Origin of the sequence: Streptomyces nogalater (assembly GCF_039532885.1) — a bacterium.
Lineage (GTDB): Bacteria > Actinomycetota > Actinomycetes > Streptomycetales > Streptomycetaceae > Streptomyces > Streptomyces nogalater.
The window spans coordinates 1-49,782 of sequence record NZ_BAAASM010000060.1 but is presented as its reverse complement, the minus strand read 5'-3'; the positions used below and the strand labels follow the sequence as shown (position 1 = coordinate 49,782).

Below are 49,782 nucleotides of genomic sequence, written 5' to 3'. Positions count from 1 at the left end.
CCGGATGGAGTTCGCCGCTTCCGAACCGCCGGCCGACCGCGCCACCCGTACCAAGCGGATCGCCGCCCTGCTCGCCGAGCGTCTCGCCCGGCCCGAGAGCGACGGCGGTGCCGGCCTCGAGACCGCCCAGGCCGACCGCCTGGCGGCCGCGCTGCTGGAGCCGCTGGGTATCAAGAAGTCGGCCAAGAAGGAGGAGCAGTCCGCATACCTCCTCTTCTTCGGCAAGCGCCAGCTGGATGACCTTGTCCGTCTGCTCGACGGGCGGGCCGCGCAACTGGCGGCGCTGCCCGACAAGGAACTCCAGGAGGAGGCCGGCAAGCTGCCCGTGGTCTCCGCCCTGGCGACCGGGCATCCCGCGGAGGTCGCTCTCTTCGGCCGGATGGTCGCCGATCTGAAGGACCTGAACGTCGACGCCGCCGTCCAGGTCGCGCACGCCCTGTCCACCCACGCGGTGCGCACCGAGTTCGACTACTACACCGCCGTCGACGACGAGAACACCGAGGACAGCGGAGCCGGCATGATCGGTACCGTGGAGTTCAACTCCTCCACGCTCTACCGCTACGCCGTCCTCGGCGCCCACCAGCTGCGCGACAACCTCACCTCCGCCGAGGCCACCCGCGACGCCACCGTCCGGTTCATCGACGCCTTCACCCGGTCCATGCCCGCAGGCCACCAGAACTCCTTCGCCCACCGCACCCTGCCCCACCTGGTCCTGGTCACCGTCCGCACCGACCAGCCCGTCAATCTCGTCTCCGCCTTCGAAGAGCCCGTCACCGGGCACCAGGGCCTGGCCGCCGAGTCCGCCGCCGCCCTGGCCGCCGAGCTCAGGACCGTCGGCGAGAGCTGGGGCACCGTGCCTCTGCGGACCCTGGCCACGTACGCGCTCGAAGGCGACAAGCTCACCGACGCCTTCGGCCCCTCGCTGCCCTTCCAGAGCCTCCTTGACGAGGTCGGCGACCTGGTCGGCGCCTGGCTGGCCGAGGGGGAGATCCCCGCGCAGCGGACGCGGGCCGAGGAAGAGGCCGCTCAGCGATGAGTGACATGGCCGTATTCGCCCTGCGGCTGGCCGCCCCCCTGCAGTCCTGGGGCGGCCCCTCCCGCTACAACCGCCGCGACTCTCGCCCCGAGCCCACCAAGTCCGGCGTCCTGGGCCTGCTCGCGGCAGCCGAGGGCCGCCGTCGCGAAGCCTCCCTGACCGACCTGCTCGGGCTGCGCCTGGGCGTACGCGTCGACCAGCCCGGCACGCTGCTGCGCGACTACCACACCGTCAGCGACCACCGCGGTCTTCCCCTGCCGGCCGCCAAGGTCGACGCCAAAGGCTTGCAGAAGAAGACCGGCCCAGCCAAGTACACCGGAGTCACCCAGCGCTACTACCTCCAGGACGCAGTCTTCACCGCCGCCCTGCGCGGCCCCACCGCACTGCTGGAGCGGCTCGAACACGCCGTGCGCAACCCGGTCTACCCGCTCTCGCTGGGACGCCGGTCCTGCCCGCCGACCGGACCGGTGAGTCTCGGCCTGCACCCCGACGCCGAACTGCCACAGGCCCTCACCAGCCTCCCCTGGCAGGCCTCCACACACCACCGCGCCCGCTTCCGGGGGCCCAAGGTCACGCTGGAAGCCACCGTCGAGGACCCGGCCGGCGACCTGACGGCAGCGGATGTCCCCGACACCTACGACCTGAAGACCGGCACCGTCTTCGGCCAGCGAACCGTCCGGCACCTGTGGATCGACCTGCCCACCGGCCAGGCATCGAACAACCAGGCCGACGACCGCGCCGACCGGACAGAGCCCGGCCACGACCCCTTCGCTCTCCTGGGCTGGTGACCCCTTGCCGTACCTGTCGAAAATCGCCCTCAACCCCCGCCGCCGGGCAGCCGTCTCCCTGCTGGCCAACCCCCACCGGCTGCACGCCGCCGTCCTGGGCGGCCTCGCCATCCAGCCCGTCACCGAACGCGTGCTGTGGCGCCTGGAAAACAGCACCCCGCACCGCGCCGAGATCCTCGTCCTCACCGAGAACCGACCCTCCTGGCAACACCTGGTGGAACAGGCCGGCTGGCCGGACGCCGACGGAGCCGAACCCCTCATCGCCGACTACACCCCCCTGCTGCAACGCCTCACCCGCGGCCGCGAGTTCGCCTTCCGGCTCACCGCCAACCCCGTCCAGACCGTGCAGCGCCCCGACAAACCCAGCGAACAGCAGACCCAGCGCCTCAAAGCCCTTGCCGACACACACGAAAAGCAGCGCGGCTTCCGCGTCGCACACCGCACCGCCGCACAGCAGCTCGCCTGGCTGCTCGCCCGCGCCGAACGCCACGGCTTCACCATCCCCGCCGCCCGCACCGGCCCCACCATCGACCTAGAACCCTCCGCCCCAGACGGGCCGCCCGCCGAGCCGGCACCCGCCGTCTCCCTCATCGCCCGGGAGACCCTGCGCTTCGCCAAGAGCAGCAACGGCCCCCGCATCACCCTCTCCAGCGCCACCTTCCAGGGAAGGCTCCGGGTGACGGACCCCGAGGCACTGCGGGCCGCTCTGCTGGGCGGCATCGGCCCCTCCAAGGGCTACGGGCAAGGCCTGCTCACCCTCGCCCCGCTCCCACCGGAGGCACCCCATGCCTGAGCCCTGGTGGCGCACCGGTCCCCAAGACGTCCACAGAATCGAAGACCGCGTCTCCAGCCTGTACGTCGAACGCTGCCACATCGACCGGGACGACAACGCCATCGTCCTGATCAACAAAGCCCGCATCGTCCACGTACCGGCCGCCTACCTCGCCGTGCTCCTCATCGGTCCCGGCAGCCGCATCACCCACGCCGCCGTCACCCTGCTCGCTGACTCCGCCACCTCGGTGTGCTGGGTCGGCGAACAAGGAGTCCGCCTGTACGCCTCCGGGCTCAGCACCGCCCGCGGCTCACAGCTCCAGCTGCGGCAGGCATGGCTCGTCACCCGGCCCAAGGAACGGGTCACCGTCGCGCGCCGCATGTACGACCTGCGCTTCCCCGGCGAAGACACCTCCGCGCTCACCCTCCAGCAACTCCGCGGACGCGAAGGCACCCGCGTCCGAAGACTCTACGCACACCACTCCGAACGCACCGGCGTCCCCTGGACCAAGCGCGAGTACAAGGCCGGAGACGCCTTCGCCGCCGGCGACGACGTCAACCGCCTTCTGTCCGCCGCCAACTCGGCCCTCTACGGCATCTGCCACGCGGTCATCACCGGCATCGGCGCCAGCCCCGCTCTCGGCTTCGTCCACACCGGATCCGCTTTGTCATTCGTCCTGGACATCGCCGACCTCTACAAAGCCGAGTTCACCATCCCGCTCGCCTTCGACCTCACCGCCAAAGGCCTCACCACAGAACGCGACGCCCGCACAGCCCTCCGCGACGCCGTCGTCGAGCACAAACTCCTCGCCCGCATCGTCACCGACATCAAACAACTCCTCGTGCCCGACGGAGGCCACCTGCCCGAGACCGAGTCCTCAGGCCTGTGGGACGAAGGCGAAACCGTGGTCAGCGCCGGCCGAAACTGGAGCGACCCCTTCAGTACGGACCATCACATCGACGTCATCCCGCCGACCCCGGAAAAGGAAGACGACAAAGAACGGGGAGCGAACGAATGAGCTCGGGCACCACGGTCGTGATCCTGATCGCGGCGCCACCAGGCCTTCGCGGCCACCTCACCCGCTGGTTCGTCGAAGCAGCCCCAGGCGTCTACATCGGCACGCCCAACACTCGTATCCGCGACCGCCTGTGGAACCTTCTCACCGACCGCGTAGGCAACGGCCAAGCCGTCATGATCGAACCCGTCCAGACCGAGCAAGGCTGGGCAGTACGTACCGCTGGCCGCGAACGCTGGACACCCGTCGACTTCGACGGCCTCACCCTTATGGCTCGCCCTCGGGGAGACGGCAGCCGCTCCTCACACCCCGGAAACGAGGTGAAGCAAAACCGGCCTCCCCCCTGACAAGCCTGCAGGTCAGCAAGTGTCGTCCCCGCGCCCGCGGGGGTGCTCGTGAGGGTTACTCGGAGTCCACGGGTACCGTGAAGTCGTCCCCGCGCCCGCGGGGGTGCTCGGCCTTCCGATCCGCACGCCGTCCCGGGGCCCGTTTCAGATTTCTGGAACGGGCCCCGGGGCAAACGTTTGGTGCCGTCTGCAGCAGGCGTTGCGAGAATGCTTCCTGCATGCACGTTTCGATCAGGGGTGGGTTCGTTGGTCTGGTGGGCGGAAAGGTTCCTCCGGGACGGGGAGCGTCCTGCGTGGACATGGGTCCCATTGAAGTCCGTGGGGCCCATACGGTTCGGTCAGAGCAGGGAGGAAGTCTCAGCCGCTCTGGGAGAGCCGATCATGGCATGGGACACCAGGAAGTACGCGCGCTGGTTTCCCTTCGAAGGGGTCGGTATCGACACCTACTACGACCAGGAGACGCAGACCCTGGCTGCAGTAGCCGTCGACGCCTGCCGGGGCCCGCAGGTCAGCCTCGACGGTGTCCCTCTGGTTGGTCGGCTGCCGTTGGAACTCGAACCCTGGATCGAGAAGATCGCGTCAACACTTGAGGATCCGACGCTGCCCGAGTACGTCGATGGCCTGCGCTTCGGGCCCCGCGGAGAGCCGTATCTCCTCAGCCTGGGATTGGTCCTGCGCTGCCAGCAGAACGGAAACCACGCCCGCTGTCGCCCAGTGTTCCTTGCACCTCAGTGGGCCATGCGAGGCCAGGAATGGATCGAGGACTTGATCCCCGACAGGGAGTGGCTGACGTACTGAACTGTTGTGACCTGTCGGGAGGTTGGGCGTGCGGCCCCAGCGGCGGAGATGAAGAAAGCTCCTGGTAGACGGGTGCACGACCAAGATCACAAGTCCGCCAGAAGCTTTCTCGTGCTCTGTCTACCCGTCCGCTATCGATCTGTCCAGCCGCGCCCTGCGCTACCTGGCCAGGGCAGAAGTCCGGCAGATGCTGGGCGTCAAATCCTTCGGACTGTGGCGGCTGGTGAGGGAGTACGACGACTTCCCGCAGCCGACCGAGCCGCCGCACGATCCGTTCGCGGCCTTCGGCGGGAAGAAAGAGCCCGAGGAGGTCTGGGACGGCTTCCAGGTCTACCGGTGGGTGGCCCACACGCCGGAGTTCGCCCGTCGCGGCGCCGTGCTGCTGTGCCCGCTTCCCGAGGACCTGCCGCCCGGCCGGTGGGCTGGTTACAAGGACACGGTGCGCGGGCCGGCGCTGGACTGGCACACCGCCCTTGGCGTGATCCGGATCGTGCACTGCGATGACCGCAAGGTCGCCACCGACGTCGCCACCGAGGTAGCCGGCGGCGGCAACCCGGACGGCGTCGTCACCGTCTGCGCCCTGTACGGGGACATGAGCTTCCGCGGTCCGGCGCTGGTCGCGGCCGACACCGCGCACCCGGGCATCGAGTACGAAGCCGACTGGGGCGACGTCGCAGCCCTCTCCGGGCAGGACCTGCCCTGCTGCGCCTGCCGCACCTGATCCGGGAGTGGAAGCCCGGCGCCCCGGCTGCTGTCGTGGAGGTGCCGGCCAACGACAACGAGGAGATCCTGCGCCGCGTCGTGGGCAACGACGCCTTCGACGTCACCTCGCACCTGGCCGCGACGGATATGGCCAACGACATCCGCAACAACCGGATCGACGGCACCCGGCACGACAACGAGATCTTCGGTAAACGGGGCTACGGCAAGACGCCCAACCCCGTCGTCGCCCGCCTGCCGCGCCGTACGATGACCGGCGTGCCTGCCCGACAACCTGGGCTGCTAGACGCTCGTGTACATCGGCTCACCCGTCCTGGTTCAGCAGGGAAGCCGCGTCGGCGGCGAGGGCGTCCAGCAGCTGGCGCACCGCGAGCAGTGCCGGCCGGGCACCGGATGTATCGACCGACTCCAGTAGCGGTGCCGCTGGGGCGAGAACGTCGACCAGGCGGCCGCCCCCGACGTCATCTGTCAGACTCCGCAGCGCGGCGCGGAAGACGGTGCCGTCCCAGGGGGAGCGCGCCAGCCCCTCGGCGAGCAGATGCTCGCCGACGGTCGGCCGCCAGGAGCCCGCGTCGTACTCGGCGAGGAGAACGAGGGCGTCCCGCTCCAAAGCCTGGGTCATCGCGATGGTCGTCATGCGGAGCCCAACGACTCCAGGGCAGCTAGCGTGGCGGTCCTCTCGGAGTTGGGTCAGGGCGTGGGAGCGGGACGACAGGGCGTGGGCATGAAGTCGACGCAGGGCAGCATCGCCTCCACCGCCTTCCGCAGGTCGGTCAGGGAGGCGGGTTCGGGCTCCGGCTCCAGGGCTGCGAAGTGCAGGCGTCCGTCGTCGTCGAACACGATCTGGGAGTTCGCCGGCACCCGCCCGGCGACCTCCCGGTAGGTGCCGTCCAGCAGCGCGGCCCGCGCCGCCAGGTGCTCACCTGCCTCGCCGGGCAGGCTCAGGGAAGCCAGCACGGTCGGGCGGACCTGCTCCCAGGCCTCGCCGTCCAGCAGCTTCGCCCGAGGGTCACCCCACTTCGAGGAGTTCTTTGCGAACACCTCACGCCGGCGCAGCAGCCGATGGAAGGACTCCAGCACGCAGAACACGTACGCCTTCCAGTCCACCGTGCCCGCCTCCAGGTGCGGCGCACTCAACACCAGTCGGCACCACGAGCCCACCAGCAGGGACGTGTCGATCTCGTCGGGTCCGACTTTCTTGCGCCCCATCAGATCGGGCAGCGACTTCAGAGCCTTGAGGACCGGTAGGCCCTCCGGGGTGGCGCCGAAGTCGACGACCTGGACAAGGAGCGCCAGGAACGGCCGTACGGTGGGGAACCGGGTGACCAGCATCGTCCGCCATGCCTCGTCTGCGTCCGAGTCGATCGGCGGCGCCAGCTCGAACAACGCGGCGATCGCGGCGGCCAGCTCCTCACGCGGCACCACCTCCTCGATCCGCTCCCACATCGCCGTCAGCGTCGCCACCTCCGGCGGGCTGATCACCCCCGTATCGGTGTCGACCTGCTCGCTCGTGGTGTCGAACACGACCCGGAACGCGGTCGCCAGCCTGATCCCGGCCCGCTCCATCCTCGGCAGCGTCTTCAGCTTCTGCTTCGCCGTCTCCCGCTCCGCCCGCGCGAGCAGCTTCGTCGCGATCAGCACCTCCAGCAGGTCCAGCGCGTCGTCGACCGCCCTGCTCGTCAGGTAGACCGCAGTGGCCAGCAGGGTGGCCAGACGCCGGGAATCTCCGTGGCGCCGCAACAGAGACGACTTGCCGTCCACGCCGTACCGCGACAGCTCCGCCAGTCGCCGCGGCGGTATCCCGGACACGTCCAACTCACCCATACCGAACGCGTCGATCTCCGCCGCCCGCTCAAGCGCCCACTTCATCTGCGGCCCGGAGATCCGCACCGGGCCGCGACGCAGCCGGTCCAGCTCCGATACTCGCGCGCCGGGCGGCACGGTCAGTAGGGAGTCGAGCACCGCCCGCTGACCGGTGCTCAGCAGCCCGTAGAGGCTGTCCCACAGCCGCTGGTTCGCCGTCTCCCGCACCAAGACCACCAGCCGGGCGAGCGTCGTCACGCCGGGCAGCAGCACCCGCCGCTCACGCAGCCACCCCACCGCCGCGTCGAATAGCGCCTTCGGGCCCTCCCCGGTCGTCCAGGCCCGCGCGTCCACCCACACCCGCAGCTCGGCTTCCGCCTCGGCGAACTCCGTGTACTCCAGGAGCTTCCGCAGCTCACGGGCGTGGGCCAGCCGGGTGTTCTCCCGTTCCCCGTACGCCTTCAGTGCCGAAGCGTCCTCGATGCCGAGTTGCTCGGCGAGGTAGTCGACGACTTCGGCCGGGTCGTCCAGGAACACCCCGAGGTAGCGAGCGGTCGTGAGCTGGGCGGCGAAGCCCAGCCGGAGGGCTGCCCGCAGGCGCGGGGACGACTTGGCCCGGACGTCCTGGCCGGCGTCCCGCTGCGAGCTACCCCCGCGGGCGCGGGGGTAGCTCGCCGGCCGAACTGCCACCGGCGGTTCTGTCGGCAGGGTTACGCGCTCGCGCCTCGCCTGCGCGGCGGGCCGGTTTAGCGGCTTGCGGCCCTGGTGGCAGGTGCGCGTCCTCGTCTCGCTTGCACGCCGGGTCGGCTTGGCGGCTGTCCGTGAGGGGGTCGGGAAGGCTGGGTGGTGGCGGGTGGGGACCTCGACTCTGGACCGACCATTGCGAAACACCTCAGCGGCCGGAGATGGCCGTAATGTGGCGACACGAGAGAGGGGGCCCACGCCGTCCGTCCGGCCTGGCTCGCTTTCAGTGCTCTGTGTCATGATGCGGACGCGTCCCAGGGGAGCGGGCCGCGGGTCTGCTGATTGCCAGGGGGTTAATGGACGTGGGTACGGGACCGGACGGCTCGTCCAAGTCCGACGAGGAGTGGGAGCGGTTTCTGCGCGAGTCGGTGGCGGGCGCCGCCGACGCGCCCAAGGAGCCGTCGGCGCGGGCCCGCGACGTGACAGGGCGGTTGCGTACGGACCCCACCCGGGGCCCGGAGGGCTGGCGCAGCTACACGCCCGCGCGACCCAAGCGTCGCACGGGCTGGTACGTGGTCGGACTGCTGGCCTTGCTGACACTGCTTGTGGTGGCGCTCGCGCCGGAGCGGACAGTGGACCTGTTCGCTGGCGACGACCGTGACTCCGCGCCGTTGGCAGGCGAGACCGTCCGCCCGACCCAGGCGCCCCCGGCGGAGGGGGCCCAACGCCCCACCGTGCAGGAGCCGTTTCGTGGTTCGCCGGCGGCGCGCTGGGCGAGTGGGGCGGCGGGGATCACCGTGCCGAAGGCCAGGGCGGTCGGCTGGATGAGCGCGGCGCAGGTCGAGCGGGCCCTCGCCCGCAGCCGGGACTTCCTCGTTGCGTCGAGCCTGGACCGTGGAGTGCTGCGGGGCGAGCGCCCGGAGAAGGCGATCGCGCTGATCAATCCGCACCAGCGGGACGTCCAAGACCTCCTGAAGACCGCTTTCCGGACCCCGGGCGAGAAGAGCGACCCCCTGCTCCTCTTCAGTCGCTTCAGGCCCTCCCAGGCCCGTCTGGTCGGCAGCGTGGTGAAGACCCGGGGCCGGCTCACCTACCAGGAGGGCGAGCGCGGCGCGCTCCAGGTGACCGCCGACGTCACCTTCGTCTACCCGGTCACCCGCGCGGACGCGGGCGGCGGCGACGACGAGATCGTGCGCACGATCATCCGGCGCGAGCTGGTCATGAGTTGGGACGACCCGGACAAGGTGATCACCGAGCCGGGCACGTTCTCGATCGTCTCGTACAAATACAGCATGACCAACGGTGGCTGCGGCGCCCCCACGGGCTACTTCACCCCGCCCTTCGGCGCGGACCGCCGGGCGGACGAGGCCGACACGGAGATTGACCCGTACGACCGCAGCGGGCCGGTCGGACGGGGCGGGTCCGCCGGGGACGGTTGCGCGAGGGCGACACGATCTTAAAAGGTGTTGCAGAAGGCTCAGTCTTGGGCATTTTGCCAGTATGGGTGGGGTGTTGCGGGCTGAGCCGGTGTGGGTGGAGACGTTCACGGGCTTGCGGATGGACCGGTTCGCGAAGCTGGTGAAGGTGGTCCGCGAACGGGGCGGGAACGGTCCAGGTGGTGGCCGGCCGTGGTGCCTGCCGCTGGCCGACCGGGTTCTGCTGGTGGCGGTGTACTACCGCACGAACCTCACGATGCGGCAGCTCGCCCCGCTCTTCGGGATTTCGCCGGCCACCGTCTGCCGGGTCATCCAGCGGCTGCGGCCGTTGCCCGCTCTGGAGCCGGCTTTGCGGCCGGTCGCCGATGTCGAGCGGTTGTGGATCGTGGACGGCAGCCTGATCCCGGTCCGCGACCGGCAGGTCGGCGCCTCGAGCCGCAACTACCGGTTCTCGGCGAACGTGCAGGTCATCATCGACGCCGACACCAGCCTGGTCGTCGCCTCGGCCCGTCCGGCACCCGGGAACAAGGCCGACGCCCACGTCTGGCGCGACTGCGACCTGCCGGCCGCGGCGGCCGGGACGACAGTGATTGCGGACGGCGCCTACCTCGGCACCGGGCTGATCGTCCCGCACCGCAGAAGGGCCGGGCGGCCCCTCCTGCGGGGCCAGGAAGAGGACAACGCCGAACACCGCCGGGTCAGGGCCCGCGTCGAGCACACCTTCGCCCGCATGAAGAACTGGAAGATCCTCCGCGACTGCCCGAGAAGACCGACAGCCTGGCCGCCCGGCTGCGGAAGGGCTCGCGTGGCGGACGGCCACCCGGCTTCGACGAAGACCGCTACAAGAAGCGCAACACGGTCGAGCGGGCGATCAACCGTCTGAAGCAGTCCCGGGCAGTCGCCACCCGCTACGACAAACGCGGGTACGTCTTCCTCGGCACCGCCACAGCAGCAGCCCTGATCATCTGGCTGCGAACTTGATCGCCCGGACAAGTCCTAGCGCTCGCGGCAAGACCTCACTGGATCAGTTCGAGGTGTGGGTGATCCGTGGAGACCGGGCAGATATGGAGCTGCAGGCTGTAGCCGCTAGCGATGACGATCCGGGTGTAGTTCGCTGGAGGGACGCCTGGGGGAAGCGGGGCGCGGGCCTGGTCTCCTTCGGGTGCCCAGCTGTTGGTGGCACCGCTCCATTCGGTCGTGGCAATGGTCAGCAGCGGGTCCATCTCGGTGCCGCAGACGGAGCAGACGCGGGGCACGGGATCGGTGAGACCCCAACGAGACCAGCCACCGGCCTTCCAACCGGGCGAGACGGACAGCTTGTTGATGTAGAACTCCTCCGGGGCAACGGCATAGGCGCTGTCCACTGCGTCTCCGGCCGTTTGCCAGTTGCTCCAGTCTGCCACCTGCTGCTGCAGCTCCTTGCTGAGGTCCATGAAGTGGGGGTACTCAGTGACCTCCTCGGGCGAGAGCAGGCACGGCTCAGGCAGGTATCTGGGATCGATAATGAACGGTTCAGGGGGTGCGTCAAGGACGTCGGTGTCTGCGGCGGCAGATCGCCACGACAGCGCGGTTCTGGGGTGTTCGGGGTGGTCGAGGGGGCACCACAGCACCTGGAGTAGATCGGCGTCCGTCTGCCCGGGCGGGCGCAGCTGGGGAATGTCGTGCGCGTACAGCTGGGCCACGGGCAGCATGGCGATCGGCCCTCCGGGCCATGGTTGGTTACCATCGGGCACGTCCTGGTCCATCCAGTCTTCGGCTTCGTATGAGGATGTGTCGGGGCGGTGCGGCGACCTGCTCGGTCCTCGCACCGGGATTCCCCGGTCCGCCCGCTCTTCTTCCAGCGACAGGGCAGCGCTCACCTGGTCGTACGTGTGGGGGCCGTCGCAGTGCGGCCATGGCTCGTTGGCGGGCCACAGCAGCGGCCCGCCGACCGAGCTGTCGTGCCGCGACTGACGGTGGCCGGGTACGGGCGTACCAAGGACGAGTGGGCGTCGCTCAAGCTTCACACCGCCACCTTCACCGTCGACTCCACGAATGGCCAGACGGTGGCTATGCACGGCAAGACCGCGGCGGACGCCATCTGCGCCGGCGACGCGGGCGGGCCGATCTTCCGTCAGAAGGACGGCAGAACGGAGTTGGTCGCGCTCAGCAGCCAGTCCTACCAGGGCGGCTGCTTTGGCACCGACCCGTCCCAGACCAACACCAGCGCCATCTCCATCCGCATGGACAACGTCGCCGGTGGCAACACGCTGACGGCCGGGACCGTGCTGAACGCAGGCGACAGCCTGACCTCCAACGCTGCCCGGCTCACTCTGCAGGCCGACGGCAACCTGGTCATCGTCTCCAACGCCGGGACTACCGTGTGGTCTACCAAGACCGCGGGACACCCCGGCGCGACCGCCCGCTTTGACGCGGGCGGCAACCTGGCTGTCGTCGACACGGACGGCGCCACCGTGCTGTGGGAGACAAAGACCAGTGCGCCGGGCGGCAGGGCCGTTCTGCAGGACCGCGGCAACTTCCTCATCTACAACGCGAGCGGCCAGTCCCAGTGGGCCGCCGGTACCGTCATCCGCCACGACTATGACGGCGACGGCCGCAGCGACATGGCCGCCTGGTACGACTACAGCGACAAGCACGACGCACTGCACACCTTCCAGGCCGCCGCCGACGGCACCATCCAGCAGCCCTTCCAGTCCTACTCGTCCGCGGTGGGCAGCTGGGCGGTGGAGAACATGCAGTTCTCCACCGGTGACTACAACGGTGACGGCCGCGGCGACATGGCCGCCCTGTACGGCTACAGCGATGGCTCGGTCAAGCTGTTCACCGCGCTCGGCAAGGCCGACGGCGGCTTCAACGCTCCCACCCCGTCCTGGTCCGCCAGCCCCGGTGGTTGGACGGCGAAGAACATGACGCTGCACAGCGGCGACTTCAACGGCGACGGCCGCGACGACCTGGCTGCCTGGTACGACTACGACAACGGCGACGACCGGCTGTTCACCTTCACCGCCACCCCCACGGGCGGCTTCAACGCGCCCTTCCCGTCCTGGGCCAACACCAACAACGACTGGAACCGCGCCAACCTGAAGTTCGTCGCCGGCGACTTCGACGCCGACGGCCGCGACGACCTGGGCGGCCTCTACCGGTACGCCGACGGAAGCATCAAGATGTTCAGCTTCCTCGCCAAGCCCGACGGCGGCTTCCAGTCCTCCATCGCCTCCTGGACCAGCTCCACCTTCGGCGACTGGAACCGCACCCACGTCAACGCCGGCGACTTCAACGGCGACGGCCGCGACGACGTCGCCGCCTGGTACGACTACAGCGACGGACGCGACGCCATCCACGTCCTGACCAGCCTCAGCACCCCCGACGGCCACTTCAGCGCCCCGTACAAGGCCTACGAGACAGCCGCCGGCAACTTCACCTACGACAGCATGCGACTCATCTCCGGCGACTACAACGGCGACGGCCTCGACGACCTCGCCGCCATGTACGGCTACAGCGACGGCAAGGTGAAGATGTTCACCTGGACCACCCGCACCGACGGCCAGATCAACGGAGCCGCACCCGGCTGGGCCAGCGCCGCCACCACCAGCTGGGACATCAACCGCAGTACCTTCCTGCGCAGCGCCAACTGACACCAGCCAAACGACACAGCGCCGGGGCTGCCCCACCTGAGGGCAACCCCGGCGCTTCACGTGCCCTGCCCGTCGACAGCCAAGAGCCCAGTCGTCCCGCGCGGCCTCCGACTCCGACCACCCCGCCGTCGCGGCACCGTGCCGTCTCGCCCGGCTCGGCCGCCGCCGCGCCCGGCTCGGTTACTCCGCCCCGGCCCTGGCCCGCGCCCGTGCCGCCTGGCCTCGTACCGCTGCCCTGCCAGCCCAGCCCGCGCCGCCGTATTACCGCCCGCGGGGCTCAGCCGCTGCCTGCCATCCGCCGACGGTCTTCCCTGCCGTCGGCCGCTCCGGTCGCCATGCCCACGCTCCGCCCACCCGGCTCGTTCCCCGAACCGGCCGTCGCCGTGCAACTCGCCGTCCGCGCGTGTGCACTGCGCGCGATCCGCGCGGGTCCGCAGTCCGGCCCGCTGCCAACTCGGCCCCGCCCATGGCGCGCGTTGGGGGCGGCGCTGAATGCTAGCCGGGCTACTGCCCGTCCCATGCCGTCCGGCCCTCGCCAGCGGCCCGTCCGCGTGTTGCACTCGTCCGGCCGCATCCGGTCCCGGCCGCCGCCCTACTCCGGTCCGTGCTGCAGCGTCGCCGTCGCCGTCCGCCTGTCCCATGCGTCCGTCCCGCCCAGGCACAACACCACCACCGTGCCCGGCCCGGAGCCGCGCTGCCCTGTGCCGCCGGTCAGCCTGAGCCGCCCCGCTGCGCCAGGTCCCACGCTGGCCTGGACGACGTGGACTGGACGCACCTGTCCCACGCCTACGGGTCGGCCGAGGACGTGCCCGGCCGGATACGCGCGCTGTGCGGGACCGACGACCAGGCACGCCAGGAGGCGTTCCAGAGCCTGTTCAGCAGCATTTTTCACCAAGGCTCGCGCTACCAGGCCTCCGCTCACGCGGTGCCGTTCCTGGCCCGGATCGCGGTGGCTGGACCACCGGCCGCCCGCGAGGACACGATGTGGCTGCTGACCCGCCTGGCTGTGGACTGGCACGACGAGTACGACCTCACCACCGGCATCAACACGGCAAGCTGGCGCGCCGCCGCCTCCGAACACTCCCCGGAGGAGGAGTTGCCCTGGTACGAGGAGCAGCTGGCCGCAGCGACCGACGAGAAGCAACGAACCATGCTGCGGGAGATCCGCGACTGGGTGGCGGTCGGCAACTCCCCCGATGCCCGGTGGAGCGCGCTGCAAGGCTACGACGCGGTCCTCGCCGAACTGCCCGGACTGCTGGTCCTGCTCGACGACGCCGATCCGCGCCTCCGGACCCGGATCGCCTATCTGCTCGCGTGGTTCCCCGAAATGGCTGCCACCACGCTTCCGCTGCTCCTGGCCCGCACCGCGCGCGAGGACGATCCCGTCGTCGCCGCCACGGCCCTGGTCGCCGCCGGCCTGATCGGCACCGCGGCGCTGGCCGCCGACCTCGCCCCGTACCTGGACGCGGACAAGGCCCTGGTGCGGTGGGCGGCGGCCACCGCGCTCATCCGCATCACCAACCAGGTGGAGGGTGCGGTCGAGCCGCGTTTGCTCGACCGCGCCGTCGCCGAACTCACCACAGCGGCCGGCAGCCCCGCACCCGCCCCCGCGACCGACTACAACGAAGGCGACTTCCACGGCCACATCGAACGAACGCTGCGCAGCCTCCCCACAGGCGCCCCGCAGACGGCCCTCGCCGCCTGCCTGCCCCGCATCGAACGTGACCGCGACGGCCACCGCACACGCGCCGCCCTCGACAAACTGTTCCCCACTCCACTGCCCGACCCCCTGCCGGACTACGCCGACCTCCCGGCCCGGCAGCGCCAACTGCTCCGCGCCCTGGCGGAACACCACCACCCCTGGATCGTCCGCTGGACGGCGGGCACGCTCGCCGAGCGCGGCCTGCCGGACTCCCAGGACGGCCTGCGCGCCTACGTCGGGCTCCCCAGCACCGACTGAGCCGCACGGTACACGGTGGTACGTGCCATGCGCGCCGTTCCTCGAGCCGGCCGACATCCGAGAACCCAGCCATGCCCGATGGACGCAGTCTGCGCGCCGCCCTGCGATCGACCCGCAGTACGAACCGCGCCCAGCCGTGACGGCGACCCCCGCCACTGGGAGGTGCGACGGCCGGTGCGTCCCCGAGAGTTCTACCGGCGGTAGAATCGCCGGTATGAGCAAGCCGACCAGCATCAAGACCAGCGAGGCAGTGCGCGACAGGTTGCGTATCCTCGCTGACGAGCGCGGCACCACGATCACCGAGCTGCTGGAGGAGCTCGCCGCTCGCGAGCTCACGGCGGCCGAGCGGGAGCAGCGGGCCGCTGCAGCCGCCCGTGAGCTCGGCATCGAATACACCGAGCAGGTCCAGCAGGCCGGCCAGGACGCCTGGGCGAAGATCCGCGCCCACCAGGGCGGCGCCGCCGCATGAACCTGACCGCGGTCCTGGACCACACCGCCCTGACCGCCCTGTTCCGCGCGGACCCCTTCTTCACCGGCCTGTACATCGAGGCCTCGCGCGGCACCGGCCGCGTCATCATCCCGTCCCTGTCCGTGCTGGCCGCCGAACGGCAGGTCGCCGGCGCGGGTCAGCACGCGGCCGCCCTGCGGTTCGCGGAGAAGGTGCCGTTCACTGTCGCGCACGCGGTGGACGCGATGGACTGGAAGAACGTCGACTGGCCGGTGGCCCACGCCGCGGCGATCGCCTGGCAAGCGGTGAAGGCCGGAGAGCCGCTGACCGTCCTGTCGCTGGAACCCGGCCTGTACGCGAGCACCGGCATCACCCCGCTCAACCCAACCTGACTCTGCTGCACCCATTTCCCGGCACCGCCGACAGCGCGCGAAAAAGCCTCGTCCGCCGGCCTTGCCCGGTTCACCGGTACCTGTTGAGGGAGTCGCATGGATTTCCGGCCCATCGAGCGTGGCGCTCAGGCATTCCAGCAGTCGGTGACCGCTGACGGAATTCAGGCAGTTTGTCGTCGTGCGTTCGGCCCCAATGCCCTGGTCGTGTCCGCCGAGGAGCTGGGGTCGGGGATGTACAACAACGTCTACCGAGTGCGGCTGGCGGGCCGGGATCGCCCGGTGGTGCTGAGGGTCGCGCCGGAGGAACGGCGGCAGTTCCGCAGTGAGCGGCATCTGATGCGGAACGAGTTCGCCTGCCAGCCGTGGCTGGCCCCGATCGCGCATCTGATGCCGACAGTGATCGCCGCCGACTGGACAGGGCAGGTCATCGGCCGTGACTGGATGATCCAGACCCATCTGGACGGTGTTCCGGCCCCCGAGCATCTGGGCTCGTACCCGCGGGCCACGTGGCCGCCGTTCTTCCGGCAGCTCGGGGAGATTACCCGGGCCGTGCACGATGTGCGGGGACCGCAGTTCGGGCCGACGGCCGGGCCGGGCTACGCAACGTGGAGTGAAGCGCTACTCGCGTCGCTGGAGGAGATCGCCGCCGACCTGGACGGTGCCGGCCTGGACTCCACCGACCTACGTCAGGTCGCCGCAGTGGCCGGCCGCGAGCGGGCCGTGCTGGACGAGGTCACCGAGCCGAGGCTGCTGACCGGGGACCTGTGGACCGTGAACTGCCTGCTGGACCGGGCTGCCGCCGAGCCGGTGATCACCGGGGTGCTGGACTTCGACCGCGCGTGGTTCGGGGCGCCGGACGCTGACTGGACGATCCGGATGGCCACGGCCAAGAACGACGAACGCACCGCCTTCTGGCAGTCCTACGGCACCCGGGACCGCTCGCCGGCCGCGCGGTGGCGGTCGCGGATCTACGAGGCCCGGCACCTGGGCGCGCTCCGCCTGGAGCGGCACAGGCTAGGCAAGGCCGACGCGGTCGCCGAGAGCTACCAGGCGATGGCCTCCCTCCTCGCCAACCTGACCTGACCCGGCCCGCCCGCCGCGGGCAGCGGCTCGACCTGGATCCGGATCCGCCGCCTGAGCGCGTCGGCTCGCTCTTCCACCTCGTCCGCGTCCTGACCGGTGACGACAAAGCAGCCGAGCCGGTCCGTGTTGGCCCTGGCCGCGTGCACCAGGTCGCCGACTGCTGCCCGCCATCGGACAAACGGCACCCCAGGCCCCTGCTCCGGGACCCGGCTGAGCGAGGTCAGACGTCCGGTGCGCGGGCTGGTGATGAACCGTACGGTGGCGTGGCCGCAGGCGGTGGGGGCGAACGCGGCCGGGCGGCCGAGAGCGACGTCGAGCAGAGCCGCGAAGACGTCGATGCCCAGGGCGTGCCGGAGGAGGATCCCGATGTGTCCGGCGCCGAGCCGGGCGGCGATCTCGATGACCGTGCACCGTCCGGCGGGGTCGAGGACGACTTCCGTGTGCGAGGCGCCGTTGCGGATGCCGACCGCCTGGATCGCCGTTCTCACCTCTTGGTGGAGGGCTGCTGCGGTCGACGGGGGCAGGCAGACGGGGAGGCTGTGCCCCGTCTCCACCCGGCACGGGCCGCTGGTGGTCGCTTTTCGTGTGATGGCCAGGTGCGTGGTGGTGCCGTTCTGCGTGACGGACTCGACGCTGTACTCGGTGCCGGCAGCGTACGCCTGGACGACGATGCCCGTGTGCCCTTCGCCTCCGTCCGTTTGATGTGCCGAGCGGGCGGCGACGGCCGCTGGCGCGGCTTCAGCCAGGGCGGTGACCACGATGACCCCGGCGGAGCCCGCGCCGGCGGCCGGCTTGATGACACAGGGGAAGCCGACCTGGCGGTCGTGCAGGGCATCGTGCAGTTCGCCGTCGTCACGCGCGAGCCGGGTGTAGGGGATCCGCACCCCAGCTCCGGCCAGCACGCGGGCCATGGCCGCCTTGTCGCGGGCCGCGTGCGCAAGGTGCGGGTCGTTTCCGGGCAGGCCGAGCTCGGCGCAGACCAGCGAGGCCAGTTCGGTGAGGTACTCGTTGACGGTGAGGACGGCGCCAACATCGTGATGGCGGGCATAGGCGGTGATCTGTTCCACGGCCCGGTCGGGCCGGGTGAAGTCGGTGATGACTTGCCCGGCGAACTTCGCCGTCGGCTCGCGCCTGGCGGCTTCGGCGGTCGCGGCGTGGACCTGCTGGCCGCGCGCGGCGGCCGCGCGGGCGAGGGCGGCGGACTCCGGGCCCGCCGCGTCCAGCAGCAGTACAGCGGGGCCGGTCACGAGAGGTAGTCCTCCAGGTCGCCGTCGCGGCGGGTATCGAGTGTGAAGCAGTGGAACCCGCCGCCGAACAGGCGGCGGTGCCGGTGGCGGACGGGCACCACATCGAAGCCTGCGGTCTCCAGCGTCTTGGCCAGTCCGGTGCACTCCTGGTTGACCAGCACGGTGTGCTCGTCGACGGACAGGACGTTGAGGTCGATGTAGGGGCTGGTGAGAACGAGGTCCTCGTCATCGTCGTAGACGGGGAACGCGCCCGGGTCGGGCTTGGGCGGCACGATGTACCGCCAGGAGCGCAAGGGTTCGGGCATCAGGTCGCGGATGCCGTCGTGCCGGGCGAGGAACACCCCCGGTTTGAGGGCGAGGACCATGGAGTCGATGTGGTTGTCCGCCATCCGCCACACCCGGTGGATCCGGTAGTCGTGGCCGAGGTGCCGCTGAAGCCAGCGGAGCCCTTGGTCGTGGTTGTCCTGGGCGACGTTGACGACCAGGTCCCGGCCGAGCCGCAGTACTTGGGCGCCGTCGAGCATCATCTCCAGGCCCACGTCGTACGGGCTGGGCCGCAGGTCGTCGATCGGCTCGGTGGGCCCGCCCAGAGTGGTGGCTGTGTCGCGGGCGTAGGACAGGTCGAACGAGAGGTCGGTGAGGGTGGGGCGCGGCATCACCGTCCACCGGGCCCCGCTGTCCTGGTAGGCGCGGAAGACACGGTGGAGGAGCTGGGTCTCCAGGTACCGCGAGCGGATCGCCGGCGGCGTCTCAATGATCTGGTCTGCGAGGATCAGCGTGTTGTCGCGGATGTTCAGAGCCGGGGTGGGGGCGGCCTGCCAGCCCAGGCCCGCGATGCGGGCCGCGTCGGGTGGCAGCGGGATCGGCCGGTGCACGGTGACCCCGAGGTTGGTGAGGGTGGCTGCCAGAGTTTCGACGTCCTCGTGGAGTTCTTCGGCGTAGCGCTGCTTGACGGCCCAGTTCTGCCCGCCGGTATCGGTGCCGGCTTGCGCGAGCCGGGGGTAGGCCCAGTCCGAGCGGAAGCCGCTGATGTTCTCGTGGTGGAACAGTTCGAAGCTCAGGTCCCGGTCGTGGCCGAGGTAGTGGGCTGCGGATCCGACGATGACCTCCCTGAGCGGGGTGAAGTCGTCATTGCTGTGCAGTCGCATGCTCACGTGGGTCCCTTTCGGTTGCGCCTGGCAGGTCAGGATGTGCGGGGTGCGGCGGACACGTGCCGGTCGGCGAGCGCGCGGCCGCGGCGGACCCGCAGCACCAGGCCGCCGTCACCCTTGGGCTGGAGGGTGCGTTGCTCGCTCCAGCCGGAGAACCGCCACTCGCCGCCGTCGCCGGCCGGAACGAGCGCGAAGGAGCGTCCTGCGACGGTCAGGGTGAAGACGTCGCCTGCCGTGCGGTCGAGGCGGGTGGGCAGGAGGGGGCCGTCCAGCGGAGCGGGGGCGTCGAAGTCGGCGAACCCGCTCGGCAGAAGGGTGTCGTACGGCAGAGCAGTGGGCCATGTGGGCGGGGCGGCCGGGGCGGGCCGGTTGAGCAGGACATCCCCGCGGGCGAACAGCTCCCGCCAGGAGTCGGGGAACCAGCTCGCGAGGTCGGCGGTGAGGAGGGTGTCGATGACGACGTGGATGCGGGGCACCGCCTGACTGGTGTTGCGGACCAGGTGCTCGCGGGAGAAGTCGCCGTACCACAGGGTGCCCGGCTGCCAGCAGTGTTCGACGCCGTCCAGGACGAGCACCGCATCCGGCGTGGTGACGACGGGGATGTGTAGGCGCGTCAGGCCGCGGTCGAGCCGGTACTTGGGATCGCAGTGCGCTTGTGAGACGGCGCCGGGCCCGAGCGCCATCAGCCTGACCGCGTTCAGTGGGGCCGGGATCTGCTGCAGGAGGCGGGCGACGTAGGGCAGCTTGTCGAGCCAGCGGGTCGGCGCGAACGGCTGGGGGCCGGGGCCGCCCGGGTCGGTGCGGTCCGCATCTCCGCCGAGACTGCGCAGCGGCAGGACGCGCCAGTCGATCGGGGCCGCCTGGCCGGTCTGCCCGCCGTAGGTGTGGGTGCGCTGCACGTTCCAGGTGTGCGAGGTGACGGCCGCGAGTTCGTCGGTGAGCCGGCCCGCGTCGAGGTCGAAGGCGGGGGTGAGCTGGGCCGCCTCGGCGGCCGCCGTCGTGCTGGTGGTCATGGTGGGGCTCCCGGTCACGAGGAGAAGGACACGGCCGCGTAGCCGACGTGCTCGCTGGCGTCGACGGCCGTGGCGGGCAGAGTCTGGAAGCGCTCGCCGAGCCGGGCGAACGCGTGGTCGTAGCCGGTGGCGGGGTCGTAGGCGATGCAGAACACGAACTGCGCCGGTGCCCCTGGGGCGAGGGGGATGGCGGGCATCGACACGATCACCCCCGTCCGCGTGTGCGGATCGTAGGCCAGGCCCGTCTCGTCCAGCGCGGCCAGGAACGTGGCGAAGTCAGGCACCATCCAGCTGGGCGGAACGTGGTACTCGACCACCTGCCGGCGCGGGGCAGCGGCGACGTCGACCACACGGCGGGCGACCTGCTGATAGATGTGCAGCGACCCGGAGACCTGCGCGTTGACCTCCGTGAACACCACGCTCTGGTCGGACAGGACCAGGGCGTCCGCGCTCAGGTGCCCGCGGTATCCGAACGCCCGGTATGTCTCGGCCAGCCGGGTACCACCGTCCAGCAGGGCCGTTCGCACCGGATCGCTGACCTCATCGAGGGGAACCACTTGGTGGCTCAGGCGGCGGCCGACGTAGAGCAGGCGGCCCATCTCGGTCGGCCACGTGCCGGTGGCGGCTGCGTAGTACTCGGAGTACACCGCGTCCGCACCGGGCGCGAAGGTCTCGATGACGACCGGCCACCGGCCGTCCCCGCTCGCCCACGCCCAGCGCTGCTCCCAGTACGCCGCGATACCGGTCTCGCCGGGCGTCAGATGGTGCAGGTGGCGAGCCCCGACGTGGTCCACCGCCAGCTGCGGATCGCGTACGAGGAGCTGGTTGCCGACCCCGGCTCCGTTGTGGGCCTGCTTGACCACGACCGCCCCGCTGCCGGATGTCTCCAGCAGCTCCCGGGTCGCGTCGATGGCCTCCGCGTGGCTGCGGCAGACGCGGCCGGGCAGGATCGGTACTCCGGCGGCCGCCGCCAGGGCCCTGAAGTTCGCCTTGTTGTTGCCGATCTCCCCGCCGCCCTGGGCGAAGAACGCGGCGCCGGGGAAGCGGTGCGCGATGTCCAGGGCGGCGGCGAAGCGGGCGACGGAGGCGGACGGCCACAGCGCGAACACCTCGCTCACCGCGCCCGGTCCGCCCGCGGCGTCGAGCGCGGCCCGCGCCGTCTTCAGGAAGGCGGGGGAGGTGAGTGAGGCCGGGTCGAGGAGCCGGTCGTCCCATGCTCCGGCGGGCGCGGCCAGGATGGTCAGCTTGCTGCGCGGTACGCCGGTGTGGGCCAGGGCGTAATCGAGGAACGCTTCGTCGGGCTCGCAGCACAGGACGAGCAGGTCGCCGGGGCGGGCGAACCAGAACAGGCGCTGTGTCCAGGCCCGCATGTCGCCGCGTTCACGGATGGACGGGTCGATGTGGTTACCGACGAGGATGCGCACGGCGGTTCTCCTGACGCAAGGGGGAGGACGTCCGCTCCGGGTGGCGGCCGAGCGGCGCCCTCGCGGGAGGGAAGGGTCAGAGGCGAAGGAGCGCGGGCAGCGTCTGATACACCCGCATGGTCGCGGTGCGGCGCCGTACGCCGTCGCCGGCGGCGGCCAGCCGGGCCGGATGCTCGTTCAGGGCTGTAATCAGGGCGCGCAGGCCTGCCTGGGCGACGGTCGTCCCGATGCAGGCATGCGGACCCCACCCGTAGCCGAGGTGCCGGTTCGGCGTGCGCTCCAGCACCAGCCGGTCCGCACCGCAGAAGGCGTCCGGGTCGCGGTTGGCAGCGGCGAACAGCGCCACCACCTTCTGCCCCGCAGCGACGTCGACCCCGCCGATCCGGCACGCTCGCATCGCCACGCGGGTGGTGCCCTGCACCGGCCCGTCGAAGCGAACCAGTTCGTCCCCGCCGGTGGCCAGCAACGCCGCATCACGCATCCGCTCCAGCGCATCGGGACGGGCGAGCAGGACAGCCACCGCGTTGCCGACGGCGGCCGCCATCGTGCTGTAGCCGCCCTGGAACATCACCCGCGCGGTGTTCTTCATATACAGCCGGACCATCGGATCGGCGCCGGGCCCGGCCTGCCGGACGCGCTCCAGCAGGCCGGGCCGGCACGAGGCGGTGAACCAGCCGTCGACCAGCTCGCTCAGCCGCTGACGGGCAATTCGCCCCGGCTCCACGAGCGACGGATCCAGCCCGCCGTCCATGCTGCGCATGATGGCGTCCGAGACCTCGGCGAACTCGGCGTACGGCGGGGCCTCGACCCCGAGGAGGTCCGCCACGACCGCCACGGACAACGGCACCGCGACCTCGGCCATCACATCGAACGGCCCGGCTCCGGCCCAGGCGTCGAGCCGGCCGAGCACCAGACGGCGGGCACGGGCCTCGAGCGCACTGAGGTCCTGCGCCCGCAGCGCCGTCATGAACAGCGAGCGGACATGGCTCTGCCGCGGCGGGTCGAGCGTCTGCACGCTCAACGACGGCTCGGGCACCGTGCCCCCGGTGCGGCGCGGGTCGCGGGCAAAGGTGTCATGGCCGCGCAGCACCCGTACGCAGTCGGCGTACCGGGTCAGCGCCCACGACTGCATGCCCTGGTGCCAGAACACCGGCTCGCTCGCCCGCAGTTCGGCCAGCACCGGGTGCGGATCACGCAGAATCTGGGCGTCCAGCGGGTCGTAGCGGTCGGTCACAGACGACATCGCACATCCTTCCGGAACGGGGCAGGCCCACCTCACGCGGCGGGCCTGCCCGGGAACTCAAGGGCTCAGTGGTCGTACGACATGGCAGCCCCCTTTCTGCGCGGCAACGGCGGTGGCGTCCCGCAGGAAGACGAAGAGCTTGCTCAGCCCTCCTCTGGCGGGCGGACCTGCAGCCCGGCGGGACGGGACAAGGCGGTGGTCGTCCCCGGCCCGAGCCGGTCGCACGGGAGGTGGGCGAGACCACGACGAGTACAGCGTCCGCCGGGCGCTGTGCCTAGAACCAAGTCCTATCCCCGCCCTGTCCCCGCTCCTTGCGAACCGCTCCCCAGGGCCCGGCCCGGGTGGTGCAATGAGGGGGTGGACGACGAGATCCGCCACCCCCTCGCCTACGCCCGGACCGAGCGCGGGTGGTCGCAGGAGGAGCTGGCCCGCCGTATCCGGCGGGCCGCCGCGCGCCGCGGACTGCGCTCAGGAACCCGGGGATCACGGATCTCCAAGTGGGAGACCGGCCGGGCCACCCCCGACGAAGAAGAATCCCAGCCGCTCATCGCCGAGGTCTTCGGCATCGAGTACGCGGTCGTCGCCCATCTCGGCTGGCCCCACTGGCTTCCCGGCCAGGACAAGCCGCTGCCGCTCGGACCGCACAACGCCGCCCCCTCACTGCGAGAGGCCCTGATGACCTCCCTGGACCGCCGGTCGTTCATCGCCTACACCAGCGGTGCGCTGGCCGCGCTCGCCCACCAGTGGGCCGTCACCGAACCGGGACGCCTCCCGTGGCCGGCGGTGCGCGGCCATGTCGACACCGAACTGGTCACCTGGCTGGAGGCCGCCGGCACCGAGCTGGTCCGCCTCGCGACCGAACGCCGCCAGCACACCCACCGGCTGTTGAGCGAGTGCTTGACCACGGTCACGGCCCTCATCAGCGAAGGCCGCTACACACGCCCCATCGAACAACGACTGCACACGCTGGCTGCCTCCCTCTCCCAGGCCATCGCCTGGCAGCACTTCGACGAACGCCGCCACGCCGCCGCCGGCCGCTTCTGGCACGCCGCCCTCCACAACGCCCACACCGCCGGCCAGCGCGACCTCGGCGCGGGCATCCTCTCCGACCTCGCCTACCAACTGCTGTGGCTCACAGACGCCCGCGGTGCCGTGGCCATCCTCGAACACGCCATCCCGCGCACCCAACACCCCACCGCCCGCTCCCTCCTGCACCTCCGCCAGGCCCGCGCCCTCGCCGCCCTCGGCGAGGACGGCCCGTGCCGCCTGGCCCTGACCGCTGCGGAGAAGGCGCTGCAGACCCCCTCCTGCGCCCCGGCGCCCGCCTGGTGCTCCTGGATGGGGATGGCGGATCTGGCTGCGGACAGCGGCAGGTGCCTCGCCGATCTCGGCCAGCGACGGCAGGCTCACCAGCTCATGGACGAGGGGATCGCCCTGCTCCCGGCCACCCGCTCCAAAACACGCGCGGTGTTCCTCACCTACCAGGCCGAGGCCTACCTCCGCGACGGCGAAGTCGAGATCGCCGCCGAGACCGCCACCCGTTCCCTGGACCTGGCCAACCGGATCAACGCGCCCCGGTGCGTCACGATGGTCCGCAGCCTGGAGCCAGCGCTGTCTCCCCACGCGCACACCGCGGGCGTCGACGAACTCCTCGAACGGCTGCGGGCCGCCGACTGACCAGGCCAAGATGGCCCGCAGCGCGTGAAACCCGCCCTCCCGTACCGCAGCCGTCGCCGGTGACGATGGCGGTACGGGAGGGCGGTCGTCGCCGAACCGCTGCGCGCGGGCTGGCCGGCACCGTGGTGTACCCCAAGATCCCGGCCGCCGACCTGGCCAAGCCCGAGCAGGGCTCCGGGCACCTGCAGCGGCAGAAGCCGGGTGACGTCGTGCCGGTTGCCGGGGGGCGTCTACTTCTTGTGAAGCTGCTGGGTGACGAGGGCGTCGTTGAGGACGTTGTAGATGGTCACGGTGGTGGCTTTGGGGGTGTCGCCGGCGTAGGAGCGGTAGACGTCGGCGAGCTGTTTGGCCGTCGTAGTGGCTGTGTCATCGGTGCCGATACGGGTGCTGATCAGGACGTGTCCGTCCTCGCGGTCGAAGACGCGGTCGACCGTGCTGGTGATCTGCGTGTGGTGGTGGTCCTTGCCGTACGCACGAAATTGTTCGGCGCTGTGGGTCATGGCTGCGCTGTTGCCCGAGGCGGGGAACTTGTCCGGGATGGGGGATTCTCCGGGGGCCTCGCTGGAGCAGGCCGTCATTGCGAGGGCGAGCATCGCTGCGGGCACGACGGTGCGGACGGCGGTACGCCGGATGTTCACGCAATCTCCTTCTGGAACGGGAGGAACGGCGAGGGCTCGGGCCCCCGCCGTTCAACAGGATGGGTCAGTACTTGATTGCGTCGATCTTGTCGTTCCAGTTGCCTCCGCCGGCATAGAGCGGGTAGCCGTACTTCTTGAAGTTCTTGTAGATGTTCTGGGCCCCCAGGAACAGGTGCGGGTCCGGCATCCCGGTGCGGATGTCGTAGCATTCCACGCCGCGCTGGGTGCGGTTGACGTAGGCGCTGGAGGTCTTGTCGCGGAAGCCCCACTTGCTCAGGTGGCGGGTCTTCGACGTCGGCTGGGTGGGGAACTTCAGCATCCGGCCCTTGAAGTCCGCGTGTTCCCACAGGCACACGTTGTAGGCGGGGCAGGCCGTGTAGAGGGCGGAGATCACTCCCGAGCCGGGGCCCACGGGATCCTTTTCGTCCGGCTCGGCGATCGTGGAGCCGCCGTCGCCCGTGGTGACATCGTCGGTGTACTCGTCGTCCTCTTCCGCCGGGTCAGCCGTGGCCGCAGCGGGAGCCGTGGAGGCCAGGAAGACGTTCTTGCGCTGGAGCGCGGAGTGCGTGGCCTTGCTCTTGGCGAGGTCTTGGTTGGACTCCTCCACGGAGTCCCAGCACTTGGCCTCGCCGGTGACGGGGTCCTCTCCGCAGACAGCGGCGCCCTGCCAGCCCTCCGCCAGGTTGATCTTGCGGCCGTTGTAATCCGCGATGACCCCACCCTCCGCGTCGTCTGCAGCGACGTCCTCGTGGAGCTGTGCTTCCTCACCGGGGGTCAACGCACCGGAGATCGGCGTGCCTTCCTGCGGCGAGGGGGTCGTGCCAAGTTCACCGGCGGTGGCCGGCGTGGACATCAGGGCTGCGGTCACAGCAGTAATCCCGACGTAAATGATCTTCTTCATGCAATGATCATAAGTAGGTAGAAAATGTGTAAACGGTGTAAATGGGGTGACCATGATCACTCTCAGCTTCGTGCACCACAGGAGACGGGCAAACGCGGCGCCAGGTCACAGCAAAGTCAGTGATGAAGCCCACACAGAAGCCGGAGGGGGGCTGAGGGCTCACTGAACCGGTGGGAGGGCAGACGGAGTTCACCTCGGAAAGCGGGAAGGCGCTCGAGTCCGCGTCGAGCACTTCCCGGAGTGATGCGCTCAGGCAGCCTCGCACGCCACGGGCCGAGGCGGCGCTGGGGTAAGCCCCGGGGAAATGGTGGGGAGCCGTGGCCGTGCGCCGACAATGGTGCCGCTGGTCGAGGCGTGGGACTCCGGTGCCTCCTCCTGGAGCGCCCGCGAGCGGCAGGACTACGCCAACGACCTCGGAGACGACCGGTCCCTGGTCGCGGTCACCGACAGATTCAACCAGGCCAAGGCCGACCAGGACCCGGCCGAATGGATGCCGTCGGCGACCTGCCGCTACATCGCGGACTGGGCCACCGTGAAGACCCGGTGGGGCCTTACCGCCGACCCCGCCGAACACGCCGCCCTCCAGAAGACCGCCGCACGGTGTGACGGCCCGGAGATCACCGTCGAGCTCGCCCGCTGAACCACCACCGGCATCGTCTGGCCGTGTACACCAGAGCGCAGACGGACCCGAATGCCGGCGCGCGTCGGCTGGCCGGTGGCCCAAGCCTCCCGGTGTCGTCCGGACGGGCGGCCCCAGGCGTTCAGCCGCTCGGCGCCGCGCGCGACCGGGCCGGGCCCCCGGAGCGGGGCCCGGCCCCGTGCGGCCTGTTCAGGTGTCAGGGACGGTCCGGCGGCGCCGCCGTCTCGTACGAGTCGGGGCGCGGCCGTGCCGCGGGTTCAGTCCGTCACGGCGAGAGCGACCAGCCCTACCTGCCGTCCATCGTGCCGGGTGCCTACCCGCCCAGGGAGCGGCGGAGGATGTCGTGCTCCTGGCGGTGTTGCCCGCGCGGGGTGTGGGTGGTGACGCGGGTCGGGGTGGGCTGTTCGGCGCGTAGCTGGCTGCCGTAGTCGTCCGTGGCGCGCAGGAGTTGGGCCGGTGTGGGCGGGGCGGGCCAGCACTGGAGGAGGTAGTGCTCGGTGATGGTGTCGGGGGCGAGGTCGACGGCTTGGTCACGGCCGCGGGCGTGGACGCGGAGCCGGTAGGTGCCGGGGCCGGTTGCCGCGAGGGAGGGGAGATCGTCGTCCAGGCCGGTCATGAAGGGGGTGACCTGGAGGGTGCCGGTGGGGGAGTGGAGGGAGATCTCTGCGATCTCCTCCCACTCCCCGGCGTCCGGCGCGGGCTCGTGGCCGTGGGCGGTGACCGTGACGTCGACGTCGCCGGTGTGGATGCCGGTGTGGATGGTGGCGTCGCCTGCGGTGATGCCGACGAGCCCGGTCTGTGAGGCATCCGTCTCCTCGCCGGCGACGGGCCCGCCGGGGTCGGTGACGAGGAACTGGTGGTAGTGGACGCCGACCGGGCCGTGCCCGGTGATGATGGGATCGGTCACTGCGGTTGCCCCTGCCGGTGGACGGTTACTTGATCCAGACCAGGAACCGGTCCTTCTCGATGATCCGGTTGTAGGTGTAGAAATTGTTCAGGGCGTTGCCGCCCTGGCTGTTCTGCTTGGCGTCGATCATGCGCCAGCTGAACTTGCCGCTTCCGGTGGAAGCGCCCTGCCAGGTCGTGGCGAAAGGGTACTCGTCGCAGCTCTTGCCCCGCGGGCGGGGCCGGCTGGACGGGCAGGCCTTGTTGCGGTTCTTCGTGATCTTGTCCTTGTTCGTCAGCCGTGTCAGGTACTGCTTGGTGCCGTGCTTGCCGGGCAGCTTCTTCACGTCCTGGGCGTAGGTGATGTGCTTGGCCAGTTCCGGGTACTCGCCGCGCTTGTTGTACACCATCTCCGGGACGTAACCAGGGTTGATACAGCCCACCTGTGTGGTGCGCCCGGGAAGCGCCGTGTCGCAGCGCACGTCCGAGGTGGCCAGTTCGACGGGGGTGGATGTGCCCCAGGCCGGGTTCGTGAAGTGGTGCGTGATGACGGCGCGCCCGCTGCCCGCCTGGCCGCGCTGGCGGATGTTGATCGTGGTGTCGACGAAATACTGGCCGTACGGGTCCTTGCTCGCGCTGATGGTCTGCGAGGGGAAGCTGCCGTTGGCGATCTTGCACTTGCCCCGGCAGGAGGCGGACCCCTGGGCCTTCGTGCCGGCCGTGCCCTGGCCCCAGCGCTGGTACTCCAACAGCGCAACCTGGTACGCCCAGCGGGACAGAGTGCGGTCGGAGAACTCGTAGCCGACCATCATGTACTTGATCCCGCCGACCTGCCTGCCGCGGGTGTCGAGCACCTTGAGCTCGACACCGAACACCCCGCACCCGTTGATACGGGTGATGTACCAGACGTTCGCGACGCCGTGGTCATCGCACCAGTCCGGCCACTTCCACATCGGGTCACGCGCTGCCGCGCGCATGCCGTCGGTGACCTTGATGGGCTGCACACACGCGGCGTACTTGTGCCGGGCCGACAGAGCCTGTTGCCGGGCGGTGGCGCACGCGCCAGCGTCTGCGCGGACGACAGTTTGACCGCTGCGCTGCACCTGCTGACCGGTGCTGTCTGCCGACGCTGCCGGAGCACCGGTGACCTCCGGCCGTTGGGTGCCGGCCACGGCAGCGCCGGATGGTGCTGCCGCCGTTGACCCGAGCAGTGCGCACAGGACTGCTCCTGACGTTATGAGCGTTCTCAAACGCACGAACTTCTTCTCCCCGTGAAATGGTCACGTCAGAGTGACGTATGTGACGGTCATGTCACTCGCAGTGATCACATCACGGGAGGGGCGGGCAGCAAAGGCTTCTCTGAGACGAACTAGTGCACCGTATCGGACAGTTGACGCATACAGGCGCACGGCGCGAGGCAGTCTGCCGCTCGACCGGGAGGACGGCGTCGGCCAGGCCTCGCCTGCACCCTCGTCGCGCCCGTGCTGGCCGTGGCCCCGAACGTTGCCCCCGACAGCCCTGTCAACACCGTGGTGCAGCTGGCCGGCGCCGCCGGGTTCGGCGGCTGGGTCCTCGCCGCCAAGAGCGACGAGCCCGGCGGCGGACGCAGGATCCTGCGTTGGTGCTGGTCCTGGCCGCCGCCGTCGACGTCGCCGCGAAGCACACCCCGGCTTCGGCCCCCACTGGCTGGACGGGCTGCTCGCCGCCGGATGGGCTGCGGCCGGCTACCTGGTCATGCCGTTCTCTCGGCACACCCGCCCTAGCCGCTCCCGCCCCGCAGCTGACACCCGCCACGGTCGCACCCGAGCCGACCGTGGCGCAGCCGAACGACGGCGCCGATCTGCTCACCCGAGGCACGGAAGCTGTGGGAGCGCGCCGGGGCACCCGCCCGCACCGACTCCACCGACCCTGTGGTTGACGTGGTGAATACCGGCACGCCGGAAGCACTGCAACCGCAAGTCTCCACGCCTTGTCTTCATCACCATGACAGTCAACCGACGGTCGCGATCGTCCCCGGGTGATCGGGAGCTGCGGCTATGGAAGGTCGGCCGGGCCCTGACCGTCACCTTCGCGGCCGCGGTCCTGGCGGCCGGCGGCATCTTCTACGGCTTGGTGTACCTGCTGGGGTACCAGGAGATCGGCAACACCAGGAAGCTCGATGCCAAGACACTCTTCGACCTGGTGAAACTGTCCTTCGGAGTGGTCGCCGGAGCTGGGGCGCTCGTTGCGCTCGTCGTCGCCTACCGCCGTCAGCGCGTCGACGAAGCCGGCGCTCACCGAGAAGCCACCCGGCTCCACACCGAACGCTTCACCCAAGCCGTTGAACAACTCGGTTCAAACTCCCCAGCGGTCCAACTCGGTGGCGTCCACGCCTTGGCCGGCCTCGCCGACGACGCCCCCAACCAGGCCCTCCGCCAGACCTGTATCGACGTCCTCTGCGCCTACCTCCAGCTCCCCTTCACCCCAGACCCCGGAGAAGACCCCGCCCACCAGGAGGCACATCACCGCTATCTGGCCTCCCGCAAGGTCCGGCACACGATCCTGCGCCTCATCGGTGACCACTACCGACGCCCGCAGGGGGCCTACGGCTCCTGGCAGGGCTGCGATCTTGACCTCACCGATGTCATCGTCGACGGCAGCATGGACTTCCGCGGCGCAACATTCTCCAGCGGCACGGTCTCCTTCGCCGGCGCGAGGTTCTCCGAAGGCACGGTGTCCTTCGCCGGCGCACAGTTCTCCGGAGCGGAGGTGTCCTTCCGCAACGTGACATTCTCCGGCAGCCAGGTGTTCTTCACCGGCACACAGTTCATCGGCCGCAAGGTATCGTTCGGCGACGCGAGGTTCTCCGGCGGCACGGTGTCCTTCGCCGGCACACGCTTCTCCGGAGCGGAGGTGTCCTTCCGCGACGCGAGATTCGCCGGCAGCAGAGTGTCCTTCGGCAGCGCACGGTTCGCCGACGGCCAGGTGTCCTTCCGCGGTGTGACGTTCTCCGGCGGCAGCATGGACTTCGGCGCGGTGTTCTCCGGCAGCGGGGTGTCCTTCCGCGGCTCGACGTTTCTCGGTGGCCAGGTGTCCTTCGCCAGCGCGACCGGGCCCGCTCCCCTTGGACTACTCGATGCCGTCGGCACGGCTTCTGCGACAGTCGCTCTTTCTTCTCTCTGGATGCCCGAGACTGAGTAGTTGGAGCACGAGGGCCGCGGTGCTGGCGGACCACCCGTTATCCAGCGATGCCGGAGCGGGCCGCGACCTGGAGGACAAGGTGCTTGAGGGGCGCTGGCAGGTCCACCATCAGGAGCGTGCCGTGCTGCGTCCGGCATCGCCTGGCAGGACTGAAGGCCGGCGAACCGTTGACCGTCCCGTCACTGGAACCCGAGCTGTACGCCGGCACCGGCATCACCCCGCTTGACACCGCCCAGGGCTGATCCGTGCTGCTTACTTCGAGGGCGGCTGATCGTGGTGTGCGGGCCTGGCAGGATAGTGGGCATGGTGAATGAGACGGCGACGCACGACGAGCGGCTGCGGGACCTGGAGGCGGAGGCGTTCCGTACTGGCCGGACGCTGGCGGAGCACAGCGAGCAGCTGACGACGATCCGTGAGCAGCAGCGCACCGCGTTCGGGAACATCGACTCCCTCGCCAACGCCGTCGGCGCGCCGGGAGAGCGGTCGATCGCCGATCGCCTGGACACGATCGAGCGGGTTCTGTTCGCTTTGGCGCGTGCGCAGGGCGTCGACCCGGACGCCCTTTAACTTGTCCGCCGCACAAAGTGGGATCGCTCCTCTCAGCAGGCGTTTCGAGGATGTGGCGGAGCGGACGGACCGGGAGTTCGGGATCGTCGAGAGCGATCTGACCGCGGTGCGGCTGCAGGTCGGCAACCTTGATCAGCAGGTGGGGAACCTGGACGCGAAGGTGAGCAGCCTCACCGAGGAGGTCCGGGGTCTGGCCGGGGAGGTCGACCGGAATCAGGCGCAGGTTGGGGAGCTGCTGACGCGGCTCGTCGGCCGGAACACCGACGCCGGGCTGACCCCTTCCTTGTGGCTGTGGCCCGGAACACACCGGCTGGTGTGACCCGGGCCACAGTCGTATGCGTGTGGTCGCCGCCTGGTGCGGTCGGCTGCGCGGTTTCACGGCTGGCGGATGCCAAGGTGGTGTCGGCGCTCGGCGACGAGTGTCTCCCAGCGCCTGCGTACGGTGTCCTCGGGCTCGAGCCAGCGGGTGGTGGAGGGCTGGGGGAACGGCTGCCCGGCCATGAAGTGCGCGATGTCGGCGTAGTAGGCGTAGTCGCCGTTCCGGGCGGGGTCGCGGAGCCGGTCGGCGGTGGTGCGGACCTTGTCGTGATCGCCGAGGACGGCGTGGTGGAACGCCGCCTGGCCCAGGTGGCCGTCCGGTGAGCGACGCCATGTACATCATCCTTGATGACACCGCTATGGCCGCGGCCGGCCAGGGCAACGTTCTCGCTTCCCATCTGATCCACCGCGCTCACGCCTAGTACTCCAGCCGTAGATCGTGATCTTCATGTCTGATTCGCGGCTTGTCGGCGGTAATGGCTGGTCTGTGCTCGGGCCTGGTGGCGGCGTCGCCAGGCTGACCAGCGGAGCCGGTGGGCCACGTCGTGCACGGGCCGGGCGACAAGCGTCGTGAACAGGCGCTGGATTTCGTTGCAGGTGAGCGGGATCAGCCCGTGGGGGGCGGGATGGCGGGCGTGTTCGTTGGCGCGCACGACGGCGAGGAAGGCGTGGGCGAGCATGGCCAGGGTGACCCAGCGGGACCAGGAGGTGAAGCGGCGGAGTTGGTGCTCGTCCAGTCCGGCCAGGCCCTTTCCGGCCTGGAAGGTTTCTTCCACTCGCCACCTTGATCCGGTGACGCGGACCAGGGTCGCCAGGGGTACCGGGGCGGGCGAGAAGCAGCGGTAGTAGGCCAGTTCACCGGTGGTGCGGTTGCGGCGGATCAGCAGCCGGTGACTGCCGGGCCGGGGCTCGGCCAGGTCGATGACGGCCCAGTCGTAGAAACGGTGCCCCTTGGCGCCGGCCCCGGCCGACAGCTTCTGCCAGGCCCGCCTGGGCACCTTCGCGGCCAGGGCATCCGCGCGGAACTTCCCCGCACCGGTGATGACTTCGGCTGAGCAGGCCACCGCGAGCACGTAGCCGACCTTGCGCTTTTCCAGCGCGGACCGCAGCTTCGGGTTGCCGCCGTAGACCTCGTCGCCCGCGACCCAGCCCACACGGTGCCCGGCGTCCAGGAACCGGCCGATCATCCGGACGCCCAGCTCCGGCTTGGTCGCGAAGGCGGTGTCGTCGCCGAGCCCGGCTGCCTGGCAGCGGTCCGGGTCGCACGTCCACGAGCGCGGAACGTACAGTTCACGGTCCACCGCCGCGTGCCCGCGCACTCCCGCGTAGACGAGATAGACGGCGACCTGCGCGTTTTCGATTCTGCCGGCGGTGCCGGTGTACTGGCGCTGGACAGCGACGGTGTGCGTGCCCTTCTTCACATCCCCGCTCTCGTCGACCACCAGCACGGCGTCCTCGTCGTGCAGATGCTCCAGCACGTACTCACGCACGTCATCACGCACTGCGTCGGCGTCCCACCTGGCTCGGCCGAGCAGGTGCTGCATGCCGTCCGGACTCGCCTCCCCGGCCCACTCGGCGATGCTCCAGCAGTTTTTGCGTGGCAGGTCCGACAGCAGTCCCAGCACCAAGTCCCTCACTCGGCGCCGGGGTTCGACGCGCGCGAACCGGCCCGCTATCCGGCCCATCAGGACCTCGAACGCCGCCTGCCAGCGGACAGGATCGACGCTGTGCCCCGCGGCCACCGCATGATCTTCAGTCTTCATAGACAGTGGACGGCTGGTCGTCGACCCGGTCGGCGAGCGCGCGCAGTTCGTCGGCGTAAGTAGCCCAGACGTCGCCGATCAGGAAGTGTCCGACGCCTGGCAGGGTGCGCAGGTGGGCGCCGGGGACGGCAGCGGCGAGGTCGCGTGCAGCCGACACGCGCAGCAGCGGATCCCGCTCTCCGTGCAGCACCAGGGTAGGCGCGGTGATCCTGGCGAGCGGGCCGCCGTGCCACTTCGCACCGATCTGGCGGCTCTGTGCCTTCTGGTCGCGGAAGCTGGCGACCTGGTGCGCGGCCTCTTTGTCCACGAACTCACGCACGTCGTACTCGTCGATGTGCTGGCCGGGTGCGGCCAGGATGCGGGCGACGGCCAGGGCCAGGGCCATGTTGCCCTGCGGGGTCTGGGGGTGATGCAACCTGGCGAAGCGGACCAGGGGTGCCAGGCGCAGGTAGCGCAGGACGCTCAGTCCCTTCGCGTCGCTGGGGACGGCCGAGGAGGTGGTGAGAGTGTGCACGCGTTGTGGATGGCGGATCGCGATGCGCTGTGCCACGAGCCCGCCCATGGAGTGACCGAAGAGGTGGGCGCGCTCCCAGCCGAGCGTGTCGAGGACGGTGATCGCATCGTCGGCCAGGTCCTCGGCGCTGTAGGCCGGGGGCTCGCGGCGCAGGAGGGCTGCGATCGGCGGACCCACGCGCCGGTCAGGCAGGTGCGTGGACTGACCGGCGTCGCGGTGGTCGTAGGCCACGACGTGGAAGCCGTGGTGCACCAATTCGTTCACCAGTCCGTCCGGCCACCAGAACCGCGACGTCCCCAGCCCCATCACCAGCAGCAGCGGGTCGCCGCCGGCCCCGCCGAGGTCTTCGAAGGCGATCTGGACTCCGTCATTGTCCGCGAAGCGCGGCATGTCGACTCTCCTCATCGTACGCAAACACTGTTCGCGAACACCGTATTGGGAAAGGTAGAGTGGCGGCAACGCGGGAGGTGGCAGTGGCAGGACAGCGAGAACCGGTGATCTGGTTGCGCCCGGAGCAGGCACCGGTCGGACGTCCGGCCGAGCGCAGCCGCGCCGAAATCACCGCCGCTGCAGTGGAACTGGCCGACCGGGAGGGCCTGGACGCCGTATCCATGCGCCGCCTCGCCGCGGCCCTGGGCACCGGTGCCGCCTCGCTCTACCGCTATGTGGCCACCCGCGACGACCTGCTCGACCTGATGATCGACAGGACCGCCGGCGAATACCGCCTACCCGTCCCAAGTGGCGACTGGCAGGCGGACCTTCTGGAAATCGCCCACCAGGCTCGACAGATCATGCGACGCCACCCCTGGCTGCCGGTCCTGGTCGTCACGCGTCCCACCCTCGGCCCGCACGGGACCGACCTGCTCGAGCACCTACTCGACGTGCTCGCCGACCATCCGGCCGAGGCCGCCCACAAACTCGAGGCATTCGCCGTACTGAACGCTCTGACCGCGCTGTTCGTCCAGAATGAACTGGCTGCCGCAGACCCCAGCGCCCAGCGCCAGTCCGCCTTCCTGAGTCACGTGGCCACCGCCGGCACCCACCCCCGCATCTCCGCCTTGCTCGCCGACCCCCAGCTCGAACGCAACTCCCGCGACCGCTTCGCCACCGTACTCACCCGCGCTCTCACCGGAGTGCTGGGCTGACTCGCCACAGCCCCAGCGCACACCCGAGTACCAGCCCCCCGACCGCCCCGGCCTACGTCAAAGCGGCGAGATCGGCAGAAACGGGGCTCGCTCAACCTTGCCCAGGACATGGCGCCGCAGCCGCCTCCGCGTCTGCCCAGACCGCGCGATCACGATCTACGGCTGGAGTACTAGGCCGACTGGTACCTGTACGCGGGCGGGCACGGCGGAGCACCTGGCCGCCCTGCCGGGCATCACCGTGCTCGACCTGGACCTCCCGGCCGCTCTGGCCGTAGCCCGGCACGGGTGCATGGGTGGCCAGCCCCGCTGGCGGTTAGATCGGTGGGGAAAGTGTGGGACACGCAGATTACAGAGGGCTCACATTGCCGACCTTTGACTGAGATTTGCAAGCTTTTTGCTCCAACCTCAGATCGCGCTCAAGAGGCCCTCGAAATCTTGACCGATTACACCATTACTGCAAGTATCTAGCACACGCCAACCCAAGGGGGGGTGGCGGAGAATGGATCGAAGTGAACCTCAAAAAGCCCGCATGCATAATTCCCTCCATGGTTCTGCTCGCCATCTGCGTGGGTGCCTCCCCCGCCATGGCGGACGGCACCGAGTCGGACGGAAGCTTAGTGGTGAACACGGCGGAGCCCCAGGAGACCGACCCCGCCGACACCGGTGTAGTCGACATCCCTGCCGACAAGGTGAACGTCGAGCCTGACATTCCCAGCTCCGGCGGAGATCACTCGAAAAATGAGCCGGATCGTGTGGACTGTAACGTCTACAACTACTACACGCCCAGCTACAAGGGCGGCGACCACCACAAGGGCGTCGGCCCCAAGCTGGGGAACACCAACAACACCTCACACACGGCGACGTCAAAGTTCACCTCCGAGGTAACCGGCTCGGTGGGTGTCTCCATTTCCGGCAGCTTGGCGGTCAGCGTGGAAGCGATGATCGCCAAGATCGAAGCGAAGTACGACGTGACGCTGTCGGCATCGATGACCGCGAAGCTCGGCAACGAGATGAGCGTCCCCACGCCAGCGCACAAGACCACCCACGCCGCCTACGGCGTCTACCGGCTGCGCAACCAGGGCACGAGCTGGCGCCAGTTGGAGAGCTGCAAGACGACACCCAAGGTGACCGTGACCAGCTACACGCCGGATTACGTCGGCTGGTACATCTGGGAAACGAACGCCTGATGGGTCCGCGTCGGCATCGCACCCTGATCAGCGGCATGACACTTGCCGCGCTCGCCGTGACGTCGGTCAGCTGTGCCGGCGAGGGAGAGTCCACTCCCCGACACCCTTCCGCTTCCGCTGCGCCCGCGGAACACACCTCAAAGGTGCCCATTCCCGCTGTAAGCGCCAGTCATGACCCGCATGCCGCCACCACATCCAAGGCGCCTAATCTCAGCGCGCGGGATATACGGCCGATCATCAGTGACACATCAGTGACCGGAAACTCGGAATACTCCATTCCGGATGGAATTGCGAAGGGGAAGACCCTCGCGATAGCGGTCAACTGTCAGGGGTCGGGCAAACTGAGGGTCTCAATTGAGCCGGCACATATATCGTTCCCGATCGCCTGCGAAAAGGTGATCGTGCCGAGTTTGAACGAAATCCGATTCTCTAGGAAACATTCTCAGGCGTCAATAAAGTTCACCTCGTCACATGAGGAGAAATGGGCTTTCGCTGTAGGGTGGGACCCAAATCCACCGGACCGCAGTTAAGCACCTTTGACTCGAGAACACCCCACCCTTGAAGTTCGTCGCGGAGCCTGCCGGAGCCACTTGGCAGGCTCCGCGTCACTAGGTCTATTACCTCGCCTTCCGGGTCTCGACTACACCAAGCAGGTCCAGCAGGCCGGCCAGGATGCCTGAGCGAAGATCCGCGCCCATCAGGGCGCCGCCGCATGAACCTGACCGCGGCCCTGGACCACACCGCCCTGGCCGCCCCGTTCTTCACCGGCCTGTACATCGAGGCCTCGCACGGCACCGGCCGTGTCACCATCCCGTCCCTGTCCGTCCTGGCCACCGAACGGCAGGTCGCCGACGCGGGCAGGCACGCCGGCGTCCCTGCGGTCGGGGAACACGTGCCGTTCACCGCCACCCAGGTCCGTGAGCAGCCCCGTGTACAGGGGAGACCCGCGTCACCCAGACCGTCCACGACTGGGCCAAGGGCCTGCCCACCAAGACGAACAAGGACCCGGGCGGGGCGGCGATCACGGAGACCACCGAGTACGACGCCCAGGGCCGTGTCACCAAGCAGTACCTGCCCGGCGCCAGCGGTACTGACGCCGGCACCCGCGTGAGGACCTACTGGTCCGCGACCGGCACCGGCGCCTGCGCCGGCCGGCCCGAGTGGGCCGACCTGGTCTGCTCCGTCTCCGCGGGCGGCGCGATCACCGGCAGCGGCCGAAAGGGTCGGCGCGCGGCCGGACCTCTTTGCGCGCGCCGGTCTGTCCACGTGAACGACTTCCTCCTCTCTGTGTTGGGTGCCGCTCTCCGGGGCGCCAGGAAGCTCCGTGACGGGAGTCGCCCCCGTCGAGACGATGCACTTCCGTCGAGTGAAAAGTCTGGTGACGACTCCGAGTGCCCGCCTGCGGTGTAAACCGGGGACACACCGGCTGTTGTGTCCCGGACCACAGCCGTATGCGTCCTGCCACCGCCCGGCGCGGAGAGCCTCGGTGGTCACGGCTGCCGGATGCCGAGGTGGTGTCGGCGCTCGGCGACGAGTGTCTCCCAGCGCCTGCGTACGGTGTCCTCGGGCTCGAGCCAGCGGGTGGTGGAGGGCTGGGGGAGCGACTGTCCGGCCATGAAGTGCGCGATGTCGGCGTAGTAGGCGTAGTCGCCGTTCCGGGCGGGGTCGCGGAGCCGGTCGGCGGTGGTGCGGACCTTGTCGTGATCGCCGAGGACGGCGTGGTGGAACGCGAGGACCACGTCGAGGACGGCTTCGGCCGCGGTGATACCGGCGTCGCGGCTCTCGGCACGCAGGACACGGGCGGCCTCAAGGCCGGGCAGGGTGCCAGCGTCCCGGGCGAGCGCGGCGATCCGGAGCGTGAGGTTGGTGGCGCGGAGATCGAGGCCGGTGAGGAGCTGCTCGGCGAGGTGGATTTCGTCGTCCGCGGTGTCGGGGTCGGTGAAGGCGAGGACGAGGGCGCGATGGGTCTGGCTGGTGGCGCGTTCTCCGGCGACACCGTGCTGGTCGGCCTGGTCGCGGGCGGCGGCGTAGGCGGTGGCCGCGCGGTGCATGTCGCCGTGGGGCCAGTAGATGTCGCCTTCGACGCGGTGCTGGCGGCCGGCCCAGCCGAGGGTGCGCGCGGTGGCGTGGGCGGTGGGGAAGTCCCCGGCGAGGCGGGCGAGGTGGGCCAGGCCGCGGCGGGCGGCGGGGGCGAGGCGGCCGCCGCCCGCGGCGACGGTCTGCATGCCCTGGCGGGAGGCGGCGGAGTCGCCGAGGTCGCGGTGGGCCTTGGCCAGGTAGTAGAGGCCCATCTCGTGCAGGTCGGCCGGCAGCAGCCGGCTGTCGGTGACGGTGGTGAGCCGGGCGGCGGTGGTGGAGCGGTGTTCGTGCTGGCGGCGGGCGAGCGCGGCGAGGAGTTCGACCAGGGCGTCGGCGGGCGTCTCCAGACCGTCGCGGGTGGCGCCGGTGCGGGTGGGTGGGGCGAGGGGTTCCCAAACGGAGTCGCTGACGTAGGCCCAGGCGGCCTCGGCGAGCCAGCCCAGGGGGAGGCGGAAGTCCCGGGCGAGCGGGAGGCCTTGGCGCAGGCAGCCGACGAGCAGCAGCCGGTTGCGGCCGCCGCTGTCCTGGGCGGTGGTCCACTGGGCGCCGAGGGCGGCCAGGGCGCGTTCGGCGGCGCGGGCCCAGTCGCTGTCCGTCCAGCGGTCGTCGGTGGCGTCGTCGGCGCTGCGGATGGTGGAGCGGATCAGGCCGTGCAGGTGGTAGGGCCACACGCCGAAGGGGTTCTCGCGGACGAAGGGCCGCTCGATCAGCCGCTGGGCGGGGGCCTGGTGGGTGAGGCCGGCCGCGGTGGTGGCGAGGGTGAGGTCGAAGGCGTCGAGCAGGCTGACGGAGCGCAGGACGTGGCGTTCGTCGGGGGTGAGGTCGGACAGGGTGCGGGCGATCAGGGCGCCGAAGTCGTGGTCGAAATCCGCCGGGGCGGGTTCGCGGGTGCGGCGGATCTCCAGGAAGCGCAGCACGGATAGGTCGAGGTAGAGGGGCAGGCCGTGGGAGCGGTCGGTGATGACCTGGCGGATCTCGCTGCTGATGAGCGGCCGTCCGTCGCGGGAGAGCCGGCGGGCGAGGTAGTCGTCGCAGTCCTCGGGGGAGAAGTCGCCGACCAGCATCTGCCGCCCCCGCCCGGGGGCGCTGGCGGCCTGCTGGGCGGGGATCGGTGAGGCGGGGGCCGTCAGGCCGGGCCAGGCGGTGGGCCCGGTGTAGTCGAGCTGGCCTTGCAGGGCGGGGTCGGCCCACTGCAGGCGGGAGCGGCCGGTGACGACGAAGAAGGCGTTCGGCATCAGCCACACCACCCGCTGGATGAGGCGTTCCAGGTCGCGGTGGGTGCGGTCGCCGACGTCCTCGAAGGTGTCCAGCAGGATCACCGGCGTCACCTTCTTGTCCGCCGGCAGCTGGGCGAGCTCCCACGCCAGCAGGTGGGGGTAGAAGCTGAGCGCCTCCAGGTCGGGCTCGGCCTCGAGCAGGTCGGCGAGCCGGGCGCACCGGGCGAGCGCGCGGACGGTCTGGCGCCGCTCCCGCAGGGCGCGCACGAGGGCGCCGGTCAGCTGGCCGACCGCCGTTCCGACGGTGCCGGGCAGGAGCAGGGCTTGGGCGACGTCGGCCATGGCCGACTGCATCTGCTGCGGCAGTGCCTTGCCGAACCGGGCCGTCAGGCCGCCGCGGCGCAGGTACTCCTCCAGTGGCTCGCCGGGATGCCGGTGGTCCCAGTAGCGGCGCAGTACCAGGTCGAAGGCGGGCAGCGGGCGGCCGAGCGCGCTGAGCGCGGCTCGGATGGTCAGCACCAGGTCCTCGAAGGAGGTGCCGGCCGAACGGGCGAGGTCGACGCGTACGGGCAGGATCCGCTCACCGGCCCAGCCGGGTTCCCCCCACTGGGCGGGCCGCTGTTCGGCGCCGGCGAGCGCGGCCTCGATCTTGCGGGACAGCGTCGTCTTGCCGATGCCGCCGACCCCGTGGAAGACGAGCACGTTGTCGCGCGGTGTCTCCAGGTCCTCGATGTCGAAGCCGGGGGCGGCGGTGTGCCGCAGGTGCGCGGTGAGCGCGGCCGCAGTGAGCTCCCACTGCAGCTCGCGGTTGGTGAACGCCTCCCCGGCCTGAAGGGCCCGGTCGTTGGTGCTGAACAGCGCCCGCAGATCCCGACCTGCCACGTCCAACCCCCGAAATCGATGATCACCTTCGGGCCAACCTATGCCCCGCACCGGCTCCTTGGGGAAGCATCCCCCGCCCGCCCCGGGGTGCGAAGGCGCTTCCGCGCCGGACACCGGCGCGTCGCGGCACTGTGCCACCGGAATCGGCCAGGGAGACAATGACCGTTTCCCATCAAGATCACGACGAAGGTGGTAGCCGTGTCCGACACCCCCACTCCCGACTTCTCCGGCCTGGAAGGCGGCGACGAGCAGCAGGCGGAGGACGCCGTCCAGGAGGTGGTGAACTGGTACAACGCCCAGATCACCAAGGAGCGCCGCGCTCCGTTGCCCGACGAGGACCGGATCGAGGAGCTGAAGGCCGGCCGTCAGGCCGCGCTCGCCGACCAGGCGCAGCTGGCGACCGCCGGCCCGGAGGAGGCCGGGCGGATCGCCGCCGTCTACGCGGCTCGGCTGAAGGAGCTCAACGAGTCGTAGCCCCGGGCCCGGACGGGCAGAGGCCAGATGGACGGGTGCGGCTGGTCGATCCGGGCCGGCTGCACCCGAGGCGGCATCAGGGGCCGGGCCATCGCGGCGATCTCGTCCAGTTCGTTCCGGTGGGCTGGCAGCGCCCGGCGCAGCGCCTGGTGGAGCCGCAGGAACGCGGCGGCCTCCTGCTCGGTGTAGGGGCGGAGCCGTTCCGCGGCAAGCGCCCACGACGCTCGTCCCGCGCTGCCGGCTTCGTGGCGCAGCAGTGCCTGCCCGTCCCGGCGGATCACCGTGATCGCCGCGATCTGAGGGTGCCGCTCAGCGGCGGCGACGACGTCGGCGAGTGCCCTGAAGCAGGTGTCGTGCCCGGATCGGCTGGTGTACCGGCCGGTCCCGCCGATCTGCAGCGCGCGGGCATACCGCAGTGCGGTGGCGAGCCGGCTGTCGGCTTCCCGGACGGCCAGGACAACGAGCTCGACCGGGTAGCCGGCGGCCGCGTAGGGCAGCGCGCTGGCGAGGAATTCCTCCACGCTGCCGGGGGCGGCCTCGATCAGGACGTCGCCGCGCCGGTCCCGTACGTACTGCTCGGCCCGGGCGAACCAGGCCCGGTAGTCGGCGCGGATCGCGGCCCCCGCGTTGCGGGGATCGTCGCGCAGCAGCTGGAAGTAATCGGGGTGCGAGACCTTGAAGTCGTCGCCGACCAGCCGGGTCGTCCCCGGCCGCATCGCGCGGCGCACCATCCGGGCAGCCATCAGCTTTCCGGCGCCAGGCTGGCCCAGGACGTAGACCGCCCGTGGATCCTCGCGGCTGACGATGCCGCTCAGGTAGGAGGGCGCGATGAGCTCGTCGAAGATCCAGCGGTGTTCCTCGGCCGACAGCCGGTGGTAGTCCACGCCCGGTGCCCGCCGTCGCGGCTGAGCGATGCGCCGTACGGGCTCGGCGAGCGCGGCGGCACGTTCGGCGTCGCGCTGGACGGCCAGGCGCCGGTCCTCGCAGCGCAGTTCACGGTGCAGCCGCTGATCAGCCCGGGTGAGGTCCCGACGGAAGACGGCGGTCTCCTGGGCACTCCAGGGACGGGAGCGCTCGTACGCCACCGCTCGCCCGGCCGCCGGCCGGCGCCGCCAGCTGCCGTCGGCGAACTCGTTGTCGTACAGCACGGTGCCGTCGCGCCGTACGACAGTGACGCGGTCGGCCAGATGCTCGGCCTCGACGACCGCCAGCGTCGTGAGCAGCTGCTGGGCACAGGTGTCGTGGTTCTCCCACGACACGTACCTCGGATCGGCCAGGAAGCGGTCCAGGATCCCGAGCTGGCTCCACGCCTCCGCCACCGCGACCGCAACGACCTCGATCCGGTGTCCTGCCCGCCGGTAGGCGTGCGACGACGCCCTGAACTCCTGCGGATCGGCGAGGGCGGACTCGACCACCGCATCGAAGCCGCAGGCGCGGACGTGGGCCTCGACTTCGGCCTGCCAGCGGCTCGTGTCCGGGCGCACCTTGACGCCGGCGGTGCGGACATCGGCGGCCAGGAGCTCGGCGTACCGGCGGTGCGCCGGCTTGTAGAGGTCCCGCCCGATACGTACGGCGCCGCCCCGGCGGTCCAGAGCCGCCTGAACCAGATCGGCGATCTCGGTCTTCCCTGCGCCCGGCTGCCCGGCGACAACCACGACGACCGGACGCGACTGGTGCACGGCCCCCTTCGTGACCGACGGGATGATCACCTGCTCCAGGACCTGGCGGCTCTCCGACTCTGACAACGCAGCATCCACAAGGCCGGCGACCGCGCCACACAGGGCGCCGGGAAGAACCGGCGCGGGCGGGACGTCGGCCTGACGGTGCGGGGACGGGGAACTCACGTACTCCTCCACGAACACGGACCACGAGCGGAGAACACGGGTGCGCCCGGCCGGAGGGCCGGGCGCACTGGAAGGGGAGTGAGGGATCAGCGCAGGCGACCGAGGTGGATGACGCTGACGCGGACCTGCCGGTCGCTGATCTCGTACATCACGCGGTAGACGCCGACGTGGATGCGCAGCAGATCGGCGCTGCCGAACGCCCCGTCGGGCCGCGGATTACCGGCGAGGCGGTCGACGGCGGTGAACACCTGCCGCACCCCGTCGGGGTCGTCCTTGGCGAACCGCTCCGCCTGGGCCAGGGCCTCCGGCTCCCAGATGACCTCGTAGCTCACGCCTCAGCTCCGCCGAACACCCGCCGGAAGGCCTCATCGTGCGGCACGCCGGCGTCCTCACCCCGGGCCTGCCGCCCGCGGTAGGCGGCCAGCGCCCGCAGCTCCTGCAGCTCCAGGACGTCGGCGGGGCTGACCAGCATGGCGATGGTGTGCCCGTGATCGGTGATGGCGACCGGTTCCCGGGTGGCGCTGACCTCGCGCGCGATAGCGCCCAGACGGGCGCGGGCTTCCACGATCGAGTACGTCGCCTCCGTCATGCACACCACCTTACACAAGTGTGCACTTAGGGACTGCTGTCGATGTCGTCGTGAGCACCATGCCGGCCGCGCCCAGCCCGATCCGCCGATCGCCGGGAAGGGCCAGGAGGCCGGGGCCGGCTACTCGCGGCGCGCGAGCTCCTCGGCGGTGGGCACGTGCCAGGTGACGTACGGCTGGCCGCTGTAGTCGACGGTGATCGTGTGCCGCAGTACATCGTCATCGGCGTCGTAGAAGATCTGCTCGATCTCCAGGCAGGCCCGGTCGGTGGAGATCCCGAAGTCGCGGGCCTCCTGGTCGTTCACCTGCCGGGCCCGGGTGCCGGTGACCATCCGCACCGCCCCGACCGGTGCGCCCGGCGGGAGCTCGACAGCACCCGGCCGCGCCCGTGTCGACCACGTCTGTGCCTCGCTCTGATCCGCCATGGTCGCCACCGTAGCGAGCCCGCTGTCGTCTGCCACGAGAACGTCAGTTGCTCTGCCACGGGAAGTGTCAGCGGCACGGCGCGTGGTCCCGCAGCTCTACGATCTGCCCATGACCCGACGTATCGGCCGTGGCGGATGCAAGGGGCAGACCCACACCGCCACTCCGAAGCTCCGCTCGTACAGCGTTCCGCCGGCCTCCGCGGTCACGGTGACCCGTGCGGACGGCACCACGGAGATCGTGCCCGCGCAGAAGCCGCAGGCGACCCAGAAGCAGCGGCCCAAGCGGGGTCCGCTGATCTGCGCGATGTGTGGTGACCCGACGACCGAGTCCCCGACGGTGTACAGCAGGGCGCGCGGTACGAGGGGCAAGCCCGTTCACGCGTCGTGCGACCCGTCGGCCAAGAGCGAGCGGCCCCAGCGTCCGCCCCGGCAGCGGAAGCAGGACCTGACGCCTCCGCCGGTGCGCGGGCGTGTGGCACCGGGGGGCGGACCCGGCGACGGCCTGGATCGACATCTCGTGCACGCAGTGCCCGGCGCAGCCGCGGCAGCGGTGCGTCGTCCGCTACAGCGACGGGTCGAGCGCGGAGGCGAAGATCCCGCACCGCGAACGGGTCCTGGCGGCGAAGAAGGCAGCGGCGCCGAGGTAGAGGTGAGGGCGGGGGCCGTCACGCTCCCCGCCCTCATGCCCATGGTGCTGGCGTACGGGCTGCGGCTCCAGCGGTTTCGCTCGCCGAGGTCTACTCGGGGAGGCGGGGAGAGCTCGTACGCAGCCACTGCCCCGCCCACTGCCGGTACTCCTTGGGCGAGGCGCCGTTCGCCTTGGCCAGGGACAGCAGGAGCAGCTCACCGAGGTACAGCTGGCCGCGGACCGGCCGGACACGGATGCGGGCCCGGCCACCACAGCCGGGCCCGCACCACCACGTTGTTCTTCAGGCCTGACACCCGCCTCGCCCCGCACCGACGGGAACGATCTACTCGCGGAGCGGGTACCCAGCCCACCGGACAGATGCTATTCGCCGATGGAGACGAACCGCTTCACCAGACGCTCGAACTCGCCCTCCGGCGGCAATTCGCCGTGAGGGGTCGTCGTATCCACGAGAACAGGCAGGGCCTCTGCGAGTTGATCGGCATACTCCTGTACCGAAAGGCCCGCTGCCCCGGCAGCCTTGGCAAAGGCGCTCTCGGGCAGGGCGCTCAGCAACTGTTCGCCGGTGACTGGCACGTTGGCAGCGCTGTCGCTGACCCACGAGCCCACATGGTCCGCGTATCCCTGATCCGCCAGGTGGCTCAGGAGCGCACCCAGGTTGTCGCGGATCACCGGGTCAGAGATCTCCGGCGTCACTCCGTGCCGCCCCTCGGGCGAAGCCTCGGTGCCAACCTCCCGTACTCGCTCCTCCGCGGGTGCCACCATGGCACTTTTCGGTCCCAGAGTCACCTTCATGTCGTCAGCGAGAACGTTGACGCCTGCAAGAATTGCGGCACGCGCATTGGCCCCGGGACCGAGCGGCTCTGATGGCATTCTTTCCGTCCCCTCTCCACGTCGCCGACTGTGGCGACTGAATTACATAGCGTCACGTGCAGTGTATGCGAGCAGCTCGATATGGACCCCCGGAAGGCAGGGGGCTGGGCAGACGGACGGGCCACTATGTTGACGCCGATCGTGTCCTTGTCGGCGTGGTGGGCGTTGGTGGGGTGACGCGTGCACAGGGCGAAGCAGGACCCCACGGGACTCGTGCAGGTCGGCGGCCCCCGGTACCGCCCGGCACCCGGGGCCGCAGCACGTACGGCTCGATCTCGACCAGCCGGGCGGCTGCGGTTGGTGCAGCCGCGAGGGAGCTGGTGGTCGTCACCGGTTCAACGCTCCTGCTCGGGCGCCGTCACTCGGTGGGCGGCGAGAGCGGCCTTGGCGGTGTGCGGCTCGATGACGACGCCGAACTCGTACAGCCCGATCTCCAGCACGTCCTCGACGCTCGCCTCGTCGGTCCGCTTGCAGGCGAGCGCGGCGGCGCCGCAGGCGATGGTCTCCTCGCGGCCGGGAGCGTCAGGGTCCTGGAGCGCGGACAGCACGGTCCGCCACAGCGTGGTCATTGATCCGTGCCATCGTCGGCCGGCCCGGCGGGTGCCTGGTCGTGCTTGTTGCTGTCGTCGCCGGCGTCCGAACTGACCTCTCCGTGGCAGACGACACCCGCCCGGTCGACGGGGCGATCTCTCGGCAACCCGGCCCGCCTCCTATGAGCCTTACGCCGCGTTTCCTCAGGTGAGCGGGTCGTACGCGGAGCCTGTGAGGTGTGAGCCAGGGCCTGCGCCGGACGTCCACCCCGGACCAAGAACTCCCTCCGAAAGGGTTAAAGAAAGGGATAAATATTTAGGGTAAAGACTGCTAGAGTGAGGCCACGAGAGGAGATCGCCATGGCGTCCGAGGAAGAGCTGTTCGCGAACATCGACGCACTGCTGGAGGAAGAGCCGCAGCTCCCGCCCCCGGCGGAACGCGCTCGGCTTCGCGAGGCCGCCGGAATCACCCAGGCCCGTCTCGCGCAGGCCCTGAAGACGAGCGTGCAGACGGTCAAGAACTACGAGAACGGCCGCTCCGAGCCGAAGTCGCCGCGCCTGGAGGCGTATCAGCGGCTGCTGAAGGGATGGGCGGCGAAGTACCCCGCGCACGCCGTCCCTGCTGCGCCCGCCCCGGCCGTCGCGCTGCGGCCGGAGGTACCCGAGACGTTCAGCGGCCCGGCCGCCCCGGAACAGGCGGCCGCCGCGCCAGTTCAGGCTCCTGCCGCACCGGTCGCGCGCCCGGCGACGTCGTCCCGGCGCCTGGCGGCGAAGAAGGCCGCCGCGCCCGCCGTCGACCCGCGCTTCCCGCACGGCCCGCTCGCCGTCCTCGACGGCGACGGCTCCGCGTACGGCATCAACGGCCTGGTCCTCGACTGCCCGGCGACCACCGTGGTGGAGCTGGTGGAGTGGACGCTGCGCGAGTCCGGTCTCGGTGCGCCGAAGCTGCACCGTCACGGCAAGGACCAGGACCCGCTGATCGTCCTCACGGCGGCCGCGGCCGTGAAGCTCGGGCTCCCCGAGCGCTTGGAGGACCGGCGCGGCCTGCGCCTGCCCGAGGACCACCCGGTCATCAAGCAGGTACTAAAAGCGAAGTGGCAGCTCACCCAGCGCGGCTTCGGGCCGTGGGCGCGGATCTACCGCAAGGCGCAGGGCCGCGACCGTCAGTGTGTTCAGCTGGCGGTCCTGCCGTGGGACGCCCTCGACTCCCGGGCCTGGCCCGGCGTCGCGGAGATGGAGCCGGCCGACGTCGCCCGCGTCCTCGGCGTGTACGCCCAGCGCGTCATCACCCCGCGCGGGTCGACGGCCGTCTCCGGCCTGGAGCTGATGACCGCACTGCGCCCGCCGACCCGGCCGGTCCGCGACGAGGAAACCGGCAACTGGGTCTCCGGCCACAACCCCGGCAGCCTGGGTACGGAGCCGATGGACCCGGCGCCGCCGGAGGGCCAGCCCGAACACCCAGCGGTCTACCACTCCGGCTGGAAGGGCGGCTTTCTCCATGAGGAGGCGTACCAGTGGGTGCGCCCGGTGAGCCTGCTCACCGATGAGGAATGCACGCTGCCCTACGCGGTGGGCCTGGACCTGAACACCGCCTTCCTCGCCGCCGCAGCCCGACTGGTCGTCGGCCTCTCCGCTCCGGAGCACTTCCACGCCCCGAAGTTCAACCCGAAGATCCCCGGCTCCTGGCTGGTCGACCTCTCCCATGTGGAGCTGGACCCGCGCCTGCCCTCGCCGTTCACGCCGACCGGCGAGCGCCCGACGGGCCCGGCCTGGTACCAGACGCACACCGTCGCCTACGCCCAGGAGCTCGGCTACAACGTCCAGCCCATCGAGGCGTACCTGCGACGGGAGACCGGCGCGTACCTGGACCCGTGGCACGACCGCCTGAAGACCGCCTACGTCGACACCCTCGCCGACCTCGGCGTCACCAAGGACCTCTCAGACGCGGAGTTCCTGGCGGCGATGGAGCGGCACAAGGACGTCGACCCGGCGATGGCCGCCGTCCTCGCCGCGATCAAGGCGACCGTGAAGGGCGGCATCGGGAAGCTGTTCGAGAACCCGCAGGGCAAGGGCTACAAGGACGGCGACCCGTGGCCGGCCATGATGCGCCCGACCTGGCGGCCGGACATCCGCGCCGCCGTCATCAGCAAGGCCCGGGTCAACATGCACCGCAAGATGCTAAAGATGGCGGAGTTCACCGGCCTGTACCCGCTGGCGGTGCTCTCCGACTGCGTCGTCTACCCCGCACCCAGCGCGAGCCCGCTGGACTTCCTCCCGTACGCGGAGTCCGGCAAGCCCATCCCCGGTGCCTTCCGTCTCGGGCCCACCCCGGGCCTGGCGAAGCTGGAGGGCGTCCAGACGATGCTGTGGGCGGTCGACCTGATAGAGCAAGGCCTCAACCCCGCCCGCCACATCAAGGGCGGCGACGCCGTCATGGACGAAGGCGAGTAAGGCCGTGGCCACCGACACCAGCCGGTCCGCCGCTTCGGGCCGATCCGCCCGAAGCGGCACTGCTTCGCTGGAGGTCGGCGCGGAGCTGGAGCAGACGCTGGCCCCCCTGGAGGCGCGTATGAAAGCCGCGCGCACCCGCCGCACGGCGCCGCGGTTCGAGTTGCGGCGGCATGACCTGCGCCAGACACGCGAGACCTGGTTCCGCCTGGTCGGCCCCGACGGCCAGGACCCGACCCCCGAAGGGAGCTGAAGCCGTGCCCGGAGAGATCGAGGACGCCATCGAGCGCGCCGACCGGGAGGCGTTCACCAAAGAGCCGCCCAAGACCCTCAAGGGTCAGGTCAGCTTCCTGATCCGGCAGTTCGGCAGCGCGAAGGCCGTCGCCCAGGAGCTCGGGGTCACCGCCGACTCCGTGAACCGCTACCGGCGCGGCGCCCGCAAGCACGCCCGCGCCGACGTCGCCGCGAAGATTGACGACGCCGTACGGCAGCGGTGGCAGCCGCTGGTGCGCAAGCGCCGGCAGAAGAAGGCCGCCACCACCGGCGGGATCACAGTGGAGACCCGGGCCCGGTTCGGCTACACCGCGCCGGTCGGCACGACCGACGACGGACGGTTCCGGCGACTCACCGTGCACCTCCCCCCGGAGTACGCGCAGCGCCTCTTCGACGCCCGCGACGCGGGGGCCAGCGACCAGCAGATGCGCGGAATCATCGCCGAAGGGCTTAAAGAAGTGTATTTCCAGGACGGCGGCGCCCGCGCTATGGGACTGTCGGACGTGGAAATCAACGACATCGACTACCTCGATCTGGATTACTGACTAGGAGCGAAAATCATGGCCACCGAAAATCCGCCCATCGACCGCGACAAGAGCCACCTGACCGCCGTGGACGAAGAGGCCGTGCGCCTCGCCGACGTCCTGGAGAACCACCCGGACACCAGCGACGTCACCGACGCCGGCGTCCAGGGCGACATCGTCTTCACCGCGGCCGGGCGCTCCTGGGTGCTCGACTTCCAGTCCGGCCCCGACGGCGAGGTGTTCCAGGACCCGAGTGGCGCTCCGGCCCCGGCCGACGGTCCCGCCGCCGCCGTGCTGCGCGACGTCGTCGTCCCCGCGCTCCTGGCCCACCCCGCCTACCAGGCGGCCACCGCCGACGGCGACACCCTCACGGTCCACCTGGCCACCGGCCGCCACTACCGCCTGGCCCTCACCCCGGCCGCCTGACCCCGGTCAGCACACCTCGGGCCGGGCCCCGGCATCGCAACTGCCGGGGCCCGGCCCTCGTGCCGCCGCTCACCCTGTAGGTGTGAAGTGCCGTTGCAGTGCCATTACGGGGATGTCGTTGCTGAGCCAGTGTTAGGTACCTGA

At 70.4% G+C, this 49,782-nt stretch carries 47 protein-coding genes and 2 pseudogenes; 28 read left to right on the top strand and 21 right to left on the bottom strand.

Annotated features, from left to right (window positions below):
- From cas7e to ABD350_RS31775, 7 genes are all read left to right on the top strand, one after another.
- The coding region (gene cas7e / locus ABD350_RS31805; RefSeq protein ID WP_344352394.1) for a type I-E CRISPR-associated protein Cas7/Cse4/CasC at positions 1-1,036 on the top strand (1,036 nt) is incomplete at its 5' end.
- The gene (cas5e, locus tag ABD350_RS31800; RefSeq protein ID WP_344352393.1) at positions 1,033-1,824 is read left to right on the top strand and encodes a type I-E CRISPR-associated protein Cas5/CasD; all 792 of its coding nucleotides are present in this window, start codon (positions 1,033-1,035) and stop codon (positions 1,822-1,824) included. The genes cas7e and cas5e, both read left to right, overlap by 4 nt.
- Positions 1,825-1,828: 4 nt before the next feature.
- On the top strand, positions 1,829-2,617 hold the full coding sequence (gene cas6e, locus ABD350_RS31795; RefSeq protein WP_344352392.1) for a type I-E CRISPR-associated protein Cas6/Cse3/CasE: 789 nt from the start codon (positions 1,829-1,831) through the stop codon (positions 2,615-2,617).
- Complete coding sequence (gene cas1e, locus ABD350_RS31790; protein ID WP_344352391.1) at positions 2,610-3,614, top strand: type I-E CRISPR-associated endonuclease Cas1e; 1,005 nt, start codon at positions 2,610-2,612, stop codon at positions 3,612-3,614. Before cas6e ends, cas1e begins: the two co-directional genes overlap by 8 nt.
- Positions 3,611-3,958 carry a type I-E CRISPR-associated endoribonuclease Cas2e gene (gene cas2e / locus ABD350_RS31785; protein ID WP_344352390.1) on the top strand — a complete coding sequence of 116 codons (348 nt, stop codon included), beginning with the start codon at positions 3,611-3,613 and terminating at the stop codon, positions 3,956-3,958. The genes cas1e and cas2e overlap by 4 nt, the downstream gene beginning before the upstream one ends.
- A gap of 381 nt (positions 3,959-4,339) precedes the next feature.
- A complete protein-coding gene (locus tag ABD350_RS31780; RefSeq protein WP_344352389.1) occupies positions 4,340-4,756 on the top strand; it encodes a hypothetical protein in 417 nt (138 codons plus the stop codon).
- 187 nt (positions 4,757-4,943) lie between these two features.
- Positions 4,944-5,477, top strand: coding sequence for a hypothetical protein (locus ABD350_RS31775; RefSeq protein WP_344352388.1), 534 nt, complete (start codon positions 4,944-4,946; stop codon positions 5,475-5,477).
- A gap of 303 nt (positions 5,478-5,780) precedes the next feature.
- On the opposite strand, the gene ABD350_RS31770 is transcribed toward ABD350_RS31775, so the two are convergent.
- Positions 5,781-6,113 (bottom strand): hypothetical protein, encoded by a 333-nt coding sequence (locus tag ABD350_RS31770; RefSeq protein WP_344352387.1) that lies wholly within the window; start codon positions 6,111-6,113, stop codon positions 5,781-5,783.
- A 92-nt stretch (positions 6,114-6,205) separates the two neighbouring features.
- Positions 6,206-7,873, bottom strand: a pseudogene (locus ABD350_RS31765) (DUF4158 domain-containing protein); the annotation flags it as partial.
- Between the two features lie 446 nt (positions 7,874-8,319).
- Here ABD350_RS31765 and ABD350_RS31760 point away from each other — a divergent pair.
- Positions 8,320-9,423, top strand: coding sequence for a hypothetical protein (locus ABD350_RS31760; RefSeq protein WP_344352386.1), 1,104 nt, complete (start codon positions 8,320-8,322; stop codon positions 9,421-9,423).
- Positions 9,424-9,463: 40 nt separating this feature from the next.
- A complete protein-coding gene (locus ABD350_RS31755) occupies positions 9,464-10,282 on the top strand; it encodes a transposase (RefSeq protein ID WP_382466816.1) in 819 nt (272 codons plus the stop codon).
- A 133-nt stretch (positions 10,283-10,415) separates the two neighbouring features.
- Here ABD350_RS31755 and ABD350_RS31745 read toward each other — a convergent pair whose 3' ends face one another.
- Positions 10,416-11,258, bottom strand: a complete 843-nt coding sequence (locus ABD350_RS31745; RefSeq protein ID WP_344352385.1) for a hypothetical protein — start codon at positions 11,256-11,258, stop codon at positions 10,416-10,418.
- A gap of 81 nt (positions 11,259-11,339) precedes the next feature.
- Here ABD350_RS31745 and ABD350_RS31740 point away from each other — a divergent pair, with 81 nt between their 5' ends.
- The 5 genes from ABD350_RS31740 to ABD350_RS31720 all read left to right on the top strand — a co-directional run bounded on the left by ABD350_RS31740 (position 11,340) and on the right by ABD350_RS31720 (position 16,917).
- Entirely contained in the window at positions 11,340-13,034 is a 1,695-nt protein-coding gene (locus ABD350_RS31740) for an FG-GAP-like repeat-containing protein (protein ID WP_344352384.1), read from the top strand.
- A 760-nt stretch (positions 13,035-13,794) separates the two neighbouring features.
- On the top strand, positions 13,795-14,994 hold the full coding sequence (locus ABD350_RS31735) for a HEAT repeat domain-containing protein (protein ID WP_344352383.1): 1,200 nt from the start codon (positions 13,795-13,797) through the stop codon (positions 14,992-14,994).
- Between the two features lie 214 nt (positions 14,995-15,208).
- A complete protein-coding gene (locus tag ABD350_RS31730; protein WP_344352382.1) occupies positions 15,209-15,463 on the top strand; it encodes a hypothetical protein in 255 nt (84 codons plus the stop codon).
- Positions 15,460-15,834 carry a PIN domain-containing protein gene (locus ABD350_RS31725; RefSeq protein WP_344352381.1) on the top strand — a complete coding sequence of 125 codons (375 nt, stop codon included), beginning with the start codon at positions 15,460-15,462 and terminating at the stop codon, positions 15,832-15,834. The genes ABD350_RS31730 and ABD350_RS31725 overlap by 4 nt, the downstream gene beginning before the upstream one ends.
- Positions 15,835-16,038: 204 nt before the next feature.
- Positions 16,039-16,917 (top strand): phosphotransferase family protein, encoded by an 879-nt coding sequence (locus ABD350_RS31720; protein WP_344352380.1) that lies wholly within the window; start codon positions 16,039-16,041, stop codon positions 16,915-16,917.
- On the opposite strand, the gene ABD350_RS31715 is transcribed toward ABD350_RS31720, so the two are convergent.
- The 5 genes from ABD350_RS31715 to ABD350_RS31695 form a co-directional block, all read right to left on the bottom strand.
- Complete coding sequence (locus ABD350_RS31715; protein ID WP_344352379.1) at positions 16,878-18,164, bottom strand: ATP-grasp domain-containing protein; 1,287 nt, start codon at positions 18,162-18,164, stop codon at positions 16,878-16,880. The two genes, ABD350_RS31720 and ABD350_RS31715, sit on opposite strands and share 40 nt — an antisense overlap.
- On the bottom strand, positions 18,161-19,312 hold the full coding sequence (locus ABD350_RS31710) for a glycine amidinotransferase (protein WP_344352407.1): 1,152 nt from the start codon (positions 19,310-19,312) through the stop codon (positions 18,161-18,163). Before ABD350_RS31710 ends, ABD350_RS31715 begins: the two co-directional genes overlap by 4 nt.
- A 35-nt stretch (positions 19,313-19,347) precedes the next feature.
- Complete coding sequence (locus tag ABD350_RS31705; protein WP_344352378.1) at positions 19,348-20,328, bottom strand: aspartyl/asparaginyl beta-hydroxylase domain-containing protein; 981 nt, start codon at positions 20,326-20,328, stop codon at positions 19,348-19,350.
- 14 nt (positions 20,329-20,342) lie between these two features.
- Complete coding sequence (locus ABD350_RS31700; RefSeq protein WP_344352377.1) at positions 20,343-21,752, bottom strand: preATP grasp domain-containing protein; 1,410 nt, start codon at positions 21,750-21,752, stop codon at positions 20,343-20,345.
- Positions 21,753-21,828: 76 nt separating this feature from the next.
- Entirely contained in the window at positions 21,829-22,995 is a 1,167-nt protein-coding gene (locus ABD350_RS31695; RefSeq protein WP_344352376.1) for a cytochrome P450, read from the bottom strand.
- A gap of 357 nt (positions 22,996-23,352) precedes the next feature.
- On the opposite strand from ABD350_RS31695, the gene ABD350_RS31690 reads away from it, so the two are divergent.
- A complete protein-coding gene (locus tag ABD350_RS31690; RefSeq protein WP_344352375.1) occupies positions 23,353-24,672 on the top strand; it encodes a helix-turn-helix transcriptional regulator in 1,320 nt (439 codons plus the stop codon).
- Between the two features lie 230 nt (positions 24,673-24,902).
- On the opposite strand, the gene ABD350_RS31685 is transcribed toward ABD350_RS31690, so the two are convergent.
- Together ABD350_RS31685 and ABD350_RS31680 are read right to left on the bottom strand one after the other, a co-directional pair.
- Positions 24,903-25,310 carry a hypothetical protein gene (locus tag ABD350_RS31685; protein ID WP_344352374.1) on the bottom strand — a complete coding sequence of 136 codons (408 nt, stop codon included), beginning with the start codon at positions 25,308-25,310 and terminating at the stop codon, positions 24,903-24,905.
- Between the two features lie 64 nt (positions 25,311-25,374).
- Positions 25,375-26,211 carry a peptidase inhibitor family I36 protein gene (locus tag ABD350_RS31680; protein WP_344352373.1) on the bottom strand — a complete coding sequence of 279 codons (837 nt, stop codon included), beginning with the start codon at positions 26,209-26,211 and terminating at the stop codon, positions 25,375-25,377.
- A gap of 304 nt (positions 26,212-26,515) precedes the next feature.
- On the opposite strand from ABD350_RS31680, the gene ABD350_RS31675 reads away from it, so the two are divergent.
- The gene (locus ABD350_RS31675) at positions 26,516-26,851 is read left to right on the top strand and encodes an HNH endonuclease family protein (protein ID WP_382466818.1); all 336 of its coding nucleotides are present in this window, start codon (positions 26,516-26,518) and stop codon (positions 26,849-26,851) included.
- A gap of 313 nt (positions 26,852-27,164) precedes the next feature.
- On the opposite strand, the gene ABD350_RS31670 is transcribed toward ABD350_RS31675, so the two are convergent.
- Both ABD350_RS31670 and ABD350_RS31665 read right to left on the bottom strand, forming a co-directional pair.
- Positions 27,165-27,758, bottom strand: coding sequence for a hypothetical protein (locus tag ABD350_RS31670; RefSeq protein WP_344352372.1), 594 nt, complete (start codon positions 27,756-27,758; stop codon positions 27,165-27,167).
- Positions 27,759-27,783: 25 nt separating this feature from the next.
- Positions 27,784-28,740 (bottom strand): NucA/NucB deoxyribonuclease domain-containing protein, encoded by a 957-nt coding sequence (locus ABD350_RS31665; protein ID WP_344352371.1) that lies wholly within the window; start codon positions 28,738-28,740, stop codon positions 27,784-27,786.
- A gap of 1,108 nt (positions 28,741-29,848) precedes the next feature.
- Here ABD350_RS31665 and ABD350_RS31655 point away from each other — a divergent pair.
- The 4 genes from ABD350_RS31655 to ABD350_RS31640 all read left to right on the top strand — a co-directional run bounded on the left by ABD350_RS31655 (position 29,849) and on the right by ABD350_RS31640 (position 32,125).
- Entirely contained in the window at positions 29,849-30,916 is a 1,068-nt protein-coding gene (locus ABD350_RS31655) for a pentapeptide repeat-containing protein (protein ID WP_344352406.1), read from the top strand.
- A gap of 303 nt (positions 30,917-31,219) precedes the next feature.
- Positions 31,220-31,483, top strand: coding sequence for a hypothetical protein (locus ABD350_RS31650; protein WP_344352370.1), 264 nt, complete (start codon positions 31,220-31,222; stop codon positions 31,481-31,483).
- Positions 31,484-31,535: 52 nt separating this feature from the next.
- Positions 31,536-31,802 carry a hypothetical protein gene (locus tag ABD350_RS31645; RefSeq protein WP_344352369.1) on the top strand — a complete coding sequence of 89 codons (267 nt, stop codon included), beginning with the start codon at positions 31,536-31,538 and terminating at the stop codon, positions 31,800-31,802.
- A gap of 20 nt (positions 31,803-31,822) precedes the next feature.
- Positions 31,823-32,125 carry a hypothetical protein gene (locus tag ABD350_RS31640; protein ID WP_344352408.1) on the top strand — a complete coding sequence of 101 codons (303 nt, stop codon included), beginning with the start codon at positions 31,823-31,825 and terminating at the stop codon, positions 32,123-32,125.
- Positions 32,126-32,247: 122 nt separating this feature from the next.
- Here ABD350_RS31640 and ABD350_RS31635 read toward each other — a convergent pair whose 3' ends face one another.
- Positions 32,248-33,486 (bottom strand): IS701 family transposase, encoded by a 1,239-nt coding sequence (locus ABD350_RS31635; RefSeq protein WP_344352405.1) that lies wholly within the window; start codon positions 33,484-33,486, stop codon positions 32,248-32,250.
- Positions 33,487-33,553: 67 nt separating this feature from the next.
- Positions 33,554-34,468 (bottom strand): alpha/beta fold hydrolase, encoded by a 915-nt coding sequence (locus tag ABD350_RS31630; protein ID WP_344352368.1) that lies wholly within the window; start codon positions 34,466-34,468, stop codon positions 33,554-33,556.
- 83 nt (positions 34,469-34,551) lie between these two features.
- Here ABD350_RS31630 and ABD350_RS31625 point away from each other — a divergent pair, with 83 nt between their 5' ends.
- The 3 genes and pseudogenes from ABD350_RS31625 to ABD350_RS38075 all read left to right on the top strand — a co-directional run.
- Positions 34,552-35,223 (top strand): TetR/AcrR family transcriptional regulator, encoded by a 672-nt coding sequence (locus ABD350_RS31625; protein ID WP_344352367.1) that lies wholly within the window; start codon positions 34,552-34,554, stop codon positions 35,221-35,223.
- Between the two features lie 545 nt (positions 35,224-35,768).
- The gene (locus ABD350_RS31620) at positions 35,769-36,410 is read left to right on the top strand and encodes a hypothetical protein (protein WP_344352366.1); all 642 of its coding nucleotides are present in this window, start codon (positions 35,769-35,771) and stop codon (positions 36,408-36,410) included.
- 907 nt (positions 36,411-37,317) lie between these two features.
- Positions 37,318-37,625 (top strand): annotated as a pseudogene (locus ABD350_RS38075) (hypothetical protein); the annotation flags it as partial.
- 275 nt (positions 37,626-37,900) lie between these two features.
- On the opposite strand, the gene ABD350_RS31615 reads toward ABD350_RS38075, so the two are convergent.
- Positions 37,901-40,588, bottom strand: coding sequence for an ATP/GTP-binding protein (locus ABD350_RS31615; RefSeq protein WP_344352365.1), 2,688 nt, complete (start codon positions 40,586-40,588; stop codon positions 37,901-37,903).
- A gap of 198 nt (positions 40,589-40,786) precedes the next feature.
- Between ABD350_RS31615 and ABD350_RS31610 the strand changes: the two genes are divergently transcribed.
- Complete coding sequence (locus tag ABD350_RS31610) at positions 40,787-41,062, top strand: hypothetical protein (protein ID WP_344352364.1); 276 nt, start codon at positions 40,787-40,789, stop codon at positions 41,060-41,062.
- On the opposite strand, the gene ABD350_RS31605 is transcribed toward ABD350_RS31610, so the two are convergent.
- The 6 genes from ABD350_RS31605 to ABD350_RS31580 form a co-directional block, all read right to left on the bottom strand.
- Complete coding sequence (locus tag ABD350_RS31605; RefSeq protein WP_344352363.1) at positions 41,026-42,807, bottom strand: zeta toxin family protein; 1,782 nt, start codon at positions 42,805-42,807, stop codon at positions 41,026-41,028. The two genes, ABD350_RS31610 and ABD350_RS31605, sit on opposite strands and share 37 nt — an antisense overlap.
- 185 nt (positions 42,808-42,992) lie before the next feature.
- A complete protein-coding gene (locus ABD350_RS31600; protein WP_344352362.1) occupies positions 42,993-43,238 on the bottom strand; it encodes a type II toxin-antitoxin system RelE family toxin in 246 nt (81 codons plus the stop codon).
- A complete protein-coding gene (locus ABD350_RS31595) occupies positions 43,235-43,495 on the bottom strand; it encodes a type II toxin-antitoxin system Phd/YefM family antitoxin (RefSeq protein ID WP_344352361.1) in 261 nt (86 codons plus the stop codon). The genes ABD350_RS31600 and ABD350_RS31595 overlap by 4 nt, the downstream gene beginning before the upstream one ends.
- Positions 43,496-43,615: 120 nt before the next feature.
- Positions 43,616-43,918, bottom strand: coding sequence for a hypothetical protein (locus ABD350_RS31590; RefSeq protein ID WP_344352360.1), 303 nt, complete (start codon positions 43,916-43,918; stop codon positions 43,616-43,618).
- Positions 43,919-44,927: 1,009 nt separating this feature from the next.
- Entirely contained in the window at positions 44,928-45,359 is a 432-nt protein-coding gene (locus ABD350_RS31585) for a YidB family protein (protein ID WP_344352359.1), read from the bottom strand.
- Positions 45,360-45,772: 413 nt separating this feature from the next.
- On the bottom strand, positions 45,773-46,006 hold the full coding sequence (locus ABD350_RS31580; RefSeq protein ID WP_344352358.1) for a hypothetical protein: 234 nt from the start codon (positions 46,004-46,006) through the stop codon (positions 45,773-45,775).
- A 321-nt stretch (positions 46,007-46,327) separates the two neighbouring features.
- Here ABD350_RS31580 and tap point away from each other — a divergent pair, with 321 nt between their 5' ends.
- Genes tap through ABD350_RS31560 form a run of 4 tightly spaced genes read left to right on the top strand, consistent with a single transcriptional unit; the run spans position 46,328 to position 49,638 of the window.
- On the top strand, positions 46,328-48,418 hold the full coding sequence (gene tap, locus ABD350_RS31575) for a telomere-associated protein Tap (RefSeq protein WP_344352357.1): 2,091 nt from the start codon (positions 46,328-46,330) through the stop codon (positions 48,416-48,418).
- Positions 48,419-48,422: 4 nt separating this feature from the next.
- A complete protein-coding gene (locus ABD350_RS31570) occupies positions 48,423-48,668 on the top strand; it encodes a hypothetical protein (RefSeq protein ID WP_344352356.1) in 246 nt (81 codons plus the stop codon).
- A gap of 4 nt (positions 48,669-48,672) precedes the next feature.
- Positions 48,673-49,233 carry a telomere-protecting terminal protein Tpg gene (gene tpg / locus ABD350_RS31565; protein ID WP_344352355.1) on the top strand — a complete coding sequence of 187 codons (561 nt, stop codon included), beginning with the start codon at positions 48,673-48,675 and terminating at the stop codon, positions 49,231-49,233.
- A gap of 15 nt (positions 49,234-49,248) precedes the next feature.
- Positions 49,249-49,638: a hypothetical protein gene (locus ABD350_RS31560; RefSeq protein ID WP_344352354.1), complete on the top strand. Its 390-nt coding sequence runs from the start codon at positions 49,249-49,251 to the stop codon at positions 49,636-49,638.
- Positions 49,639-49,782: the final 144 nt, after the last annotated feature.

Bases quoted from the DNA above. Each gene is read 5' to 3' on its own strand.
- cas5e (WP_344352393.1), top strand. From the start codon at position 1,033: ATGAGTGACATGGCCGTATTCGCCCTGCGGCTGGCCGCCCCCCTGCAG.
- cas1e (WP_344352391.1), top strand. From the start codon at position 2,610: ATGCCTGAGCCCTGGTGGCGCACCGGTCCCCAAGACGTCCACAGAATC.
- cas2e (WP_344352390.1), top strand. From the start codon at position 3,611: ATGAGCTCGGGCACCACGGTCGTGATCCTGATCGCGGCGCCACCAGGC.
- ABD350_RS31780 (WP_344352389.1), top strand. From the start codon at position 4,340: ATGGCATGGGACACCAGGAAGTACGCGCGCTGGTTTCCCTTCGAAGGG.
- ABD350_RS31775 (WP_344352388.1), top strand. From the start codon at position 4,944: ATGCTGGGCGTCAAATCCTTCGGACTGTGGCGGCTGGTGAGGGAGTAC.
- ABD350_RS31770 (WP_344352387.1), bottom strand. From the start codon at position 6,113: ATGACGACCATCGCGATGACCCAGGCTTTGGAGCGGGACGCCCTCGTT.
- ABD350_RS31760 (WP_344352386.1), top strand. From the start codon at position 8,320: ATGGACGTGGGTACGGGACCGGACGGCTCGTCCAAGTCCGACGAGGAG.
- ABD350_RS31755 (WP_382466816.1), top strand. From the start codon at position 9,464: ATGGGTGGGGTGTTGCGGGCTGAGCCGGTGTGGGTGGAGACGTTCACG.
- ABD350_RS31730 (WP_344352382.1), top strand. From the start codon at position 15,209: ATGAGCAAGCCGACCAGCATCAAGACCAGCGAGGCAGTGCGCGACAGG.
- ABD350_RS31725 (WP_344352381.1), top strand. From the start codon at position 15,460: ATGAACCTGACCGCGGTCCTGGACCACACCGCCCTGACCGCCCTGTTC.
- ABD350_RS31710 (WP_344352407.1), bottom strand. From the start codon at position 19,312: ATGCGACTGCACAGCAATGACGACTTCACCCCGCTCAGGGAGGTCATC.
- ABD350_RS31705 (WP_344352378.1), bottom strand. From the start codon at position 20,328: ATGACCACCAGCACGACGGCGGCCGCCGAGGCGGCCCAGCTCACCCCC.
- ABD350_RS31695 (WP_344352376.1), bottom strand. From the start codon at position 22,995: ATGTCGTCTGTGACCGACCGCTACGACCCGCTGGACGCCCAGATTCTG.
- ABD350_RS31680 (WP_344352373.1), bottom strand. From the start codon at position 26,211: ATGAAGAAGATCATTTACGTCGGGATTACTGCTGTGACCGCAGCCCTG.
- ABD350_RS31675 (WP_382466818.1), top strand. From the start codon at position 26,516: ATGGTGGGGAGCCGTGGCCGTGCGCCGACAATGGTGCCGCTGGTCGAG.
- ABD350_RS31650 (WP_344352370.1), top strand. From the start codon at position 31,220: ATGGTGAATGAGACGGCGACGCACGACGAGCGGCTGCGGGACCTGGAG.
- ABD350_RS31635 (WP_344352405.1), bottom strand. From the start codon at position 33,486: ATGGGCCGGATAGCGGGCCGGTTCGCGCGCGTCGAACCCCGGCGCCGA.
- ABD350_RS31630 (WP_344352368.1), bottom strand. From the start codon at position 34,468: ATGCCGCGCTTCGCGGACAATGACGGAGTCCAGATCGCCTTCGAAGAC.
- ABD350_RS31620 (WP_344352366.1), top strand. From the start codon at position 35,769: ATGGTTCTGCTCGCCATCTGCGTGGGTGCCTCCCCCGCCATGGCGGAC.
- ABD350_RS31595 (WP_344352361.1), bottom strand. From the start codon at position 43,495: ATGACGGAGGCGACGTACTCGATCGTGGAAGCCCGCGCCCGTCTGGGC.
- ABD350_RS31590 (WP_344352360.1), bottom strand. From the start codon at position 43,918: ATGGCGGATCAGAGCGAGGCACAGACGTGGTCGACACGGGCGCGGCCG.
- ABD350_RS31585 (WP_344352359.1), bottom strand. From the start codon at position 45,359: ATGAAGGTGACTCTGGGACCGAAAAGTGCCATGGTGGCACCCGCGGAG.
- ABD350_RS31580 (WP_344352358.1), bottom strand. From the start codon at position 46,006: ATGACCACGCTGTGGCGGACCGTGCTGTCCGCGCTCCAGGACCCTGAC.
- tap (WP_344352357.1), top strand. From the start codon at position 46,328: ATGGCGTCCGAGGAAGAGCTGTTCGCGAACATCGACGCACTGCTGGAG.
- ABD350_RS31560 (WP_344352354.1), top strand. From the start codon at position 49,249: ATGGCCACCGAAAATCCGCCCATCGACCGCGACAAGAGCCACCTGACC.